This is a genomic window from Aeromonas sp. R1-1 (genome assembly GCF_040908495.1).
GTDB classification, from domain to species: domain Bacteria; phylum Pseudomonadota; class Gammaproteobacteria; order Enterobacterales; family Aeromonadaceae; genus Aeromonas; species Aeromonas veronii.
In genome coordinates this window covers 1-50,937 of the sequence record NZ_JBFODV010000238.1, presented here as the reverse complement: position 1 = coordinate 50,937, position 50,937 = coordinate 1, and the positions used below count along the sequence as shown (strand labels likewise).

The following is a 50,937-nucleotide window of genomic DNA, read 5'->3' as shown; positions in this document are numbered from 1 at the left end:
CGCTATGGGGCCGTTTGCAATGCCGGATTACAGCATGTAGTCCGCGGGCAGCTCGATGCGGGCGACGCCGGAGGCCACCGCCGCCAGCGCCACGGCGCGGGCAACCCGCGGCAGCAGACGGGCATCCATCGGCTTGGGAATGACGTAATCCTTGCCGAAGGCGAGCTCGTTGACCCCGGCGGCGGTCAGCACCTCGGCCGGCACCGGCTCCTTGGCCAGCGCGCGGATCGCCTCGACCGCGGCAATCTTCATGGCATCGTTGATGCGGCTTGCACGGGCGTCGAGGGCACCGCGGAAGATGAAGGGGAAGCAGAGCACGTTGTTGATCTGGTTCGGGTAGTCGGAGCGGCCGGTGCCCATGATAAGGTCGCTACGCACCCCGTGGGCCAGCGCAGGCTTGATCTCCGGATCCGGGTTGGAGCAGGCGAAGATCACCGGATTGGGCGCCATCAGGGCGACCGCTTCAGCGGGCAACACATCGGGGCCGGAAACACCGACAAACACATCAGCCCCTTCGATGACATCCATCAGGGTACGCAACGGGGTCTCGTTGGCGAAACGCTGCTTGTACTTGTTGAGATCGCTGCGGCCGGTGTGAATCACCCCCTGACGATCCAGCATGAAGATGTTGTGCGCTCTGGCGCCACACTTGATCAGCAGATCCATGCAGGCGGTGGCGGCAGCCCCCGCCCCCATGCAGACGATGCGGCTGTCACTGATCTGCTTGCCCTGCACTTCCAGCGCGTTGAGCAGACCGGCGGCGGTGACGATGGCGGTACCATGCTGATCATCGTGAAACACCGGAATATCGCAGCGCGCGATCAGCGCCTCTTCAATCTCGAAACACTCCGGCGCCTTGATATCTTCCAGATTGATGCCACCGAAGGTATCGGCGATAGCCGCCACCGTGTCGATAAACTGCTGGCTGGTCTCGTGCTTCACCTCGATGTCGATAGCATCAATGCCGGCGAAGCGCTTGAACAGCAGGGCCTTGCCCTCCATCACCGGCTTGGAGGCCAGCGGCCCCAGATTGCCCAGCCCCAGAATGGCGGTGCCGTTGGAGATGACGGCCACCAGATTGCCCTTGCCGGTATAGCGGTAGGCATCGGCCGGGTTGGCGGCGATCTCGCGCACCGGCTCGGCAACACCCGGGCTGTAGGCCAGCGCCAGATCACGGGCGGTTTCGGCAGGCTTGGTCAGGGCGATGGCAATTTTGCCCGGTACGGGCTGGGCGTGGTAATCGAGTGCTTCTTGACGCAGATCGGACATGGGGGACCCCGATGTGGTTGGTGCAAATGAGGTGCCGACAGGGGGCACACAGAAGGGCGGGGATCATAAAAGAAAGCGCTGAGCATGCCCAGCAGATCATGCTGCCATCAGCCAGATCAGACCAGTTATTTCAGCACCTTACCCCGCCCACACATACCACTTTAGTTATAGATCCTGCTATGTGGGGTAAAAATGGCGCAAAAAGGGCGGCAAGTTGGCCTTGCCGCCCTTTCTGTCAGTGCTGTAGACCTGACTCAGTTGCCCAGATAGACCGGCAACAGATTTGCCATCGACAGGAAGTGGAACAGCGCGGTCGCCAATCCGAACAGGATCAGCAGCCAGGCCATCAGCTTGCCACCAGGGGTGACGAAATGGGGTATCACTTCGCCCCGCTCGGCCCGCGCCCGGGTGCGCAGCACCAGCAATGCCGGGATGATGCAGGTCCAGATGGTGGCGGCAGCACCGGCATAGCCGATGGCCAGCAGGAAGCCGAACGGGAAGAGCAGGGAGAGCACCAACGGCGGCAGGAAGGTGACCGCCCAGGTCTTGCAGCGACCGGCGCGGCTGTTGTCGAACTTGAACAGATCAGCCAGATAGTCGAACACCCCGAGCCCCACCCCGATAAAGGAGGAGAGGATCGCCGCCATGGAGAAGCCGTTGATGGCGCTGGCCACCTTCTCCGATTCGATCACCCCTGAAAGCGCGGAGAGCAGCACACTCACATCACCTCCCTTGGCAATCACGGGAGCAAAATCCTGACGGGGCAGGTTGCCGAAGATCCCCAGCAGCCAGAGCACGTAGAGCGCCAGCGCGATCAGGGTTCCCCCCAGAATGGCCCATCTGGCCTGCTGCTCGTTCTGGTAGTAGGCACGCAGGGAGGCCACCGAGTGGTGATAGCCGAACGAGGTGAGCGCCACTGGCAGCATCGCCATGGCATAGGGGGCGTAGCGACTCTCGCTGCCCGCCAGGTCGAGCAGGGTCGGCAGCTTGATACTGCCGAGCAGCCCGGCCACACCGAGGGCGAAGCTGAGGATCATAAAGGCGATCAGCACCACCGAAATACGGTCAACGGCGCGGGTCGAGTGCCACACCACCGCAGAGAAGAGCGCCACGAACAGCACGGATGCAAGCTTGCTGTCGATCCCCAGTATCCCCTGCAGGATGGCACCGGAGGAGGTGATATAGGCGTAAAGCAGAATGCCGCCAACAAAGTAGACCGAGAGGTTGTTGAGGAGATTGAGCTTCTCCCCCAGCAGCTCGCGAGTCACTGTATTGAAGGAGACCCGCATATCGTGGTGCTGGAAGGATTCCAGCAGCATCCAGCCGGAGAGGGTCATCATCACCATGGTGACGGTCAGCGCCAGCACCGACCAGAGGGTCCAGGCCCCCGCCCCCGAACTCGGCAGACCGAGCATGCCGGCTCCCACGCAGACGCTGGCAATGATGCAGGCGCCCCCCAAAATTGACGGTTTTTTCTTCATAATCCCTTCTTTTTCTGACTGATTATCTATCCGCGGTAAACAAGACCGCGGCATGATGCCAGCCTTTGCCATGAGACGCCTACCACTATCTGCCATAACCGGGCATGGCCGCCGCATAAAAAGTGCCCCGAACGGGGCACTCTATCAGCGGGAATGATGTGAAGAGGGTTAATCCATCACCGGGATACCTGCCCTCGCTTCGGCCTGGCGGGCGATGGCCTCGGTCATGCCCTGAAAGATAAAGAGGTGGAACGGCAGCATGGCGAGCCAGTAGGCCAGCCCCCAGGCGCCCTGCGGGTGCCAGTGAGCGGTGACCCGGATGCGGGTCAACCCGGACTCCTCCGGCAGGATGTTGAACTCCAGCCGCCCGACGCCTGGGGCCTTCATGTTGAACAAGAGATCGAGCCTGCGCCCCTCATCCACCCCGAGGATCTGCCAGGAGTCGAGCATGTCCCCCTTCACGAAACGATCCGGATTGGTGCGGCCACGGGTGCGGGCCGGGCCGCCAATCAGGTGATCCATCCATTCGCGCACCACCCACAACTCGTTCATGTAGAAGTAGCGCTGCTCACCCCCCAGTTGCTGCAACACCTGCCACACCACCTCGGGAGAGGCGAGGCAGATGGCCTCGCCGCTGGCGGTACGGTCATAGAAACCATATTCGGGATGGCGCCAGCGCAGGCCGAGGGGGGTCTCCTGCCCCTGCTGTTCGGCACCCAGCTTCTGCTCCAGCGCCAGACTCTCCGCCAGCGCCTCGTCGAAGCTGAGCAGGGTCTGCGGCAGCAGGGCACGCAGCGGGCCGTCGTCGGCCGGGATATCGTGCTTGAGACCGCCCACCAGCGCCTTGGCCACCGGCTGCGGCACAGAAGTGACAAACTGCAGCCACCAGGCAGAAAGACGCGGGCTCAGAAACGGAATGGGAATGATGGGGCAGCGCTTGCCGATATGGGCGGCGAACTTCTGCAACTGCTGCTGATAGCTGAGCAGCTCGGGACCGACCGCATTGAAGATGCGGCCATCCACCTCGTCGGCTTCCACCAGCCCGCCCAGATAGTGCAGCAGGTTGGACAGCGCAATCGGCGGCGTGCGCGAGCGCACCCACTTTGGCGTCACCATCATCGGCAGGTTGAATACCAGATCCCGCATCACCTCGAACGCCGCCGAACCGGGCCCGATGATGATGCCGGCGCGCAGCTCCACCGTCGGCACACCGGATTCGCGAAACAGCTCGCCACAGTGGCGGCGGGAGTTGAGATGGCGGCTGTTGCACTGCTCGGGCTGGATTGCCCCGAGATAGATGATACGGCGCACCCCGGCAGCACGGGCGGCGGCAGCGAAGTTCTTTACCCCCTGCTGCTCCAATCGGTGAAAATCGGCCCCCGCCCCCATGGCATGCACCAGATAGAAGACGGTATCTATGCCCGCCAGCGCAGGCAGCAGTGTGATGGGCTTGAGGCTGTCGGCGAGGCGAAACTCGACTCCCTCAGGCAATCGGCAGGGACGGCGCGCCCCGGCAATCACCTTGTAGCCCAAGGTTTGCAGGTGGGGTACCAGATAGGAACCGATATATCCTGCCGCTCCCATCACCAGACAGTTACGCATGAGTGAAGCCCTCAACATCATTGATGCAAGGGGCGCCAGACAGGAATCCACCATATCCCGCCACACCCATCACCAGACAATTTCTCATGTAATTCTCCCTATCCTCACCGATGCCGCTTGTCAGCCAGCGTGCGCAGCGCTACCTGAAAATGTTCAACCACTGCGCCACCATCCAGTCTCTTGCCATCCTGCCACGCCGCCACCTTGCAACCTAGTACTAACCACCTCCCTGATTAGTCCGATTTGGTGTTAAGCCCTGCTTATTCCCTGGTCGATAACTGACCAGATGTATAGCGCCGAGGGCGAACGTATGCGCATCGATCACTACGACCTCCGGGGGGAGGTGCAATACCGGCAACAACAGGCCCAGAGCCGCAAGGTGCGCAACCTCGGGCCAGTGCCACCCGCCGTCAATCCACCGGAGGGCAACAACACGGCCGCGGCCGGCGAACGCAGCAGCACCCTGACCCTCACCAGCGCCCTGACGCTGCAAACCGCAAGGCAATCCGCCGCCAGTCAGCAAGCAGCAACACCGCCCTCCCCGCCCGCAGCGGACGTCGGCAAAGAGCAGGATGGCATTCCCGACGATGGGCTGGATAACCGCCAGCGACTGATCAAGCTGATGATTGAGGCGATGCTGGGCCACGAAATCGAGCTGCCCAAGCCGATCAAACCCTCCGAAGAGGGAGGCGATGGAGTGACCCAAGGAGACGCCGCTGCTCAGGCCGCCGAGCCGGATCAACTGGTGGAGGTGACTGACACCCTGCTGCAACAGGAGCAGCTCAACGTGGTGGCGTCAGCCAGCGTAGCGACTCGGGATGGTCAGACTATGCAGCTCGATCTCGGTTTTGTGCTCGACTGGCGCCAGCTGGAGGTGAGCCAGCGGCGCACCACCCTCAATGCCCTCAAGGATCCGCTGGTGCTCAGTCTGGATGGCAAGATCGCCGACCTGACCGAGGCTCGGGTCAATTTCGACATAGATCAGGATGACAAGGAGGATAGCCTGCCGGGCCTGCGGGAAGGGAGCGGCTTTGTGGCGCTGGATCGCAATGGCAACGGCACCATAGACGATGGGGGCGAGCTGTTTGGTGCTCGCTCCGGCAATGGCTTCGGCGAGCTGGCCACCCTGGATGAGGATGACAACGGTGTGCTGGACGAAGGGGATAGCCAGTTTTCAGCCCTGCAGTTCTGGCATCCGGAGCACGCCCCCATCGCTCTGGTCGAACTGGGGATCGGCGCCATCCTGCTACGCCCCCTCGACACCCCCTTCAACCATCTGGGGGAGAGCGGCAATCAGGGGGAGCTGCGCCAATCCGGCCTCTATCTCACCGAACAGGGTAAAGGAGGCTGGGTGCAGCAGATCGATCTGCGGGTCTGAGCCTTGAAATGAAATCACCCATCGGTCGCTGACGATAACTGCCAGCGACCGGCTCCGGTGCCACCATCAACTCAGCTCGGTGGGGTCGATATCCAGACTCCAGCGCACCTTTTTGGTCTCGGGCCAGCCTTCCAGCTCCTTCACCGCCCAATCCAGCAGTTGGGCCAGCGGTGCCCGATTCGACCCCTGCACCAGCAACTGCATGCGGAACTTGCCCGCCTTGCGCTCCATAAAGCCGCTAATGGGCCCGAGCACCTGAACGTGGGGATAACGGGCGCTGCGCAGGGTATCGGCGAGGCGGATGAGGAACAGCTGCACCTCGTCGCGACCGTTGGCCTCGGCCCGAAACAGTCCCTGATAGCTGAACGGCGGCAGCCCCAGCAGGCGGCGTTCTTTCAGCGCCGTGTCGGCGAAGTGGCCGTAACCGTTCTGGGTCAGATCCTGCAGCAGGGCGTGCTCGGGATGGTGGCTCTGCAGCACTACCAACCCGGGTTTGCTGGCGCGACCGGCGCGACCCGCCACCTGGGTGTAGAGCTGGGCCAGCTTCTCGGCGGCGCGAAAATCGGCGCTGAACAGGGCGCCATCCACATCCAGCAGACCCACTAGCGTCACATCCGGAAAGTGGTGGCCCTTGGCCAGCATCTGGGTGCCGATGAGGATCTTGTACTTGCCCGCCTTGATGTCGCCGAGATGGGTCTCCAACTCCCCCTTGCGACGGGTGTTGTCCCGATCGATACGCACCACCGGATATTGCGGGAACACTGTGGTGAGCAGCTGCTCCAACTGCTCGGTGCCAACCCCGGAGCCGATCAGCTCATTGCTGCCACACTCCGGGCAGTGGTGGGGCAAGGGGCGCACGCTGTCGCAATGATGGCAGTGCAGCCGCCGCCCGGCCTGATGCCAGGTGTACCAAGCATCGCAGCGCTCGCAGGCGGCGCTCCAGCCGCACTGGTGACAAATCAGGGCCGGGGCATAGCCACGGCGGTTGAGAAACAGCATCACCTGATTGCCCGCCGCCAGATGCTCCGCCATCAGCTGCTCCAGCTGGGGGGAGAGCCCGGCCTGCAGCCGCACGCTCTTGATATCCAGGATCACCTGACGGGCGGTCTGGGCGTTACCGGCGCGACGGGTCAGGGTGAGGTGGTGATACTTGCCGCTGCGGGCGTTGTGCAATGTCTCCAGCGACGGGGTAGCCGAGCCAAGCAAAATGGGAATACCGGCACGATGGGCCCGCATCACCGCCAGATCCCGCGCGTGGTAGCGAAAACCGTCCTGCTGCTTGAAGGAGCCGTCGTGCTCCTCGTCGATGATAATGATGCCGAGGTTGTGAAACGGGGTGAACACCGCAGAGCGGGTGCCGATCAGGATGGCGGCGGCGCCGTCTCGACAGGCGAGCCAGGCATCGAGCCGCTCCCTGTCGTTCATGGCGGAGTTCATCGCCACCACAGGCACGTTGAAGCGGCGACGGAAGCGGTTGATGGTCTGCGGGGTGAGGCCGATCTCCGGCACCATCACCAGCGCCTGCTTGCCCGCCTTGAGCAACGGCTCGAGGATGCTCAGGTAGACCTCGGTCTTGCCGGAACCTGTGATGCCATCGAGCAGGAAGGCACCGAACTTGTCGCTCTGGCTGGTAACGGCGGAGACGGCCAGTGCCTGTTCGCCGTTGAGGCGCAGCCCCTCCCCCGGCTCGAAACGGGTAGCCCACTCGCCGTCATGGCTTGGCTCCAGCGAGCGCTTCTCCAGCAGCCCCTTCTTCTCCAGCGCTGTGAGAGCGGCGCTCTGGATCTCCTCCTGCTTGAGGGCGGAGGGGGTCTGCGGCCCTTTGCGCAGCAGGGCGAGCGCTTGCTGCTGCTTGGCCGCCCGCTTGAGCTCGTTAAGGTCGATGGCCATGCCTGCCTCGGTGGCAAACCAGAACTCCAGTTCACGATAAGCGGCAGGCTCCCCCTTGCGCACCAGCACTGGCAGGGCGTGAGGCAGCACTTCCCCCAGCGGATGCTGGTAGTAGCTGGCGCTCCAGTTCATCAGCACCAGAATATCCGGCCCCAGCACCGGCGTCGCATCGAGTACGCGCTTGATGGGCTTGAGCTTGTTGCGGGGCACCTGGCTGTCGGCCGGATGATCAACCACCAGCCCGACCAGGGTCTGGGGACCGAAAGGGATCTCGACCCGGCAACCGGGGGCAGGTAACGGCAGGGGAGAGAGATAGTCGAAGTGACGGCGTAACGGTACCGGGACAGCGACACGAACCAGATCCAGCGTTTGGGGAGAATTCACCAGGGGTTGCCTATTTTTTCTGCGAAGCCACTTGCCTGATCTCAGGCATTTCCTATATTATTCGCAGCCTTTGAAACTGTGTTCAACAATCGTGTGGTGTCCGACAAGAGATCGGATGGCGACACGGCCTATTAATTGAGGTTGTCCATGAAAGCTGGTATCCATCCTGACTACGTAGCCATCACCGCCAAGTGCTCTTGCGGTAACGTCATCAACACTTTCTCTACCATCGGTAAAGATCTGAACCTGGACGTGTGCTCCGAGTGCCACCCGTTCTACACCGGCAAGCAGAAAGAAGTTTCTAGCGGCGGCCGCGTAGACAAGTTCAACAAGCGTTTCGGTGCGATGACCACCAAGAAGTAATTTTACTTCTGAAGAATTCTGAAAAAGGCGCCCAATGGGCGCCTTTTTTACGATCCCTGTTTTTCATCCTTCATGTTCCCGCAGCCAGACGCACTCTCCCCTACTGACCAAACCCCTTGGAACGACGCAAATAGACATACCCCTCACCCGGGCTACCCCAGCGCGGACTCCCTGCGTTGTCATAGGCGCGATCCAGCAATCTGACGCTATCGGGGCCAATCCAGATATGCTGCACCAGCGTCGTGGCACCACCAAAATCGGTGGAGCAATGGCCCACCCGGGTATGACCGGCATATTCGCCGGAGGGGTTACGGGTCAGCCAGATCTCGCAACCGTGGCGCAAGGAGAGCTGCTGTGGGGTCAGACTGTCGAGCAGGGCGGGATCATGCCAGGCTCCGGCAAAATCGGTGGCACGGGGCATGGTCAACTCTGCCATCAGGATCCGCCCGTCAGGGGCGGGGGAGAAGCGATAGATGCGCTGGCGGAAAGGACGGACGGAGCGCATGCTCAGGTACTGCTCGGCATAGACCCAGCGATAGCCCTGATAGCCGGGCCAGATCTCCATCAGGCGCAGCTCGGCACTGGTAAAGCGGCTGTCGTAACTGGCCTGCTCCCTGCTCGTAAATGCCCCGTTGAACCAGCTGAGTAGCGGCTCCATACCGGGCTTGAGTGGGGTAGCCTGAGGCGCCGAACCTGCCAACACCATACAGGAACAGAGCAGCCCGAATACAGCCACCAGCAACTTTGCCATCGAATCCTTCCGAATCATCATAGTGGCGGCGATTATATGAGCGAATTTCCCCAATAACAGCCATTACGATCAAATCATTGCCACTCTGGTGCAAAAACCTCACAAGGATGCCAGTCCGCTCACTAAACCCGATATTTTGCCACCGCCTTGTTGAGCAGCTGGGCCTGCTCGTTGAGGCCCTCGCTGGATCTCGCATTTTCCTCCGCCATGATGCTCGACTCCTGGGCGATGTCGCGGATGTTGTTGACGTTGCGGTTCACCTCGTTGGCAACCAGACTCTGCTGTTCGATGGCGGCGGCAATCTGGGTGCTCATGTCCATGATATGGGTAACATCCTGAGTGATCTGCCCCAGCAACTCCCCTGCAGTACTGGCCTGATCCGAGCTGCGGTTGCCTTGCTCGCGGCAGGTCGCCATTACCTCGACGATGCTGCCGGTCTGTTTCTGCAGCGAGCTGATGATGCCGGCGATCTCCTGGGTCGATTTCTGGGTACGGATGGCCAGATTGCGCACCTCATCGGCCACCACCGCAAAACCGCGTCCCTGATCCCCTGCCCGAGCTGCTTCGATGGCTGCGTTGAGGGCCAGCAGGTTGGTCTGCTCGGCAATGCCGCGGATCACGTCGAGCACGGAGCCGATGGTCTCGCTCTCTTTTTGCAGCTGGCTCACCTCGCGAGATGAGCTCTCCAGATTGCCCGCCAGCGAGCGGATCTGCTCGACAGTATTCTCGACCGCAGCCCGCCCCTCCATCGCCTTGTTGTTGGTCGCCTGTGCATTGTTGGCCGCCTGCTCGGTGTTGCGGGCGATCTCTTCGATGGTGGAGCCCATCTCGGTGGAAGCGGTCGCCACCATGTCGGTTTCCTGCAGCTGGCGCGCCGCCCCTTCACTGGTGCGCTTGACGTTGGCCGAGAGGTGATCCGCCGCTTCAGTCAGGGTGTGCACGCTCTGCTTCACATCGCCGATCAGATCGCGAAACCCGCCCAGCATTACGTCGAGATTGCCTGCCAGCTGGGCCATTTCATCTGCCCCGCGCAGATCTATCTTCAGGCGCAGGTCATTATCCTTACGAATGCGGTTGACGGTATCATTCACCTGAGTAATAGGACGGTCGATGCTGCGCCCCAGCAACACGCTCATAATGCCGATCAGCACCACAATCACCCCGCCACAGACCAGCATCAGGCTGTTGAGGCGAGCGCTCTGCCGCTCCAGCTCAGCGACAATGTGCTGATCGACGGCGGCAAACCCCTGTTCGGTCTGATGCACCAAATCCCGCATCTGGTTGCGCAGCCCCTCATCCTCTTTCAGTCCCAGTACCTGCATCCCCTGCACCAGCGCCACAAAGTCCTGCCGATACTGCTTGCTGGCCTGCTCCAGCTTGCCGCGCTCCCCCTCCGGCAAAGTGGCAAGACTATCCTGAAAACTCTTGTGCAAGGTCTCGAAACGCTCCAGATACTGGATGTCGGAGCGCAGCATGAAATCTTTCTCCGCCCGTCTCAGCTGCAACATGGTGATGAGCAACCCCTGCAGATCCAGCTGCTTGAGCCCATTCTCCACCTCATGCACCGCCGCCCGCAGCTTGCCATAGAGCCCCTCCTCCGGCCCCAGACCAATCTTCTGCTGCTGGGCCACCAGATCGTTGAAAGCTTTGCCATAGCCGCTGATCTGCTGATCCAGTCTGGTCAGCTCCCCCTCAACAGCCGCCAGATTGTCATCGGTCAGCAGCTCCCGATTGTGCTGGTGAAAGTCAGACAGCCCCTGATTGAAGCGCTCGACGAAGGTCATATCCTTGCGGATCAGAAAATCCTTCTCGGCCCGCCGCAGGTTGAGCATGGCGATCTCCAGCTGGTCGATATTACGCTGGGCTTCGGTCAGATGACGGTGCACATGGCTGGAGTAGATAAACAGGCCGCTCAGTACCAGCATGGCAACGGCAACCAGCACGGTATTCAGAATCAACTTATGACGGATAAGCACGATGGACCTCTCGCAAACTGGCAGTGAACTGCATTGAGCTTATGCAGAAAAGCGGCGACAGGTGATCTGTGCAAGGAATATTCATTGAAATGCCACACCCACTCCTTATACTGGTTGCACCTGTTTCCAGCCGTGGATTTGACACTATGGAATACAATACTTCTGAACTGTGCGACATCTATCAGGACATGGTGGATGTGCTTGAACCCATGCTCTGCTCCTTCGGCGGCCGCGCCTCTTTCGGCGGCGTCATCACCACCGTCAAATGCTTCGAATCGAATGGTCTTATCCGTGAACTCGTCAAAGAGAACGGACTGGGACGTGTCTTGCTGATTGATGGCGGTGGCTCCATGCGCCGTGCCCTGATCGACAGCGACATCGCCACCACGGCGGCCGAGAACGATTGGGAAGGGATTGTCTGCTACGGCTGCGTCCGCGAAGTCGATATTCTGGAAGATCTGGATATCGGCATTCAGGCACTGGCAGCCATTCCGGTCGGTGCCGACAGCAAGGATGTGGGGGAGACCGATCTGCCGGTCAACTTCGGTGGCGTGACCTTCCTGCCTGACGACCACCTCTACGCCGATACCACAGGGGTGATCCTCTCCCCCGAGGCACTCGATATCGAGTAAACCACAGACAGCGTGACGACGGGAGCCTTGGCTCCCGTTTTTTATGCCTGCAACTTGCTGAAAAATGACAAAAAAAGAGGGCCAGATAAACTGGCCCTTAACTGGAAGCAATGTGAGCAATGTCGTGCCTTCACAAGAAGTCCATCACGTTGGAACGAATGAAGTCTTTCCCGGAAAACAAGTTAACAATAATCATTCTCATTTAACTAGGCAAGCGCTATTTGCAGAAAGTGCAAAAAAATTGACCACCGCGAAGGGTGGTCAATCTGGTCAGGCTTGCCGGGTGGCCGTTTGCAGGCTGGATAATCCGGCCTCGCCCACCAGCTTGCGGCTGAGGTAGCGCAGCAAGACACCGTAGAGCGGCACGAACAAACCAAGGCTTATCAGCAACTTGAATACGTAATCGACGGTTGCGATCTCGACCCAGTGCTCTGCCATGAAAGGATCTGTGGTGCGCCAGAAGGCCACACTGAAGAAAGCGATGGTATCAACCAGATTACCGAACAGGGTGGAGGCCGCAGGTGCAATCCACCACTGCTTGAGCAGACGCAGCCGGTTGAACACCACCACATCCATGAACTGCCCTACCAGATAGGCCATAAAGCTGGCCAGCGCGATACGCGCTACGAACAGGTTGAACTCGGCCAGATGACCAACGCCCTGGAAACTCCCTTCGAAGAAGAGCACAGAGAGCGCATAGGAGACTGCCAGCGCAGGCAGCATCACGGTCTGGATAATCTTGCGTGCCAGACCGGCACCGAAGATCCGCACTGTCAGGTCGGTCGCCAGGAAGATAAACGGGAAGCTGAACGCACCCCAAGTGGTATGGAAGCCAAACACGGTGATCGGCAGCTGCACCAGATAGTTGCTGCTGGCAATGATCAGAATGTGGAACAACGACAGGCGAACGAGCGCCGTTTGGTACTGCGCAGGGGTCAGATTCATCTTGTGACCTTTTTGGTTAATGGGGTTAGGGAACCCATATCGCCACCATTGGCGATAATCGAGGGGCGAGATTATACGCCCCCAAACCGATAGTTCAATCTTTATGCGATTACACTTGTCCAGGTTGGCCAGCGGCAGAGCAGGCCTTGCAGGCGATAGTCACACCTTGTGCTGTCTGGCGAGCCAGAGCAGCGCCTCCCGATCCGCCGGGCGCACCGCCTCCAGCCAGCAGCCGCTGTAGTGTTCGTACTCCAGCCGAAACTGGCTACCTTCAAACTCCAGCAACCAGCTATGGCGGTCGGCCCCCGCATCCTGCTCGAGCGGCCGTAGCTCCCACTCTCGCAGCAAGGCCTGCGCCAACAGCGGGAACGTGTCCCAGTCGAGTGCCGGACAATCCAGCGTCACCACGCCAGCTTCGCTATCTGCCTGTTTGATTTGCCAACTCATTCCCTGTCTCTCAGCTACTGCAGGAGAGCTCACCACCGCAATACCATGCCGGAGTCGGGGTGGCGAGATCCTCATATTCGGGTTGTTCATCAAAGGGGCGCTGCAAGGCGGCGAACAGCCGCTCGAACGGCTGCATATCCCCTGCGTCGGCGGCGTCTATCACCTGCTGGGCCAGCGCATTGCGCAGCACATACTTGGGATTGATGGCATCCATCTGCGCCTTGCGCACGACATCCTCGCTGCTTTCGCGCATTAGCCGCGCCCGATAGCGTTCCAGCCACGCCTGCCAAACACCAGGTTCAGACAACAGGGCCAGCAGAGACGCAGGCCACGCCCCCTCTTGCGTCACCTCACCGAGACGACGCAGGAACAGGTGGTAATCCACTTTGTTAGCCGCCAGCAACCGGAACAACTCGCGGAACAGCGCCGGGTCATCCTCCTCCCACACCGCCAGCCCGAGTTTGGCCCGCATCAGCTCGGAGTAGTGCAGCATCAGCTGCTGCTCGTACTGGGCCAACGCAGCAGCCAGCGCATCACCGTCTACATGGCCAGCCAGCGCCTGCGCCAGCTTTTGCAGATTCCAGTAACCGACCGCGGGCTGCTGATCCAGCGCGTAGCGGCCCGCAGGGTCCGAGTGGTTGCAGACAAAATCGGGCACGTAGGAATCGATAAAGCCGTAGGGGCCGTAATCCAGCGTCAAGCCGAGCAGCGACATGTTGTCGGTATTCATTACCCCGTGACAGAACCCCGCAGCCTGCCATTTGGCAATCAACCGCGCGGTGCGGCGCACCACTTCGGCAAACAGTTCGGCACCACTCTCCAGCTCGGGGAAGTGGTGGCGCAGCAGATAGTCGATGAGTGGCGGGATCTTCTCTCCCTGCCCGCTCCAGGCGAAATACTCGATATGGCCGAAGCGCAGATGGCTGGGGGCGGTGCGCAGCACGGTCGCCCCGCTCTCAACCTGCTCGCGATAAACAGGCTCCTGACTGCCCACCAGCACCAGCGCTCGCGTGGTCGGGATGCCGAGAGCATGGAGCGCTTCGGAGGCGAGATACTCACGGATACTGGAGCGCAGCACGGCGCGACCGTCACCAAAACGGGAGAACGGCGTCTTCCCTGCCCCCTTCAGGTGGAGATCCCAACGCTGACCATCCGGCGCCTGCTGCTCACCCAACAGCAGCGCACGACCATCCCCAAGCCGGGGGCTATAACCCCCGAACTGATGGCCGGCATAGACCTGCGCTACCGGCTGCATACCGGGCAGCACTTTTCCCTCGCCACAACAGGCGATCCAGTCAGCCTCGCTGACGCCTCCCAGCCCCAACTCATCCAGCAAAGCCCGGTTGAGATGAAGCAACCGGGGCTGCTGCAGCGGCTGGGGGGCCACGGGTTCACAGGCCCAGGGCAACTCGGTCGCAAAAGTGTTGATCAACTTCATGGTTGTGCCATTCGTCCCTGCGTATGCTCGTGTCACTCTTTATACTGCCGTCAGCCATGCTTGCGCTAACTGGCGACCATCATTTTTCAATTCAAGGAGAAGAAGATGCAAAAATGGGTATATGCCCTACCATTGCTGGCACTGGCGTGGGGTCATCAGGCCAAGGCTGCCGATATTGAAGCCGGCAAAGCCAAGGCGGCGGTCTGTGCCGCCTGTCACGGCGTGGAAGGCAAGGCAATGATCCCCAACTATCCCCATCTGGCTGGCCAGAATGCCGCCTATCTGGTGAAACAGTTGAAAGCGTTCAAGGATGGCACTCGCAAAGAGCCCTTGATGGACCCCTTCATGGCGCCGCTGACCGATGCGGATATCGACAATCTGGCCGCCTTCTACGCCAGCCTGAAATAACCTCGCGTCTGACCCCAGGTTCTTCCGAGCCGCGCTTACCCTGGTCGATTAGGCTGCCTAATCGACCCTAACGACGGCAGTAGTCGATGATCAGATCCATAAAGGCTTCGCCAAAGCGCTCCAGCTTGCGGTGCCCGACACCGTTGATAGCCAGCATCTCGTCTTCGGTCATCGGCATAAGCTGAGCCATCTCCACCAGGGTCGCATCGTTGAATACCACGTAGGGCGGCACCTCTTCGTCCTCGGCAATCTGCTTGCGCAGGCCGCGCAACTCCTTGAACAACCGCTTGTCATAGTTGGCATTGTCGAGCAGGCCATTGCGCTTCTCCTTGCGACTGGAGATGGGCTGCAGGCGGGGCACCGCCAGCTCAAGCTTCACCTCGCCACGCAGCACGGGGCGGGCTGCTTCGGTCAGCTGCAGCACCAGATTGCGGGTGATGTTCTGGGTCAGCAGCCCCTTGTGGATCAGCTGGCGGATCACGCTCATCCAGTATTCGTGGCTCTGATCCTTGCCGATGCCGTAGGTCGAGAGCTTGTCGTGGCCGTGATCCTTGATGCGCTGGTTCAGCGACCCGCGCAGCACCTCCACCACATAACCCACCCCGAAATTCTGGCCCACCCGCCAGACGCAGGAGAGCGCCTTCTGGGCATCTTCGGTGCCGTCATAACTTTTGGGCGGATCGAGGCAGATATCGCAGTTGCCGCACGGCTTGTCGTTGTACTCGCCGAAGTAGTTGAGCAGCACCTGACGGCGGCAGGTCTGCGCTTCGGCAAAGGCGGCCATCACGTTGAGCTTGTACTGCTCCACCTGCAACTGCTGGGGATTCTCGATGTTGTCGAGCAGACGGCGCACCCGACCGATGTCGGCGGGATCGTAGAGCAGCAGCGCCTCGGCGGGGGTGCCATCGCGCCCGGCGCGGCCGGTCTCCTGATAGTAGGATTCGATGTTCTTCGGGATGTCGTAGTGCACCACGAAGCGCACATTGGGCTTGTCGATGCCCATGCCGAACGCCACCGTCGCCACTACTATCTCGATGTCATCCTTGATGAAGGCATCCTGCGTCTGCTGGCGCTGCTCGAGCGGCAGCCCCGCATGATAGGGCGCGGCCTTGCAGCCGTGGCGGGATAGCCGCTCGGCCACCTCCTCCACCCGGTTGCGACTGGAGCAGTAGACGATGCCGCAGTTGCCCTTCTGGCTCTGCACGTAACGCAGCAGCTGCTCGGCCGCCTTGAACTTCTCCACCAGGCTGTAGCGGATATTGGGGCGATCGAAGCTGGCGGTGTGGATAAAGGGATCGTTGAGCTCCAACCGGTGGAGCATGTCGCTGCGGGTCGCCTCGTCGGCAGTGGCGGTCAGCGCTACCACCGGCACCTGCGGGAACCACTGTTTTAGCCGCCCCAGCGCCGCATACTCAGGCCGGAAATCGTGGCCCCACTGGGAGACGCAGTGCGCCTCGTCGATGGCGAACAGCCCGAGCGGCAGCTCGGCCAGCCGATCCATAAACTCGTGCTGCAGCAAGCGCTCGGGGGAGACATAGACCAGCTTGATCTCGCCGCGGCGCATGGCGGCGAAGTTCTGGATCATCTCCTCCCGACTGAGGGCCGAGTTGATGTAGACCGCCGCCACACCGTTGGCGCGCAGGCTGTCGACCTGATCCTTCATCAGGGAGATCAGTGGAGAGACCACCACCCCGAGCCCGGGCCGCAGCAGTGCCGGGATCTGGTAGCAGAGCGACTTGCCACCACCGGTGGGCTTGAGCACCAGCGCATCGCGCCCCGCGACGATCTGCTCGATGATTTCGAGCTGACCCGGCCGAAACTGCTGATAGCCGAAGACCGCCTGCAGCAGGGCAAGCGGACTCTCTGGCTGAGGATCTGGCAGGGTTTCGGCAATCGCGGTCATGGGCTCTCCTTTGGGGTCGCCATTCTAAAGCAGCCGCCGCCCACAATAAACCTGCCATTGCGACTGTTAAGGAACTGTTGCAGACTGGCTGGAGTTTTTACTCGGCTTTGATGACAAGGATTGGGATCAGAGAATGAAACAGATGCTCAAGAAGATGGCGCTCAGTGGCATTGCCAACCTGTTTGCCGAGAAGATGCCGTTCAACAAGCTAATCGGCATGCAGGTGACCCACTACGACTTCGACAAGGTGGAACTGCGCATCAAGATGGATGAGAAGCTGATCGGCAACCCCTTCCACAACATCCTGCATGGCGGCGTCACCGCCACGCTGCTGGATGTGGCGGGCGGCATGATCGTCGCCGCATCCTGCATCGACGAGCTGGAGGAGTTCTCCCCCAGTTATCTCAAGGAGCGCTTCGCTCGCCTCGGCACCATAGATCTGCGGGTGGACTACCTGCGCCCGGGACGCGGCAACGAGTTTATCGCCACCGCCCACATCATCCGGGCTGGCAGCAAGGTGGCCGTCGCCCGGATGGAGCTGCACAACGAAGAGGGCACCCACATCGCCTTCGGCACTGGTACCTATCTGGTGGGTTGAACCAAGTTAGTGCATAAAAACCACGCGGCTAATCCACTTTTAATCATTAGATTCCTTACCCCCTCTGGCCGAACAAGGTCCATACTGATAGTCGGGATTGTGTGCAGAGGGAGGATTGCAGGCGATGAGTGCGAAACTGGCCATCAAACCATCCAGAGCCTTGTTGACACAGCTCGAGTCCATGCTCGACGAGGTGCAGACACCCGAGTGTCGCCACTGGTTGGAACAGGAGCTTGAGGGGTATTCTCTCTCCTCACCCCTGCCTTGGTATCGCATCGTTCCCTGTCGGCAACGCGGTCACTTTCTGGATCTGAAAACGGGAAAATATTTGACCTGTCACATCAACAGTCAAACGCTATGCCAACGCGATCTGGCCCAAATTCAGTTCATTTATGCCCGTGAACCCGCCGCCCACTATTTACTGCAACGCAATTCCGGTATTGAACCCTGGCCAGAACAGCTGCTGGAAGATTATCAGGAGCAGTTGATCCCCGGCCATTTATGCCTGCAAGCCTGGCATGAGCCCGTGATTTCATTACGTGCACAACTGATGGAGGGAATAGAACATTTCATTAGTGAGTACCCCAAGCACGCGGCCTTGCTGCCTCAACACAGTTTCAAGGCTTTGCGGCATCAGCACTGGCATATCTGAGTAAGCGCCTGGCGCGCAAGGAGGGCACCATAGACAAGACCCATAGCGAGATTGCCACAATCTAGAGTGCCGGAGTCAGGATCAGACTCCACCGATGGGCCACCGAGCGGTGGCCCTTTTAATGTCTGTGGGCTTGCTTCGACCCTGCATACATCAAGTCAGATCACTTGGCCAGGTAACAGGTCAGCAACTAATGAAAAACCGAGTAACTGGAAGGAAAATGCAAAAAGGCCGCTCTATTGAGCGGCCTTTTCAAATTTGGTCGGTGTGAGAGGATTCGAACCTCCGACCCCTTCGTCCCGAACGAAGTGCGCTACCAAGCTGCGCTACACACCGATGTCTGCGGGACGGGAATTTACCGAAAGCCCAGACCCGACACAAGCCTTTTTTGCGTTTGGCAGGAAAAAAAGTGCCATTTGCTCAACTATTCAGCACTCTTTTCACCCGTTTACCGGACTGCAGCCAGCTGGCGACATTCCGGCAACCGGACGTCAGGCCAGGCGCAGGGATGCCGGCCCCAGCAGACGGCGCTGCCAGTCAGCCACTGTGCCATGCTCCAGCCAGTCGGCTGCATGCTGGCGCCAGTTGGGGGAGAGAGCAGGATTCTCCAGCAGCATCAGCAGATCCGCTTCATTGCGCACCTGATTGAACAGGATATCCGCCGTGCGCTTCACCGTCAGTTCGGGATAGGGTCTGTCTACCAGCTCCATGGCCGTGTCAGGCGCGATCATGCCCTCCTCCAGCACCCGCAGCAGCCAGCCACAACGGCCATTCAGTTGCATCACCTGCGACATCTGGCCATAGCCAAAGCGCTGGTTGAGCTTGAAACAGGGGGATCTCGGCTGGCTGATCTGGATCAGCGCCTCGCCGAGTCGATAGACATCGCCAATGCAGGCTTGCGCCTCGGTCAGCCCGAGACCGGAGAGGTTCTCGCCAAAGGCGGCAGGTTGCCAGGGTGTACGTGGCGCAGACAAGCCCAGCGCGGTTTGCCAGGTCTGCCACCAGAGATAGTGATCGGCAGGATAGTAGTGGAGCGCCCGATCCGGGCCACCGTGGTGGCGCAGGTCACACTGCTCATCCCCTTCCAGACCGGCAAAGGTACAGCGAACTGGCGCAGAGATCGGTTGCTTGTGAATAGCGCTAGTGAGGCCGGGCACCAGCTCGGTGCCACGACCGCTAAAAAGGGAGATCCGCATACTCATCCTCCAGATTGACGAGAGTAGGCGGATCTTATCATGCCGTCAGACCACGGCCTGCATCTGGGTGGTCATGGCGATCTCGGCGCGACGGCGCTTCTCCGCCCTGGCCATCAGATACCAGCTGCCGAAGGTAAAGAGCGATACCGACAACAGGATCAGGCTGGCCACTGCGTTGATCTCGGGTTTCACCCCGAGCCGCACCGCCGAGAAGACCTCCATCGGCAAGGTGGTGGAGCCCGGGCCGGAGACGAAGCTCGCCAGCACCAGATCATCCAGCGACAGGGCGAACGACATCATGCCGCCTGCGGCCAGCGAGGGGGCGATCATCGGGATGGTGATCAGGAAGAACACCTTCCACGGCTTGGCGCCAAGATCCATCGCCGCCTCCTCGATAGAGAGATCCAGCTCCCGCAACCGCGACGACACCACGATCGCCACGTAGGCGGTACAGAAGGTGGTGTGGGCGATCCAGATGGTCAGCATGCCCCGCTCGGCGGGCCAGCCCACCAGCTGGGCCATGGCAACGAACAGCAGCAACAGCGACAGACCGGTAATCACCTCGGGCATCACCAGCGGTGCCGTCACCATACCGCCGAACAGGGTGCGACCACGGAAGTGGGGAATTCGGGTCAGCACGAAGGCCGCCACCGTCCCCAGCGCCACCGCGGCGATCGCGGTGTAGAAGGCGATCTCCAGCGAGCGGAACACAGACCCGATCAGCTGCTTGTTATCGAGCAGGCCGAAGTACCACTTGAGCGACCAGCCACCCCACACCGTCACCAGCTTGGAGGCGTTGAAGGAGTAGATCACCATGATGATCATGGGCAGGTAGATAAACAGCAGCCCCAGCCAGAGCATCAGCTTGGCAAAACCGAAACGTCTCATCATGCCTTGCCCTCCAGCTCTTTGGCCTGGTTACGGTTGAAGAGGATGATCGGAATGATCAGCACCGCCAGCATCACCACCGCCAGTGCAGAGGCTACCGGCCAGTCGCGGTTGTTGAAGAACTCCTGCCACAGCACCTTGCCGATCATCAGGGTCTCCGGGCCGCCCAGCATTTCCGGGATAACGAACTCCCCCACCACCGGAATGAACACCAGCATGCAGCCGGCGATGATGCCGTTCTTGGAGAGCGGTACCGTGATCTGCCAGAACCGGGTCAGGTTGCGGGCCCCCAGGTCGGAGGCGGCCTCCAGCAGGCTCTGATCGTGTTTGACCAGATTGGCGTAAAGCGGCAGCACCATGAAGGGCAGGTAGGAGTAAACGATGCCGATATAGACCGCCAGGTTGGTGTTGAGGATCTGCAGCGGTTCGTCGATCACCCCGATCCCCAGTAAGACGCTGTTGAGCAGGCCGTTGTTGCTGAGGATCCCCATCCACGCGTAGACCCGGATCAGAATGGCGGTCCAGGTCGGCATCATAATCAGCAGCAGCAGAACGGTTTGGGTCTCCTTGTTGGCCCGGGCTATGGAGTAGGCCATCGGATAGCCAATCAGCAGGCAGAGCAAAGTGCTGACGAAGGCCATCTTGAGGGAGCCCAGATAGGCGGCAATATAAAGCTCATCCTCCTGCAGCAGCAGGTAGTTGCCCATGTTGAGCAGGATGGTGAGCTGATTGTCGGACCAGCTCACCACATCGGTGTAGGGCGGGATCGCCACATCCGCTTCCGCAAAACTGATCTTCACCACGATGACGAAGGGCAGCAGGAAGAAGAGGAACAGCCAGAAGAAGGGGATGCCGATCACCAGTCGGCGCCCCCCGACCCGCTTCAGTCGTTGCAAGAACTTCATGATTGCAGCACCACGCCGCTGTCATCTTCCCAGTAGAGGAACACCTGGTCATCCCAGGTTGGCCGCTTGCCGTGGCGTTCGGCATTGGCGATGAAAGCCTGAACGATTTTGCCCGAGGGCAGCTGAATGTGATAAACCGAGTGACCGCCCAGATAAGCGATGTCATAGACCTCACCCTTGGTCCAGTTGAAGTCCGGGTGCTCGATCTCCTCCGGCTTTTGCAGACTCATCAGCAGTTTTTCCGGCCGCAGGGCGTAGGTCACCTTCTTGTTTTCGGCGCGGGAGCTGATGCCGTGGCCCACATAGATGGGCTGCTCCAGATCGGCGCAGGCGATGGTGGCGTGGTCCTGCTCATCCTCCACCAGCAGGCCGTCAAACAGGTTGACGTTGCCGATGAACTCGCACACCAGCCGACTGGCCGGAGTCTCGTAGATATCCATCGGGCTGCCGATCTGCTCGATGCAGCCGAGGTGCATGATGGCGATCCGCTCCGCCATGGTCATGGCCTCTTCCTGATCGTGGGTCACCATGACGCAGGTAACCCCGACCCGCTCGATGATCTCAACCAGCTCCAGCTGCATCTTGGAACGCAGCTTCTTGTCGAGCGCCCCCATGGGTTCATCCAGCAGCAACAGTTTGGGACGCTTGGCCAGGGAACGAGCCAACGCCACCCGCTGGCGCTGGCCACCGGAGAGCTGATGCGGTTTGCGGCGGGCATACTGGGTCATCTGCACCAGCTTGAGCATCTCCTCCACGCGGGCATCAATCTCGGCCTTGGGCAGGCCATCCTGCTTGAGGCCAAAGGCGATGTTCTGGGCCACCGTCATATGGGGGAACAGGGCGTAGGACTGGAACATCATGTTGATAGGGCGTTCATAGGGGGGCATGTCGGTGATGTCGACCCCGTCGAGGAACAGCCGCCCCTCGGTCGGGCGCTCGAAACCAGCCAGCATCCGCAGCAGGGTCGATTTGCCGGAACCGGACCCGCCGAGCAGGGCGAAAATCTCCCCCTTGTGAATATTGAGAGATACGTTATCGACCGCCAGCGTTTCGTCAAACTGCTTGCTTACCCGATCAATTTTCACCAGCACTTCTTTGCGCTGCTGACTGCCCTCGAGGGCTTTCTTGTAGGCACTGGAGGCTATCGCCATTACCAAACTCCCCAACGTGATACCGGCCTTGCGGCCGATCCATAAAAGCGATTTGGCGCCCCCGAACGGGCACCAAGGTTAGGTACCGGACTTGATCTTGGTCCAACTCCGGGTGATTAGACGCTGTACCGAGCGGGGATGTGCTTCCTGCACATAGAGTCGCTCCAGCACGGCCTGAGGGGGATAAACCTCCCCATTGTTGCGCACCGCCTCATCCATAAACTCGCCCGCCCTTGAGTTGGGATTCGCGTAGCCCACATAGTCGCTGACCTTGGCGATCACTTCGGGCTGCAGGACGTAGTTGATGAGGGCGTGCGCCTCTTTGACATTGGTGGCATCGGACGGGATCGCCATCATGTCGAACCAGAGATTGCCCCCCTCTTTCGGAATGCTGTAGGCAATTTTCACCCCCTTGCCAGCTTCATCGGCGCGGGCAGCGGCTTGCAGGATGTCGCCGGAAAAACCGGCCGCCACGCAGATGTCGCCATTGGCGAGATCGCCGATGTATTTGGAGGAGTGGAAGTAGGCCACATAGGGCCGCACCTTGAGCAGCAGCGCCTCGGCCTGCTTGATATCCCCCGTCGCATGACTGTTGGGATCGAGTCCGAGGTAATTGAGGGCAGCAGGGATCATCTCGTCGGCAGAGTCGAGGAAGGCGACACCGCAGCGAGAGAGTTTCGCCATGTTTTCCGGTTCGAAGATGGTGGCCCAAGAGTCAATCTTGTCGACCCCCAGCACCACCTTGATTTTGTCGACGTTGTAGCCGATGCCGTTGGTCCCCCACAGATAGGGCACCGCGTACTGATGACCCGGATCCACCTTGTCGAGCTGCTTGAGCAGCACGGGATCCAGGTTGGCCAGATTGGGCAGCAGGGATTTATCCAGTTTCTGGAAGGCTCCCGCCTTGATCTGCTTGGCCAGGAAATTATTGGAGGGCACCACCAGATCGTAACCGGTCCGCCCCGTCAGCAACTTGCCTTCCAGGGTCTCGTTGGAGTCAAACACGTCATAGACGGTCTTGATCCCGGTCGCCTGCTGGAAATCGCTGAGGGTGGTCTCGCCGATATAGTCAGACCAGTTGTAGAAGTGCAGCACAGGGGCAGCCTGGGCCACATTCGCCAATCCCATGGTCAGGGCAATGGTTGCCAATCTGGTTGTATGCACGGTGTCAGTTCTCCTGTGTTTAGTGGTTGACCGTCTGCGCATCCTCTCGCGCGGCCCATCCCGAAAGATGGCATCACTACCCTCCCGGCCGAACTGCGGACCGGGAGGGGCATTCGTTACTTACTTGCCGGACTTGATCTTGGTCCAGCTGCGGGTCATCAGACGCTGCACCTTGGCCGGCAGATCCGGGAAGGTGTAGATCTTCTGCAGGGTAGCCGCATCGGGGTAGATACCCGGATCGGTGCGGATCGCCTCATCCACCAGCGGGGTCGCTGCCTTGTTGCCGTTCGGGAACTGCACCACGTTGGTGATATTGGCGATCACCTCGGGCTTCATCAGGTAGTTGATGAAGGTGTGGGCCGCCTCGACGTTCTTGGCATCCGCCGGAATGGCGATCATGTCAAAGAAGCTGCCTGCCCCCTCTTTCGGAATGGTGTAGGTGAGCGCGACGCCATTCTTGGCCTCGACTGCCCGCGCCTTGGACTGCTGCAAGTCACCGGAGTAACCGACCGCTACGCAAAGGTTGCCGTTGGCCAGATCCGAGATGTACTTGGAGGAGTGGAAATAGGCGGTATAGGGACGGATGGAGAGGAACAGCTCCTCAGCCTTCTTCAGCTCGGCCGGTTTCTGGCTATCCGGTTTGAAGCCCAGATATTGCAGGGCAGCCGGCAGCATTTCGGTCGGTGAATCGAGGAAGGAGACGCCACACTCTTTCAACTTGGCCATGTTCTCCGGCTTGAACACCAGATCCCAGGAGTTGACCGGGGCATCGGCCCCCAGTACGGCTTTCACCTTCTCGGCGTTGTAGGCATAGCCGATGGTGCCCCACAGATAGGGGATGGAGTACTGGTTGCCCGGATCGCTCGGCTCGAGCGCCTTGAGCAGGTCGACATCCATGTTTTGCCAGTTGGAGAGCTTGGACTTGTCCAGTTTCTGGAACACGCCCGCCTTGATCTGCTTGGCCAGGAAGGGGTTGGATGGCACCACGATGTCGTAGCCCGAGCTACCCGCCAGCAACTTGGCTTCCAGTACCTCGTTACTGTCGAACACGTCATAGACCACCTTGATCCCCGTCTCCTTCTGGAAGTTATCCAGAGTATCCGGCGCTATGTAGTCGCTCCAGTTGTAGACGTGCAGCACCTTCTCTTCAGCCATTGCTCCGGCACTTGCCATGACCAGAGCCACAGAGGCAGCGATCACTCCTGTTTTGAAAGACATCATCCTTGTCTCCTAAGCAAATTGTATGCGCATGCCAACCTGCCCGACCCACCTCAACCTTTCAGCTTTGCGGCTGTCAGATCCAGACTGCGCCTGGCCAGATCGACCAATTCATCAACCTGTTCCTCGGTGATGACCAAGGGGGGCGATATGATCATGGTATCGCCTACCGCCCTCATCACCAAGCCATTGTTAAAGCAGAACTCCCGGCAAGTCATCCCCGCATTTGCCTGAGCCGGGAAACGCCGGTTGGTCTGCTTGTCCTCAACGATTTCCAGCGCGGCGACCAATCCTTTGCCTCGGGTTTCTCCCACCAGCGGATGATCGGCCAGCTCCGCCCAGCGGCGCTGCAAATAGGGGCCGATGTTATCATGCACTCGCTTAACTATGCTCTCTTTCTGCATAAGCTGGATATTGGCCACCGCCACGGCGCAAGAGACCGGATGGCCCGAGCAGGTGAAGCCGTGGTTGAACTCGCCCCCCTCCTCCACCAGCCCCTTGGCAACCCGGTCGCTCACCATCACTGCGCCGAGCGGCAGATAACCGGAGGTGATCCCCTTGGCCAGACACATCAGGTCCGGCTTGATGCCAAACCCTTCGCTGGCAAACCAGTGGCCGGTGCGACCAAAGCCGCAGATCACCTCGTCGGCGATCAGCAGGATGCCGTATTGATCGCAGATACGCTGGATCTCCGGCCAGTAGCTGTCAGGCGGAATGATGACACCGCCCGCCCCCTGGATCGGCTCGCCGATAAAGGCCGCCACCTTGTCCACCCCCAGCTCCAGAATCTTCTGCTCCAGCTGGCGGGCCCGCTCCAGCCCGAACTCGTGGGCACTCATCCCCTGCCCCTCACCGAAGTGGTAGGGCTGATCGATATGGACTATACCGGGAATGGGCAGACCACCCTGGGCATGCATCCCCTTCATGCCACCCAGACTCGCCCCCGCCACGGTGGAGCCGTGATAGGCGTTATGGCGACTGATGATCACCTGTTTGTCGGGCTGACCCTTGCTGGCCCAGTAGTGGCGCACCATCCGCAACACGGTATCGTTGCACTCGGAGCCGGAGCCGGTGAAGAAGACGTGGTTGAGATGGGCTGGCGTCACCTCGGCCAGCAGGGTAGCCAGCTCGATCACCGGCGGGTGAGCGGTCTGGAAGAAGAGGTTGTAGTAGGGCAACTGCTGCATCTGGCGGGTGGCGGCATCCACCAGCTCCTGACGGCCATAGCCCATATTGACGCACCACAAGCCCGCCATGCCATCAAGGATGCGCTTGCCCTCGGAGTCTTCCAGATAGACGCCGCTGGCCTTGGTGATGATACGACTGCCCTTCTTGTTCAGGGCCTGAAAGTCGCTAAAGGGGTGCAGGTGGTGGCTGGCATCCAGTTGCTGCCACTCACGGGTAGTCTGCTGCATTTGTTGCTCCTCGGTTCCTTCGATTTGGCATGATTTTTATCAATTAGTGGGGAATGTCCGACATGCTCACAGCCACTCTCGGGCGGTCTGCGGCAAGGCTTGCTCCCCGGTTTCTTCTACTAAAGCGAAAAATGGTCGTCCCCTTCAACCGGGACGGCGACCACCCCTTGCACCAGCAAGCGGTCGCGGGCAGGGCATCCCCATCCCGTCTCACCGGTTGTACAGGCTGGGGAGGCAGCCAGCCTCCCCGGGTCGGACGATGCGTGGCTGGCACGCATCCGGGTCAGACGTTCAGCAGCAGGAACTCACGCTCCCAGCGACTGATCACCCCGAAGTAGGTCTCGTACTCTTTGCGTTTGACCGCGACGAAGGCGCGGGTGAAGCGCTCGCCCAGCATCTCCTTGATGGGCTCGCACTGTTCGAGATGGCTGAGTGCCTCCTCCAGCGAGCGGGGCAGGCTGTAGGGCAGGTCATAGGCGCTCGACTTCATCTCCGGCAGCGGCTCCAGCTTCTCCATCATGCCGAGATAGCCACAGGCCAGAGTGGCAGCCAGCGCCAGATAGGGATTGGCATCGGCACCGGCGAAACGGTTCTCCACCCTGCGGGCACTCGGGTCGGAGAATGGGACCCGCAGACCACAGGTGCGGTTCTCGACACCCCACTGGACGTTGCGTGGCGCACTCTCGCCGAAGGTGAGGCGGCGATAGGAGTTGACGTTGGGTGCCAGCAGGGCGGTCACCGCCGGGGTGTATTTCTGCAGACCGGCGATGAAGTGCATGAACTGTTCGCTGTTGCCGCCATTCGGGGTACCGAACAGGTTGTGGCCGTTCACATCTTCCAGACTCTGGTGGATGTGCATGGCCGACCCCGGTTCGTCGCTCATCGGCTTGGCCATAAAGGTGGCATAGATACCGTGGCGGTGAGCGGCCTCACGCATGGTGCGCTTGAACAGGAACACCTGATCCGCCAGATCGATGGCATCACCATGCAGGAAGTTGATCTCCATCTGGGCGGCGCCCGACTCGTGGATCAGGGTGTCCACCTCCAGCTCCTGCGCCTCACAGTAGTCATACATGTCTTCAAAGATGGGGTCGAACTCGTTGACTGCATCGATACTGAACGACTGGCGGGCGGTCTCAGGGCGGCCGTTGCGACCGACCGGCGGCACCAGCGGATAGTCGGGGTCTTCGTTGCGGGTGACCAGATAGAATTCCAGCTCGGGCGCCACCACCGGCTTCCAGCCCTGCTTCTCGTAAAATGACAGAACCCGACGCAGCACGGAGCGCGGCGCGATGTCGATCAGCTTGCCGTTGACGTCGAAACAGTCGTGGATCACCTGGGCAGTGGGCTCCAGCGCCCAGGGGACAAAACGGATAGTGTTGGGGTCGGGATAGAGCTGCATGTCCCGCTCCAGCGGGTCGATCATGCTGTCGTCATCCGGATATTCGCCGGTTACCGTCTGGGTGAAAATCACCTCGGGCAGACGCATGCCCCCTTCGCGCAAAAACTTGTTGGCTGGGATGATCTTGCCCCGGGCGTTGCCGGTGAAATCCGGGAACAGGCACTCCACTTCCGTGATGCGATTGCTCTCCATCCAGCCTTTGATACTGTCCATGTTAAACCCCGACTTTACGGTTGCCATTGGCAAGGGTGTCTAATATATGGAACACCCTTGTTATAAAATTGTAATCAACATAACCATAAAAGCCCGCCATCAAGGGCAATGTCAAGCGGGCGTGTTTAAAAAACTATAAATAACGGCGCATATAATGACCAAGGCGGCACCAAATACTAAACACTCAAATCCGTACGAAGCCCACCCTTCTCATCGTTGCAAAGGCGATGCCAACAGAGGGTGAAGCGGACGCCAGATCCCGACCAATCCCCCGCAGGAACGGACCATTTTTTTGCAAGGGCGCACAATCCTTATCCTATTTGCTTTGCTTGGCTGCATTTTTTTGGTACAAGGCCCGCCCTGATTTGCACTCTCTTGCATGAAACAGGTGCAAATCGGGATACAAGGGCTTGGTCTGTAGGCAGACAGCCCCCATAAACAGGGATAATTGGGTTAGTAAACTGACTGGTAGTTAATCGTATGTGTGATTTCATGACTGAAGACCAACTGGCCTTTTACAAGGGGCAGATCGAGCGACAGATCGTCGAGCTCGAAGAGCGCCTGAACTCCCAGGCCAGCCAGGCCATCGCCACCGACACCAACGAGATGGCTGATGAAATTGACCGTGCCAGTATCGAGGAAGCCCGCCGTCTGGAGCTGAACCGCATCGAGCACGACAAGCTGCACCTGCGCAAGCTGCGGGGCGCATTGAAGCGCATCAGCGAAGGGGATTTTGGTTACTGCGAATCTTGCGGTGACGAGATCTCCCTCAAGCGGCTGCATGCCCGTCCGGAATCCCGTTTCTGCGTCGAATGCCAGAGCACCAAGGAATTTAACGATACCCACGTGTTCCGTCGCGTCGCCTGATTCTTCGAAGAACCGTCACCATTCTGGTGCAACAGACGCCAGCAAGACAGGGCCCCGCGCTCAAACCTTGCACAACGCCTCGCAGCAAGATGGTGACAAGTTCTGTTAGACTCCGGACACCTTCCGGAATCTACAGGAGAACAGAGAGTGAAATGGCTCATCAAGCTGTGTTTGTGCCTGCCACTGCTGGCACAAGCACAGGTTCTGACGGTCAAGGTCCCCAGCCGTCCCGTCAACAATCTTGACCAGGAGTACCAGTACAAGCTGCTGGAACTGGCCCTGACCCGCTCCGGGCAACCCTTTCGCATCCAGCCTGTCGAACTCGACCTCAACCAGTTCACCCTCCAGCAGCAGCTGAGCAAGGGCAAGACCATCAACGTCTTCTGGATGGGCACATCCAGCGTACTCGAATCCTCCCTGATTGCCGTCCCCATTCCGCTGTTTCGCGGGCTGGAAGGATTGCGGCTGTCCTTCATCCACGCGGATGCTCAGGAGAAGTTCAACCAGATCAATACCCTGGCCGACCTCAAACAGCTGAAGGCGGCGCAAGGGGTCGGTTGGGCCGATAACAAAATTCTGGAAAATGCGGGCATCCCGACCTTCTCCGGCCGATACAGCAGCCTGTTTCGCCTTATCAACGACGGCGACAAGATCGACTTCTTCCCTCGCGCCCTGGTGGAGATCTTCGCCGAGCGCAGCGAGCTGGTGGCGCAGTATCCCAACCTCGCTATCGAGCAGCATCTGCTGATCCGCTACCCCTTCGCCCAGTTCTTCTTCGTCAGCCCCGAATACCCCAAGCTGGCCAAGGCGATTCAGACCGGGCTGGAGCGGGCCTATGCCGATGGCAGCTTTATGAAGTTCTTCAATGACAACCCCAAGATCCGCGAAGCGCTCGCCAGCGCCAACCTCGATCAGCGGGTCACCATCGCCCTGCCCAATCCGGATATGACCCCGTTGCTAAAATCCATTCCGGCCCAATATTGGGAGTATCCACCGCAGGGATAAGCATCGCGAGCGCCTGACCACGAAGGTCAGGCAGCGAGAACACAGTGCGCCAGGGAGGTGCTATGAAGGGAATCCAGGAGTGGTTTGCGCAGTACGGCCAGAGCCATCGCCATCCGACAAACGTCGCCATCCACAAACTGGCGGTGCCGGGCATCTATCTCTGCTCGCTGGCGCTGCTCTGGTGTCTGCCACACGGGCCCTTGCCAGAGCCCCTCAACTGGGCGGCAGTGGCAGCCATTCCGGTGCTGCTGTTCTATTTGCAGCTGTCGTTTTCGCTGTTCGCGGGGATGGCCGGACTGACCGCGCTCGGGCTGGCCTTCTGCCACCAGTGGCAGGGGCCGCTGCTGTGGCCCTCGGTGGCAGCGTTCGTGCTGCTCTGGATAGCCCAGTTTGTCGGCCACAAGATCGAGGGCAAGCGCCCCTCCTTCCTCGCCGACCTGCAATTTCTGCTGATAGGCCCCGCCTGGGTGCTTGCCAGCCTCTATCGTCGCCTGGGCATTCCCTATTGAGGAATGCCGGGCCAACAGGAGAGACCATGACACATAACCACACGCGACATAACGCCCTGCGCCGCGCCCTGCCCCTGCTACTGGGGGCCCTGTTTGCCGGCCCGGCGCTGGCCGACAAGGCTGATACCGTCGGTGAAGTGAGCACCGCCTTCAAGCTGTTTGGCCCCAACCACAAGATCCTGGTGGAGGCGTTCGACGACCCGCGCATCGACGGCGTCGCCTGCTATCTGGCGCGCCCAAAGACCGGTGGTGTAAAAGGCGGGCTGGGACTGGCGGAAGATCCCTCCCACGCCTCCCTGTCGTGCCACCAGATCGGCCCCATCGCCCTGCCCGAAAAGCTGAAAGCGGGGGAAGAGGTGTTCGATGTCAGCACCTCGCTGGTGTTCAAGGAGCAGAAAGTGGTGCGTTTTTACGACAAGAAACGCAATGCACTGGTTTACCTGACCTACAGCACCAAACTGGTGGATGGTTCGTACAAGAGTGCAGTCAGCGCCGTTCCCATTATGCCGTGGGGACAATAACCAGCCGGTTTGTCCGGTGATAGCTGACCCATTTTGTTGTAATTTGACGACACACACGCTGCGGAGCAAATACCATGAAAGTCGCCGTATTCAGTACCAAGAGCTATGACAAAGAGCATTTCAACCAGGCCAACAGCCAGTACGGCTTCGACCTGGAGTTTTTCGATGTGCGGCTGGAGGCCAAAACGGCCCGACTGGCTCACGGCTTCCCTGTGGTGTGTCTGTTCGTCAATGACGATGCTGACCGCGAGGTATTGACCGAATTGGCCGCCAACGGTACCCAGGTGATTGCCCTGCGCTGCGCCGGTTACAACAACGTGGATCTGGCCGCCGCCAAAGAGCTGGGGCTGAAAGTGGTGCGGGTGCCCGCCTACTCCCCCGAGGCGACTGCAGAACACGCCGTCGGCATGATGATGTGCCTCAACCGCCGCATCCATAAGGCTTATCAGCGCACCCGCGACGCCAACTTCTCGCTGGAAGGGCTGGTCGGCTTCAACATGCATGGCAAGACCGTTGGCGTCATCGGCACCGGCAAGATCGGTCTGGCCGCCCTGCGCATCCTCAAGGGGTTCGGGGTTCGCCTGCTGGTCAACGATCCTTACCAGAATCCGGCAGCTATCGAGCTGGGAGCCGAGTACGTGGATCTCGATACTCTGTTCCGCCAATCCGACATCATCAGCCTGCACTGCCCGCTGTTCAAAGAGAACTACCACCTGTTGAACAAGGAGGCATTTGCCAAGATGAAGGACGGGGTGATGATCATCAACACCAGTCGTGGCGGCCTGCTCGACTCCAACGCCGCCATCGAGGCACTCAAGACCTCCCGTATCGGCGCACTGGGGCTGGATGTCTACGAAGAGGAAGAGGATCTCTTCTTCTCCGACAAGTCCAACGAGGTGATCACCGATGACGTGTTCCGCCGCCTGTCTGCCTGCCACAACGTGCTGTTCACCGGCCATCAGGCGTTCCTGACCCGCGAGGCACTGCACGCCATCGCCGATACCACCCTCGGCAATATCCGCGCCATCGAGAGCCAGGGCCGCTGCGACAACGAAGTGGAATAAGGGCTCGCCCTCTCTTCGTCACGCGCCGGGTTGTGAGACCCGGCGCCTTCGGGTAGGCTAGCCCCCCTTTTTTATTCAGGAGTCTGGCGCCCATGTTTATCGGATTTGATTACGGCACCTCCAACTGTGCCGTGGCCGTGATGGAACAAGGTAGCCCCAGGCTGCTGAATCTTGGTGCATCCCGCTATCTCCCCTCCACCCTGCATGCCCCCCACCGGGATGCTATCGCCGGTCTGCTGGCCGAAGGGCTGGCCCCCGCCCAGCAGGCGGAGTACCTCAAGCTGCGTGGCCCCGTGGTCACCCGCGCCCAGATGGTTCGCCGCCAGATGCGCGAAGAGGGACTGATCGACGAGCTGAGCTTTGGCGGCGCTGCACTGGAGCGCTATCTGGAAGAGCCGGACGACGGCTACTACATCAAGTCACCGAAATCCTTCCTCGGTGCCTATGGCCTCAAGGCTCCCCAGATCGCCCTGTTTGAAGATATCGTCTGCGCCATGATGCTCCATGTCCGCCAGCAGGCGGAGCAGCAGCTCGGTGCCCCGATCCGCCAGGCGGTGATCGGTCGACCGGTCAACTTCCAGGGTCTGGCGGGGGAAGAGAGCAACCAGCAAGCTATCGCCATCCTGACCGAGGCGGCCCGTCTGGCCGGTTTCGAGCAGGTGGAGTTCCTCTATGAACCGGTGGCCGCCGGGTTTGAATTCGAGGCGCGCCTCACCGAAGACGCCGTGGTACTGGTGGTGGATATCGGCGGCGGTACCACCGACTGCTCCATGCTGCGGATGGGTCCCAGCTACCGCGATCAGCTGGATCGCAGCGGCGATCTGCTCGGCCACAGCGGCCAGCGGATCGGTGGCAACGACTTCGACATCCGCCTGACGGTGGAGGGGATGATGCCGCTGCTCGGCATGCACGAGACCCTCAAGACCGGCAAGCCGCTGCCCCACCCGCTGTTCTGGGATGCGGCTGCCATCAACGACGTCAGCGCCCAGAGCCGCTTCTACAGCCTCGACACCGCCCGCCAGCTGCAGGATCTGCAGCTCGACAGCCAACCCGGCAGCAAGTTGGGGCGTCTGGCCAGCCTGCGGGCCCACAAGCTGAGCCACCAGCTGGTGTGGCGCGCCGAGCAGGGCAAGATCGCCCTATCGGAGCAGGAACTCAATCGCCAGTCGCTGGCCGAGCTGGAAAAAGGGCTGGAAGCGGAGCTGACCCGCGAACAGCTGGCCAACGCCTCGGCCCTGCTGCTGGAAAAAATTGGCGAGCTGATGGACGAAGCGATTGCCGCTGCCGGTGTGCAGCCGGATCGCATCTTCGTCACCGGCGGTAGCGCCCGCTCGCCGCTGATCGCCAGCTTTATCCGCCAGAAGCTCCCGTCCATCCCGCTCGAGGGTGGCGATGACTTCGGCTCGGTGGCCGCGGGTCTTGCCCGTTATGCCGAGCGGCTGTTCGCCAACTGAGCCCTGAGGCCGCGTTAATCGATGGCAACATCACCCGGGTGTTGCCATTAAGCGACAGTCGTGCGGGACAAGGGGCGACAGAAGCGGTCGGTCGTCCCCTCTCCCGCCCTGCTCCCGACAGCCCAAAAAGGGTATTCTTGACGCTCCCCCAACCGGAGCCCCCTCATGCCCAGATTGCCCTTTTTGCTGATCCCCCTGTTACTGCTCGCTGGCTGCAGCTCGACCGCTTTTGTTCAGCAAGATCTGCAACACCACCACTGGGTACTGAGCAAACTGGATGGCGAACCGATCGAGGCCCCCCGCGACAATCCCCCCGATTTCGAGATCGGCGAGCACTTCACCGTCAACGGCATCGCCGGTTGCAACCGCTACTTCGGTCAGGGCCATCTGGAAGATGACAAACTGTGGGTCACCAGTCTGGGCAGCACCGAAATGGCCTGCATGCCGCCGCTCGACACCATAGAACAGGCCGTACTGACCACCCTGACCGAGGGTGCGACCCTGAGCGGCACCAGCCAGAACCTGATCCTGCAGGGCAAACAGCACCGTTTGGAATACACCTTGCGCGACTGGGTGTTCTAGCGCTCACAAAGCCGCATCACAAACAGGAACATGTTGTCCGGCTGTGGCACAATATGAGGCAGAGTTCGCAACGGAGGCTGCCTCAGCCATGTCGATGGATCGCCTGTTTGACAAGATCAAACAACTCCCCACTATTCCCAAGCTGCTGCACGAGTTGATGCAGAGCTTCAACGACGAGAATGCCCGCATCGACGAGATTGCGGCCAAGATCGCCATGGATCAGGTGATCAGCGTCAAGGTGCTGCGGATGGCCAACTCGGCCGCCCTGCGCCGGGGCAACGAAGTGACCTCCATCGAACAGGCGGTGATCCGGCTCGGCTTCAACCGGCTGCGCTCCGTGGTGGTCGCCTCCGGCATCATCGGCACCTTCAAGGCCCCGCCCAGCTTCGACAAGAACAAGTTCTGGACCGAGACCTTCCAGGTCGCCACCATAGCCCGAACCCTGGCCCAGGAGGCCAAGGTGATGGATCCCGAGACCGCCTTCACCTGCGCGTTGATCCACAACATCGGCGAACTGCTTATCCAGAGCACCTTGCCGGAGGAGGCCGAGCTCATCAACATGGCGATCCAGAACGGCAGCAGCCGGGTCGAGGCCCAGCGGGAGATGCTGGGCTACGACTATGCCCAGCTCGGTGCCGAGCTGGCGCGGCGCTGGAACCTCTCTGAGGCCTTCGTCGATGCCATCTCCCAGCAGCTTGACCCGCTCTCCCACGATCCGGTCAGCAAGGAGGCGGTGCTGATCCGCCTCGCCGTGTTTATCTCCTTCGCCTGGAACGCGGGCGTGCCTGCCCAGGCCATCATCGCCCGCTTCCCCAAACCGCTCGCCGACCAGTTGGGACTGGATCCCAAGTCGCTGGCAGGCCAGCTCGAAACACTGCATGAACAGGGTAATGCCCTCGCCGATCTTCTGACTCAATAAGCATCATGACCCATCCGTTTCTGTTTCATCCCCAGGTGGCGCCCTGGTTCAAAGAGAGCGCCGACGCACTGCAATTGACCCTCTTTAGCGAGCTGGATGCGCCGATCCGCGAGGTGTGGCTGCGCCACGAGCCGGATAACGAGGAGTACCTGATCCCGATGACAGCGGTCTCCACCCGCGATCGGCTGCAGGTGTGGCAGGCGACCCTGCCGCTCATCAAGGGACAGGATATCCACCTCTACAGCTTCAAGTGCCTCACCGACGAGGAGCAGTGGTGGCTGCACGGTGCGGGCGTCAGCGCGTCCATGCCGCCACGGGAACAGCATTTTCGCTTCAACAGCCTGCACCAGCCACCGGCCTGGGTGCAGGATCAGGTGTTCTACCAGATCTTCCCCGACCGTTTCTGCAACGGCGATCCGTCGCTGAGCGTCAAGCATCACGAGTACGAATATCGCGGCAAAGCGGTGATCAGCAAGGCGTGGGGCGAGCCGGTCAGTCGCCACGAAGAGGGCCACGGCGCCTGCGAATTTTACGGTGGCGATCTGGCGGGGATCGATGCCAAGCTCCACTACCTGCAATCTCTCGGGGTGACGGCGCTCTACCTCAACCCCATCTTCGATTCGCCGAGCAACCACAAGTACGACACTCAGGACTACTTCAAGGTGGATGCCCACCTCGGCAGCAACGAGCAGTTCGCCGAGCTGACCCGCAACCTGCACCAGCGCGGCATGAAGATCATCCTCGATGCAGTGGTCAACCACACCTCTACCGAGCACCCCTGGTTCTGCCCGCCACTGGGAGCCCAGAGCAACCCGGACTCCCCGTGGCGCAGCTTCTACACCTTTGACAAAGAAGGGGATTATGTCAGCTGGAAGGGCATTCGCAGCCTGCCCAAGCTCGACTTCTCCTGCGAGAAGGTGCAAGACGCCGTCTATCGGGCCGACGACGCCATCCTCCGTTACTGGATGCGCGCACCCTACCAGATCGATGGCTGGCGCTTCGACGTCATCCACATGCTGGGGGAGCGCGGCACCGCCGAGGGCAACCGCAGCCATGTGCGCGCCATTCGCGGCGCGGTGAAGCAGGAGAACCCGGACGCCTATGTGCTCGGCGAACACTTCTTCGAAGCGAGCCAGTGGCTGCAAGGGGATCAGGAGGATGGCGCCATGAACTACTACGGCTTCGCCCACCCGATCCGCGCCTTCCTGGCTGGCAAGGATATCGCCTACCACCCCATCAAGATCAGCGCCGAAGAGCTGGATCGCTGGCTCAAGCTGGCGCGGGCCCATATCCCGTTCAAGAACCAGCTGGCCCAGTTCAACCTGCTGGACAGCCACGATACCGCCCGTTTCCTCCATCTGCTGGGCGAGGACAAACAGCGGATGCAGCTGGCCGCCACCCTGCTGCTCACCTATATCGGTGTGCCGTCTATCTACTACGGCGATGAAGTGGGACTCTCCGGCGGCAACGACCCGGACTGCCGCCGCTGCTTCCCGTGGGATACCACAGACTGGGATCACGTGCTGCACGACCACTATCGCCGGCTGATCCAGATCCGCCGCCAGCGCCCCTCCCTGCGCCGTGGCGATATCCAGACCCTCTACGCCGGGCCCCACAGCTATGTGTTCGCCCGTACCCTGCAAAGCGATCAGGTGGTGGTGGCCTGCAACCGCCATCCGAGCGAGCCGCGCACCATCAGCCTGCCTCTGTGGCAGACCGCCAGCCCCGCCAGCCGCTTCACCGACGCCTTCAACGGCGAGAAGTTCGAAGTGGTGCAGGGCGAGGTGCAGCTCACCATCCCCGCCAACTCGGCCCGGGTGCTGATCTCCAGCTGAGTGGGCAACTGACATGCTGAAAAACAAAACCGGAGCCCAAGGCTCCGGTTTTTTATTCCATTCAATCCACCATGACGTTTGGATCTTTGCCTGCCGCCATCAGTAATTGATGCTGACGTAGGGCACTTCCGGCACCTGCCAGCGCTGCTTGAGGTAGACGGTGAGCACGAAGAAGAAGTTGGCCAGCAGGTTGGCGAAGCGATAGAGAATGGGATCGAAGGCCACCCCGCTCTCTTCCAACCGGACCAGCAGCCGCACCACCTTCTTGCTGCCACAGCGGCACAGATGGAGGGTGGGAATGGGCTGCGGCCCCTGCGGCAGCACGAAACCGGTGACGCTGCCGCGACTCGCCTCGTTGTAGTGGTCGTAACGGGCCTTGAGCCACTCAAGGTCTGCATCGAAGATCCCCAGCTTGCCGCGTACCGAGCCGTTTAGGTTGTAGATAAGTCGCTGCAACGCCGCGAGATCCGCCAGCATGGGCTCGGTATCGGCATCCGGCGCAAGGTGTGACAGCACGGCCCCGACCTGACAGCAGAGCTCGTCGGTGGCGATTTCAAAATCACATTTGAGCGAGGTTTCGAAGATAAAGGGGTAGCAGAGCTCGCGCTTGTCTCTTGGCTTCTTGGGGTTCATGGGGCAACCGGATTGGAGAAAAGGCCAGTTTGCCAGCCCCGGGAAGGGCTGGCAAACGGCAGGTCATTACTTGCGTAACGCGCTGTGGTTCAGGCGTTCTTACTGGTGGGCTCGGTAGACGGCTGGAACTGGTTGATCATCCGTAGCGCCTCCAGCATCCGCTGGTTGAAGCTGGTGAAGCGATCGACCTGTGCAGGTTCCCCTTCCCCTCTCGCCGCCAACACGGCCGGGGTCAGCGCCTGTTGCTGGGATGGTGGCAGCAGGCTATCCGCCTGTTTCTGCACCTGATCCAGCTTCGGCAGATAGTCGGCAAACGGCTTGATCAGATCCTGCAGGGAGTGCGCCCCCTGATAGGTCTGGCTCAGCTTGACGCTCTGCTTGAGCTTGAGAGAGTAGGAGGCCAGCTGGCTGTCATCCAGTTTCAGCTCGCCCGCCTTGTCCAGCAGATCCTCGAAGTTGCCGGAGAAGAAGTTCCCCGCCAGCTCATCGATCCCTTTGACCAGCTTGCCGATGGACTCCATCTCGTCGCTGCTGAGCTCCCCTTCAAGCGAGAAGCTGAAGCTCTGGCTCGACTTGAGGCTGAACTGGCTGCCGCTCTCGCTGCTCTGGGACTTGGTCTGCCAGCTGTCGTTGAAGCGCAGCACCACCTTGTCGCCATCCTTGGTCTGGATCTCCAGATAACCCTGCTGGCGGCTGGCCATCTCGGCCTGCCCCATGTCGGTCGGAGAGACCTTGCCGAAGAACTCCTTCTCGAACTCCTCGAGCCCTTTCTGGATCAGCTTGTAGCTCTGATCGATACCGGTTTTGATATCGTCATTGTCAGTCGCCCACTTGCCGAGCTGCTTCTTCGCCTCGTCAAAGCCATTGTCGACCCCCTTGCGGGCCTGCTCCATCATCCCGGTCAGGTCGTCGTCAGACTTGCCATCGGCCCGCGCGGCACCGAGCCGTCCGGTCACGAACTGCAGCACGTTGTCCGCCACCGACTGGAAGTCAAACAGGGTCTCAGGGGTGATCTCTTCGGGCTCTTTCACCTTCGGCGCCTGATAACCCTGGCCGTTGATCTCCAGCGAGAACTGCAATGCCTGCTGGATCAGCACCTGCGCCCACTTGGGCGGCTTGTGCAAGGAGACAGCCTCCTCGCTCTTGACCTGTTTCTGCTCCGCCTGTTGGGGCGATTTGGGAGAAACACCCACTCCCTTGGGTTGGGCTGCGCCCACGCCTTCGATCTGCATAATGTGTCCTCCCACCATGCCTGTAGATCAGCTATCGGCCTGACTGAACACTTCTTGACCACAAAATGCTGGACAATCTGCCGCTGGCTTTTAAAATCGGGCCCCTTTGGGTGGCCTGTTGCCTTCCCCCGATTTCGACCCGGCCCGGCCGGTGTGCATGTGAGGTATTTATGACCCAGTCCCAACAGCCTTCCGCGAACGCTCCGGCGCCTAGAACCGCGGCCGACTATCAGGCCCAACTCGACGAAAAGCGCGCTCGCCTCACCGAGCTGTTTGCCGGCTTCACCCTCCCGGCGCTGGAAGTGCACAGCTCACCGGCGGAGTACTACCGGATGCGCGCCGAATTTCGCATCTGGCACGAAGGGGATGACCTCTTCCACTGCATGTATGCCCCGGCGACCAAAGAGATCATCAAGATAGACCACTTCCCTACCGCCAGCCGCCTCATCAACCAGTTGATGCCGCTGCTGCTGGAGGGGCTGCGCCCACACCCGGTGCTGCGCCGCAAGCTGTTCCAGATCGACTACCTCTCCACCCAGTCCGGCCAGATCATCGTCAGCCTGCTCTATCACCGCAAGCTGGAAGCAGAGTGGCAACAGGCCGCCGAAGCGCTGCAGGCCGATCTGCGCGCCAAGGGGTTCGAGCTGCAACTGATTGGCCGCGCCCACAAGCAGAAGATCTGTCTGGGGGATGACTTCGTCATCGAACAGCTCAACGTGGCGGGTCGCCAGCTCACCTACAAACAGGTGGAGAACAGCTTCACCCAGCCCAACGCCGCCATCAACGAACAAATGCTGGCCTGGGCGCTGGATGTGACCAAGGGGAGCGAAGGGGACCTGCTGGAGCTCTATTGCGGCAACGGCAACTTCTCCATCGCGCTGGCGCAGAACTTCCGCAAGGTGCTGGCCACCGAGATCGCCAAGCCGAGCGTCGACTCCGCCCAGTTCAACATCGCCGCCAACGGCGTCGACAACCTGATCATCCTTCGGATGTCGGCCGAAGAGTTCACCATGGCGATGCGTGGCGAGCGGGAGTTCAACCGCCTCAAGGGGGTCGATCTCAAGAGCTACCAGTGCAACACCATCTTCGTTGACCCACCCCGCGCAGGTCTGGACGATGCCACCGTCAAGCTGGTGCAGGAGTACGACAACATCCTCTACATCTCCTGCAACCCAGATACCCTGCAGGCCAACATGGCCGTGCTGGGCGAAACCCACGAAATCGCCCGTTTCGCCCTGTTCGACCAGTTCCCCTGGACCCATCACATGGAAGCCGGGGTCTATCTGCGCCGCAAGGCCGGTTGATTCAGGCAGACAAGAAAACAACAACAGGGCCGGATGGCCCTGTTTTGTTATTGACTGAACACCGGCCTCACTCCAGCCGGAAGTGACCCACGATCTCCCGCAGCCGGTCGTAGGTCTGCTGCATCGCCACGGAGCTGGCGACCGTCGCTTCGCTATTGTGGGTCAGCTGGCGGATCACTTCGGCGATGGCACTCATGTTGCGGTTGATCTCTTCGGCCACCGCGCTCTGCTGCTCCGCCGCCGTGGCGATATGGCTGATGAGATCGTTGATCTCCACTACTTCCCCTGCCATCAGATCCAGCGACTCGTTGACCCTGGTGGTGTTCTCGGCCGCCCCCTGACAGCTCTGCTTGGTGTTGCCCATGGCATCCACCACGGTGCGGGTGCCCCGCTGCAGACTGGCCAGCATGGTCTGGATCTCGGCTGTGCTCTGCTGGGTGCGGGCCGCGAGGGAACGCACTTCGTCTGCCACCACCGCAAAGCCACGCCCCTGTTCACCAGCGCGGGCCGCCTCGATGGCGGCGTTGAGCGCCAGCAGGTTGGTCTGTTCGGCAATGCTGCCGATCACCCCGAGCACTGAGCCAATCTGCTGCACATCCTGTTGCATCGCTTCAATGGAGCGGGCAGTGGCTTCCACTTCGTCCACCAGCGCCATCACGCTGGCCATTGCCTGATCTACCACCTGACGGGACTGGCTCGCCAGTTGCTGGCTCTGGCCGGTGAGCTGGGCGGTGCTGGCCGCACTCTCGGAGACGGAGACCGCGGTGCGGCTCATCTCGTTGATGGCGGTCACCACCTGCTCGGTCTCGCGTACATGGTCCGCCAGCAGGGACTGGGCGGCGCCGGTCTGGTTGGCCAGCCCCTCGATGCCGCTGTTGAGCTGGCCGCTCGCCTGCCGCACCTCCCCCATCATCTCCTGCAGCCGCTCGATAAAGCGGTTGATCCCAGCCGAGATCTGGCCCAGGTCATCCTTGCTGGTCACCGCCAGTCGGCGGGTGAGATCGCCGCTGCCGCGGGAGAGCTCCAGCACCAGATCCCGCAGCGAGAGGATGGGGCGATAGGCCACATTGAGCGCCAGCATCGCCAGCACCATCACCACGATCGCCACGCCGCACAGTGCCATGATGATCTGGCCGTTGAGGGCCCGGGTCATGGCACGGATGTAATCGAGGTCGATGTAGCCGGTCAGCGTCCAGCTGCTGCCACGAATATCCAGCTGGTTGGGGCGCGCTTCACTCTCCCCTTGCGGCTTGCTGTTATAGAGGCTGTTGCCCCGGCCGTCGGCCAGCGAGAAGTAGCGGCCATCGCCGCTCATCTTCTCCAGCAGGCTTTTGAACTCGCTCATGTCGAGGTAGTAGAGATAGGCCGAATCGGCACCGCGCGGCACCAGAATGGTGATGACCGGCTTGCCATCCACCTGTTGCAGCGGGCTGACGGTGATCTGGTTGTTGGCGGCGGGGATCAGCTTGCGCAGGGCATCGACCTTGGCCGTATCGTTGATGACACCGCTCACGTCGAAGGCCATGTCGCCGATCACCTTGACGATGTTGTGAAAGCCGGTCTCTTGCAGGGTCTTCTTGACGTTGGTCACCCCGAAGTTGAGGTTGGCGGCCAACAGGATCTTCTGATTGATGTCGCTGGCCAGCTTCTCTTTGACCAGAGTGATCTGCTCGTTGATGTTGTGGGTTGCCTGAGTGCGAATGTAGCCACTGATGAAGTGATTCACACTGAGTCCGGCGGTGCCGATGGTGACCAGAATGGCCAGTAGCAGCAAGAGGTAAATCTTGACCTTGAATGGCATGGGTTCCCTCCAGAAGAGAGGGCTGGCAACGCCAACCCTCTCTGCCAATCGTTATTTCTTCTTGGCGTACTTCATGGAGTCCAGGGCCACCGCCAGAATGATGATGCCGCCCTTGATGATGAACTGCCAGTAAGGGCTGACCCCGATATAGGTCAAGCCATAGTTGATCAGGGTGAAGATAAGTACGCCTGTGATCACACCCGCGACCGTTCCCACCCCGCCGGCAAACGACACCCCGCCTACCACACACGCCGCGATGGCATCCAGCTCGTACATGAAGCCGAGGTTGTTGGTGGCGCTACCGATCCGGCCCGCTTCCAGCATGCCGCCGAAGGCGTAGAAGACCCCTGCCAGCGCATAGATCATCACCAGATTGATCGCCACATTGACGCCGGAGACCTTGGCAGCCTCGGGGTTGCCGCCGATGGCGAAGATGTTTTTGCCAAAACGGGTCTTGTTCCACAGCACCCAGACAAAGACGCTGGCGATGGCCGCATAGAAGGTGAGATAGGAGAGCTTGAAGCCGCCGATCCGGATAAAGCCCTGGGCGAAGCTGGAGAAGCGGGGGTCAAACCCGGCCACCGGCGAGGCACCCACCGAATCGAAGTAGAGGGAGTTGATACCGTAAACGATGATCATGGTGCCCAGAGTGGTAATGAACGGGGTTACGTTCAGGTAGGCCACAATGAGACCGTTGACCAGACCAATCAGGGCACCCACCACACACACCAGCAGGATCACCGCCGGAATGGGCACCTCCCCCAGCGTCGGGAACACCTTGTTGACGTTGGTCAGCGCCTGCAACATGGTTGCCGCGATGAGTGCCGCCAGACCGACCTGACGACCGGCCGAGAGATCCGTCCCCTGGGTGATGATGATGCCCGCCACCCCCAGCGCGATGATGACCCGCACCGAGGACTGGGTCAGGATGTTGCTGAAGTTGGTGAGGCTCAGGAAGGAGGGCTCCTGGATCACGATGACCATGAGCAGCACCAGCAGCACCAGATAGATGGCGTTTTCCTTGAGCGCCTGCATCAGATTGAAATTTTTAGCCGACTCCATAAATGTCTTCCTGTCTCTAGAGGTACAGAGATGCCAGGCGCAGTATCTCGCTCTGGTCAGTTTCTTTGGTATTGACGATCCCGGCGACCCGGCCATTGCTCATCACCATGATGCGATCGGTGATCCCCAGCAATTCCGGCATCTCTGACGAGATGATGATGATCCCCTTGTCCTTCTTCGCCAGCTCCAGGATGAGCTGGTAGATCTCGAACTTGGCCCCGACGTCGATGCCGCGGGTGGGCTCGTCAAGCATCAGGATCTCCGGCTGGGTCAGCAGCCAGCGACCGATGATCACCTTCTGCTGGTTGCCCCCGGAGAGGGAACCGATCTGGGTCTGCTGGGTCGGCGTCTTGACCCGCATGGAGTCGATCACCCACTGGGTATCGCTCTTCATCTTGTTGTCGCTGAGCAGCCCCATGGAGCCCTTGTAGCTGTCCATGTTGGCGATCAGGGAGTTGAAGGCGATATCGAGCCGGGAGTAGATACCGGTGGAGCGGCGCTCTTCCGTCACCAGCGCAAAGCCGTTGCGGATCGCTTCGTGGGCGTTGTGGTTGGCTACTTCTTTGCCGTGCAGCTTGATGCTGCCCTGACTGCGATCGCGAATACCGAACAGGGTCTCGACGATGTCGGTGCGCTTGGCTCCCACCAGTCCGGCGATGCCGAGGATCTCCCCCTTGTGCAGGTTGAAGGTGATGTCCTGAATGGAGGGCTGGTTCTTCGCCGTCAGGTGTTCGATCTCGAGGATCACCTCTTTCGGCTGGTTGGTCTTTTCCGGGAAACGCTGGGTCAGTTCACGGCCGACCATCATGCCGATGATCTGATCCATGGTCATGCCCTTGAGCGGCTGGGTTGCCACCCACTGGCCATCCCGCAATATGGTGATCTCGTCACAGAGCTGGAAGATCTCCTCCATCTTGTGAGAGATGTAGACGATGCCGCACCCCTTCTCCTTTAACTTGTTGATGATCTTGAAGAGGTGATTCACCTCTTTCTCGGTCAGCGAGGAGGTGGGTTCGTCCATGATGACGATCTTGGCATCGTAGGAGAACGCCTTGGCGATCTCGATCATCTGCATCTGGGAGACCGACAGGGTCGCGACCTTCACTTTGGGGTCGATGTCGATATCCAGCTCATCGAAGATGCGCTTGGTGTCGTCATACATCTTGCCGTGGTCGATAAACCACCCCTTGGTGGGGTAGCGGCCGAGCCACATGTTGTCCATCACGGTACGCTGCAACACCAGGTTGAGCTCCTGATGCACCATGGAGACGCCATTTTCCAGCGCCTCTTTGGAGGAGGTGAAGTTGATCTCCTGCCCCTTGAAGAAGATCTTGCCCTGATCCTTCTCGTAAATGCCGAACAGGCACTTGAGCAGTGTGGATTTTCCCGCTCCGTTCTCGCCCATCAACGCATGCACAGAATGAGGACGGACCCGTAAATTGACATTATCGAGTGCCTTGACGCCGGGAAAACTCTTACTGACGTCAATCATCTCCAACAGCCATTCTGATTGTTGCTGTGTTGTCATATCAGCCATCACATCTGGTTGAAAAAAGGGCAAGGGGATCTCCCTTGCCCTGGAGGAGGGAATTACTCGAATTGGGACAGGTTGTCTTTATCCACACCGACGTAGGCAACACGTACTACCTTGTCGACGATATTCCACTTGGTGCCTTCACCGGCCGGTTTGCCTTCAGCCAGGTTCTTGGTCAGCTCGAAGGTGGCTTTGGCCTGGTTGGCCGCATCGTTCAGCACGGTACCCGCCATGGCACCGCTCTTGACCATGGCCAACGCTTCCGGCAGCGCATCGACGCCGAATACCGGAATGGCAGTCTTGCCCTGGGCTTTCAGTGACTCGACTGCACCCATTGCCATGCCGTCGTTGTTGGCGATGACCACTTCGATCTTGTTGGCGTTGGGGCCGGAGATCCAGGCATCCATCTTGTCTTTCGCCATGGCGGTATCCCACATACCGGTATCCATGTGCAGTTGTTCAGTCTTGACGCCACCATCGTTCAGGGTCTTGACCACGTAGGAGGTGCGCGCTTCGGCATCCGGGTGACCCGGCTCCCCTTTCAGCAACACGAACTGGATCACGCCATCCTTGTTCAGATCCCACTCCGGATGGGCTTTCCAATGTTTGGCAATCAGCTGACCCTGGATGATCCCTGACTCCTTGGAGTCAGTGCCCACGTAGTAGGCCTTGTCGTAGCTGGCCAGATCGGTAGCGCTCGGCTCCTTGTTGTAGAAGACCACCGGGATATCTTCGCCACGGGCTTTCTCAATCACCACCGGTGCCGCAGCCGGGTCAACCAGGTTGATGGCCAGCGCCTTCACCCCTTTGGCCAGCAGCACATCGATCTGGTCGTTCTGCTTGGACTGGTCGTTCTGGGAGTCGTTCATCAGCAGCTCCACCCCCGGAGTGGCTGCCGCCTCCTTCTCGATGGCCTTGCGCACGACCGCCATGAAGTTGTCGTCGTATTTGTAGACGGTTACCCCGATACGAGTGTCAGCCTGGGCATTGGCTCCAGCCATCATGCCCATCAGCAGGGCGGCAACTGTGGTCAGTTTTTTCATTATGTGTGCTCCGATGTGTCTATCTGTGTTGTAGGGTGGCGAGCAATTGAGCAAGCGCCAATCAATGTAATCAATTTGTTGTCATTTCTTCTGTGATCACGACGACAAAATGAAAACGTTTACACTCTGTTACATTGAAACTTTATATTTATTTTTCAAATACATATAAATAAAAATCAGATTTGAGACTCAATCTTTCCCACAGCATTGAGGCTAGTCGTTACTGGTCTGTTGTCAAAATGGCACACAGGCTCGACAGTCGTCTCAATAGCTGGCTTAACGGAGAGTGCAGCCCCAACGGTAACGACGCTCGAGCAGTTGATACTCGGGACGCACGCTCTGGCTCCAGGAGTCATCACCGCCCACCCCCATATGGGCGCCATCGAGACAGACCCACAGCCCCTCTTCGGCCACCAGATCGCTCTGGTGACGAGCAGCGGCCAGCTGTTGCTGACTGAAGCGGCTGGCACTGAAATGGAAGGTGCCGCTCACCGTCGTGCTGCCCAGCTGCAACTGGCGGGTATCACAGCGCAAGCCGTTGTCACTCGGGAAAATGTAAGGGGTATGCATCGCCTCCAGCGGCAGACTCCAGCGCCCCAGATCGGCGCCCAGCAGGCGATCCGGATAGTTCTCGTGCGGGCCGCGTCCCAACCATTCGGCTCGCGCCGGTACCTCGGCCAGATGAAGCAGCAGACCGATCCGCGGCAGCGACGGCAGCACCTGTGCCAGCTCGGTTTCTATCTCCAGGCTCATGGCGCCATCGTCGGTAAAGCGGTGATGCCAGTGACTCACCAGCAGCAGCTCATCGTGGTGGAAGTAACCATGGCTGACCCGGATATCCCCTCCGACGACCGCGATCCCCAGACAGCGGTGCTGCCACTGACCGAGGCCACAGCCCTGCCAGCGAGCAATCCAGGAGTTGGGGTCGGCGTGATCCGCTTCGCTGGTGCCAATGTCGTTGTCGAGCGGTGCGCGATAGAAGTGTTCCATGATCGGCGCCAACAACTGCTCCTGCCCCGATTTTTGCCAACTGGTGATGCGGCCGCTCAGCTTGTCGAGCCACCACTGACTGTTTGCGGCAGTGATCCGCCAGCCATCTGACTGTTCGCTCAGGGTGGCGGCCGCGACTGGCGCAGGCAGAGCAAGGGGGGTCGGCAGGGTGAACTGCTGACGGGCGACCTTGTGATCCGCCTGCGACCATAGGGTAGCCTGCGGCTGAACGATGGCCAGATCGAGCCAGGCCAGTGAGCCTGCCGCAAAGGCGGGCAGTGTCTCGCTCAGGGTCAACTCGACCCCCCCCTGTGGCGCCAGCTCAAGGGAGAACTCCCCCTGCTGCTGCACATGGCCGTTCTCACACAGCTGCCAGCAAAGCCGCTCGTTGTCGGTTTCCCGAAACAGGTATTCGCTCTCGATCCGCACCCGCAGCGGGGTGTGCTCAAGCAGGCTGAAGCGGAACGGCTGCTGGGCACGTTTTGCCTCGAACAGGGTGGGATGGGGGGTGCGATCCGGGAACAGCAGGCCGTTGCAGCAGAACTGGCGATCGTTTTGCACATCACCGAAGTCGCCGCCATAGCCCCAGTAGTGGCGACCATCGGCGGTGTATTTGTCGAGCCCCTGATCGACCCAATCCCAGACAAACCCGCCTTGCAGGCGTGGATGATCGCGAAACGCCTGCCAGTAGTGGGCGTAGCCCCCCAAACTGTTACCCATGGCGTGGGCATATTCGCAGAGGATCAGCGGCCGGTGCTCGTCGGGCAGACCGATCCACTTGGCCAGCGCCCACTTGGGCACCGCCGGGAAGGGCTGATCCTGATGGGTTCTGGCATACATGGGGCAGATAATGTCGGTCGCCGGGGTATCGGCCCCGCCCCCCTCGTACTGCACCGGACGGCTCGGGTCGCTGCGCTTGATCCAGCCATACATGGCATCGTGGGCTGGGCCGTAACCCGACTCGTTGCCGAGCGACCAGATGATGATCGAGGGGTGGTTGAAATCCCGTGCCACCATGCGGGTCGCCCGCTCCAGAAAGGCATTGCTCCAGGCGGGATCCCGCGCCAGCCGCCCCATCGGAGTCATGCCGTGGGTCTCCAGATTCGCCTCGTCCACCACATAGAGACCGAGCCGATCGCAGAGGCGATAGAAGTCGGGGTGGTTGGGATAGTGGGAGCAGCGCACCGCATTGAAGTTGTGCCGCTTCATCAGCAGCAGATCCCGCTCCATGGTGGCGCGATCGATGGCATAACCCTTGGCGGGATGGTGTTCATGACGGTTGGCACCACGAACAAGCAGCAGCTGACCGTTGACCCGCAGCAGGCCGCCACGGATCTCCACCACCCGAAAGCCTACATCGCACGCCTCGCTCTCGATAGCCTGGCCCAGCTCGTCCAGCAGGGTCAGGGTCAGGCGATAGAGATGGGGCGTCTCGGCGCTCCACTTGCGCGGCGCAGCCACGTCGAGCCAGAACTCGGCGCGATCGTCATACGCCCCCTTCTCATCAATGGCTTGGGTGCCTATCGGCTGGCGCAGGGTCGCGACCCGCTCGCTACCGTCATAGAGATTGGCCTCTACCGACAGACCGACCCCATTGGCGACTTGCAGGGCAATCTTGAGACGGCCATCCCGATAGCAGGCATCCAGCTCGGGGGTCACCCGCATATCCATCAGATGGCGGGACGGTTTGTGCAACAGGCTGACGGAGCGGAAGATCCCCGACAGCCACCACATATCCTGATCTTCCAGATAGGAGCCGTCGGACCAGCGCAGCACCAGCACCGCCAGCCGGTTGCGACCGCTCTGCAGATATGGGGTCAGATCGAATTCGGCGGGCAGCCGGCTGTCCTGGGAGTAACCGACCCAGCGGCCGTTGCAGAAGAGGTGGAAGGCGCTGCTCACCCCGTCAAAGATGATCCGGCTCTGACCGCTGGCCAGCCAGTCGGCGGACAGTTCGAACTCGCGGGAGTAGCAACCGGTGGGGTTCTCTGCCGGCACCCGGGGCGGATCGCAAGGAAAGGGGTACTTGATATTGGTGTAGATGGGGCCATCGGTGAGCGGCCGCGCAGCCGGATAGGCGGCATCCAGCTGCCAGTTACCCGGTACGGTAATGGGAGTCGCATCCGCCAGATCCTGTTCCAGCCAGCTCTCGGGCACCCGCTCGGGGGCGGCAAAGAAGGAGAAGCGCCACTCGCCATCGAGCAAGAGACGGGAGGAAGAGGCCAGATCATCCTTGGCATCCGTTTCGCTGCGCCAGCTGAACATGGGGGTATGGGCAGCCAAGCGGTTTACCGACGTAATGGCCTGAGTCTGCCAATCCTGACGCGCCACTATCTCCCTGAGCATTCACTCTCTCCCTGCTGATTGGAAAACGTATTCAGTCTAGAGAAGTATGACGCAGGGAACGGCGATCTCGCTCACATGAATGTAAACGATTACACTTATTTTGTTAAGTAAAGCGGAGTAAAAATGATTAAAAACAGGTAAAACAATAACTGTGCAATAAACGGCCCCGAACAGGGCCGTAAAAGGGGCTATCCGGCCCGAACCGGTGCCACCGAGTGGCGATTGATCAGGGTGGGGGTATAAATCCGGCTCTGGGTCGCTTCACTCTCCCCCGCCGCCAGCTGAATGGCCAGCTTGGCCGCCTGGGCTGCCATCAGCTCGATGGGATAGCGCATGGTGGAGAGCTTGGGTCTCAGGTATCTGGCATAGATGATGTCATCGAAGCCCACCACCGAGACCTCCTCCGGCACCCGCAGGCCGTTATCCGCCAGCACCGAGATGGCACCGGCCGCCATGGCATCGTTATAGGCCACCACCGCGGTCACCTTGAGCCCCTTGGCCAGCAGGTTGAGCATGGCGCGCTCGCCCCCCTCCTCGTTCGGGGTGCCGCTCTCGATAAGCTCGGGATCGGCTGCCAGACCCGCTTCCATCAGTCCATCCTGATAACCCTGCAGGCGCAAGGTGGCATCCTCGATGGCGTGATCCGAGCTGATAAAGGCGATGTGGCGGTGGCCAAGATCGATCAGATGACGGGTCGCCGTAGCCGCCCCCAGCCGGTTATTGAGGGCGATGCAGCGACCCTTGAGGGCAGCAATATCGCGGTTGATCAGCACCATGCCGGGCACCCGCATGGCGTAATCGCACAGTTCCTCGTCGCTCAGCGCCTTGCTGTGCACCACCAGCGCCTCGCAGCGCTTGCCGATCAGCAGCTCGATCGCTTCGCGCTCCTGCCGCGCCTTGTGAAAACCATTACCCATCAGCAGGTGGAGATTCTGCTCGACGGCTACGCCCGAGACCCCCTTCACCAGTGCACCAAAGAAGGGATCCGCCACGTCTCCGACCACCACTCCCATGGTGTCGCAAGTCTGGCTGACCAGTGCCCGCGCGTTGGCGTTGGGGGTGTAGCCCAGTTCGGCCATTGCCTTCTGCACCACTTCGCGAGACGCAGCGCTGGCCTTGGGGGAGTTGTTCATCACCCGTGAAACCGTTGCCACCGACACATTGGCCAAACGGGCGACATCCTTGATGGTGCTCATGCTGTTTTCACTTCTTTCACTGTGCAATAGAGCGCCATTATACCCAGCAAACCCATTGAAAACAGGGGTGAAACGCATATCTGCCGTCAGGATGACCATAAAAACAGTGTAATCGTTTACACTGTTTTGCAAGCAAGCTCACAGTTTGGTCGCCACACCCTCGGCTAGACTGCTTCCAGACACTTTTTCAGTGGAGAGCAAGATGAACGTTCTGGTCACCGGCGGTTGCGGATATATCGGCAGCCACACCTGTCTGGCCCTGCAAGCGGCAGGTATGAATCCCGTGGTGGTCGACAACCTCTGCAACAGCAAGCGCAGCGTATTGACTCGAGTCGCGGCTATCAGCGGCCAGCAACCTATGTTCTATCAAGGAGATATTCGCGATGCCGCCCTGCTGGACCGGATCTTCGCCGAGCAGCATATCGATGCAGTGATCCACTTTGCCGCCCTCAAGGCGGTCGGCGAGTCGACCCGCATTCCACTGGATTACTACGAGAACAACCTCGGTGGCACCCTCACCCTGCTGCAGGCGATGAAGCGGGCTGGCGTGCACAATCTGGTGTTCAGCTCATCAGCTACCGTCTACGGCGATCCCGCCAATCTGCCGATCCGCGAGGATTTCCCTCGCAGCGCCACCAACCCTTACGGGCGATCCAAGCTGATCATCGAGGAGATCCTCGAAGATCTGCAGCTGGCCGAGCCGCACTGGAGCATGACCCTGCTGCGCTACTTCAATCCGGTCGGCGCCCACGAATCGGGCGCCATGGGGGAAGACCCGCAAGGGATCCCCAACAATCTCATGCCATTTTTAACCCAGGTGGCCATTGGCCGTCGCGACTGCTTGTCTGTCTTTGGAAACGATTACCCCACCCCGGACGGCACCGGCGTGCGCGACTACATCCATGTAATGGATCTCGCCGAAGGGCACGTCAAGGCGCTGCAACACTGCGCCGGCAAGGGTGGCGTGCACACCTACAACCTGGGCACCGGCGAGGGCCAGAGCGTGTTGCAGCTGGTCGCCGCTTTCTCTGCTGCCTGTGGCAAGCCGCTGCCATTTCGCATCGAGCCGCGTCGCCCGGGCGATATCGCCGCCTGCTGGGCCGATCCGGCCAAGGCGCAGCGTGAACTGGGCTGGCAGGCGACCCGCAACATCGACGCCATGTGCGCCGACAGCTGGCGCTGGCAATCCGCCAATCCGAACGGTTACGAGGAGTAGGCCTGCCTGCTCCCTGTTAATAGACGACCCTATTTTTCAATACCTTATTCAGGAGAGATGATGTTCAACCCCATCGATCATCCCCATCGCCGCTTCAACCCGCTGACCGGCCAGTATGTGCTGGTCTCCCCCCATCGGGCCAAACGCCCCTGGCA

44 protein-coding genes and 1 tRNA gene are annotated in these 50,937 nt (G+C 60.3%); 18 read left to right on the top strand and 27 right to left on the bottom strand.

From position 1 onward, the window contains the following. Nucleotides 1–27 precede the first annotated feature (27 nt). The 3 genes from AB5Y92_RS15860 to AB5Y92_RS15850 form a co-directional block, all read right to left on the bottom strand. Nucleotides 28–1,269, bottom strand: a complete 1,242-nt coding sequence (locus tag AB5Y92_RS15860; protein WP_245097468.1) for a malic enzyme-like NAD(P)-binding protein — start codon at nucleotides 1,267–1,269, stop codon at nucleotides 28–30. Between the two features lie 254 nt (nucleotides 1,270–1,523). Continuing rightward, nucleotides 1,524–2,750, bottom strand: a complete 1,227-nt coding sequence (locus AB5Y92_RS15855; protein WP_236767749.1) for an aromatic amino acid transporter — start codon at nucleotides 2,748–2,750, stop codon at nucleotides 1,524–1,526. Nucleotides 2,751–2,918: 168 nt separating this feature from the next. After that, a complete protein-coding gene (locus AB5Y92_RS15850; RefSeq protein ID WP_113740156.1) occupies nucleotides 2,919–4,352 on the bottom strand; it encodes a DUF2867 domain-containing protein in 1,434 nt (477 codons plus the stop codon). A 286-nt stretch (nucleotides 4,353–4,638) separates the two neighbouring features. Between AB5Y92_RS15850 and AB5Y92_RS15845 the strand changes: the two genes are divergently transcribed. Next, on the top strand, nucleotides 4,639–5,730 hold the full coding sequence (locus AB5Y92_RS15845; RefSeq protein WP_368227111.1) for a hypothetical protein: 1,092 nt from the start codon (nucleotides 4,639–4,641) through the stop codon (nucleotides 5,728–5,730). A gap of 66 nt (nucleotides 5,731–5,796) precedes the next feature. Here AB5Y92_RS15845 and priA read toward each other — a convergent pair whose 3' ends face one another. Beyond that, on the bottom strand, nucleotides 5,797–8,004 hold the full coding sequence (priA, locus tag AB5Y92_RS15840; protein WP_368227110.1) for a primosomal protein N': 2,208 nt from the start codon (nucleotides 8,002–8,004) through the stop codon (nucleotides 5,797–5,799). 147 nt (nucleotides 8,005–8,151) lie between these two features. Here priA and rpmE point away from each other — a divergent pair, with 147 nt between their 5' ends. Continuing rightward, a complete protein-coding gene (gene rpmE / locus AB5Y92_RS15835; protein WP_005340673.1) occupies nucleotides 8,152–8,367 on the top strand; it encodes a 50S ribosomal protein L31 in 216 nt (71 codons plus the stop codon). A 100-nt stretch (nucleotides 8,368–8,467) separates the two neighbouring features. Here the strand turns inward: rpmE and AB5Y92_RS15830 are convergent, their stop codons facing one another. Next, complete coding sequence (locus tag AB5Y92_RS15830) at nucleotides 8,468–9,118, bottom strand: chromophore lyase CpcT/CpeT (RefSeq protein WP_368227109.1); 651 nt, start codon at nucleotides 9,116–9,118, stop codon at nucleotides 8,468–8,470. A gap of 122 nt (nucleotides 9,119–9,240) precedes the next feature. Beyond that, a complete protein-coding gene (locus tag AB5Y92_RS15825) occupies nucleotides 9,241–11,094 on the bottom strand; it encodes a methyl-accepting chemotaxis protein (RefSeq protein ID WP_368227108.1) in 1,854 nt (617 codons plus the stop codon). A 146-nt stretch (nucleotides 11,095–11,240) separates the two neighbouring features. On the opposite strand from AB5Y92_RS15825, the gene rraA reads away from it, so the two are divergent. Beyond that, nucleotides 11,241–11,726 (top strand): ribonuclease E activity regulator RraA, encoded by a 486-nt coding sequence (gene rraA / locus AB5Y92_RS15820; protein WP_005340678.1) that lies wholly within the window; start codon nucleotides 11,241–11,243, stop codon nucleotides 11,724–11,726. Between the two features lie 270 nt (nucleotides 11,727–11,996). Here rraA and AB5Y92_RS15815 read toward each other — a convergent pair whose 3' ends face one another. The 3 genes from AB5Y92_RS15815 to AB5Y92_RS15805 all read right to left on the bottom strand — a co-directional run bounded on the left by AB5Y92_RS15815 (nucleotide 11,997) and on the right by AB5Y92_RS15805 (nucleotide 14,556). Then, nucleotides 11,997–12,671 (bottom strand): 7-cyano-7-deazaguanine/7-aminomethyl-7-deazaguanine transporter, encoded by a 675-nt coding sequence (locus tag AB5Y92_RS15815; RefSeq protein WP_005340680.1) that lies wholly within the window; start codon nucleotides 12,669–12,671, stop codon nucleotides 11,997–11,999. A 159-nt stretch (nucleotides 12,672–12,830) separates the two neighbouring features. After that, the gene (locus AB5Y92_RS15810) at nucleotides 12,831–13,118 is read right to left on the bottom strand and encodes a DUF3630 family protein (RefSeq protein WP_139442320.1); all 288 of its coding nucleotides are present in this window, start codon (nucleotides 13,116–13,118) and stop codon (nucleotides 12,831–12,833) included. 10 nt (nucleotides 13,119–13,128) lie between these two features. After that, on the bottom strand, nucleotides 13,129–14,556 hold the full coding sequence (locus tag AB5Y92_RS15805) for a YdiU family protein (protein ID WP_368227107.1): 1,428 nt from the start codon (nucleotides 14,554–14,556) through the stop codon (nucleotides 13,129–13,131). Nucleotides 14,557–14,661: 105 nt separating this feature from the next. Here AB5Y92_RS15805 and AB5Y92_RS15800 point away from each other — a divergent pair, with 105 nt between their 5' ends. Beyond that, nucleotides 14,662–14,964 carry a cytochrome c gene (locus AB5Y92_RS15800; RefSeq protein WP_005340687.1) on the top strand — a complete coding sequence of 101 codons (303 nt, stop codon included), beginning with the start codon at nucleotides 14,662–14,664 and terminating at the stop codon, nucleotides 14,962–14,964. A gap of 67 nt (nucleotides 14,965–15,031) precedes the next feature. On the opposite strand, the gene recQ is transcribed toward AB5Y92_RS15800, so the two are convergent. Continuing rightward, nucleotides 15,032–16,867 carry an ATP-dependent DNA helicase RecQ gene (gene recQ / locus AB5Y92_RS15795; RefSeq protein ID WP_368227106.1) on the bottom strand — a complete coding sequence of 612 codons (1,836 nt, stop codon included), beginning with the start codon at nucleotides 16,865–16,867 and terminating at the stop codon, nucleotides 15,032–15,034. 133 nt (nucleotides 16,868–17,000) lie between these two features. On the opposite strand from recQ, the gene AB5Y92_RS15790 reads away from it, so the two are divergent. Both AB5Y92_RS15790 and AB5Y92_RS15785 read left to right on the top strand, forming a co-directional pair. Next, nucleotides 17,001–17,465 (top strand): thioesterase family protein, encoded by a 465-nt coding sequence (locus AB5Y92_RS15790; RefSeq protein ID WP_005355465.1) that lies wholly within the window; start codon nucleotides 17,001–17,003, stop codon nucleotides 17,463–17,465. Nucleotides 17,466–17,589: 124 nt separating this feature from the next. Beyond that, complete coding sequence (locus AB5Y92_RS15785) at nucleotides 17,590–18,117, top strand: hypothetical protein (protein WP_005356927.1); 528 nt, start codon at nucleotides 17,590–17,592, stop codon at nucleotides 18,115–18,117. A 259-nt stretch (nucleotides 18,118–18,376) separates the two neighbouring features. Here the strand turns inward: AB5Y92_RS15785 and AB5Y92_RS15780 are convergent. The 9 genes from AB5Y92_RS15780 to AB5Y92_RS15740 all read right to left on the bottom strand — a co-directional run bounded on the left by AB5Y92_RS15780 (nucleotide 18,377) and on the right by AB5Y92_RS15740 (nucleotide 27,669). Further along, nucleotides 18,377–18,453, bottom strand: a tRNA-Pro gene (locus tag AB5Y92_RS15780). Between the two features lie 155 nt (nucleotides 18,454–18,608). Continuing rightward, nucleotides 18,609–19,313: an MOSC domain-containing protein gene (locus AB5Y92_RS15775; protein ID WP_368227105.1), complete on the bottom strand. Its 705-nt coding sequence runs from the start codon at nucleotides 19,311–19,313 to the stop codon at nucleotides 18,609–18,611. A 45-nt stretch (nucleotides 19,314–19,358) separates the two neighbouring features. After that, complete coding sequence (locus tag AB5Y92_RS15770) at nucleotides 19,359–20,201, bottom strand: ABC transporter permease subunit (RefSeq protein ID WP_368227114.1); 843 nt, start codon at nucleotides 20,199–20,201, stop codon at nucleotides 19,359–19,361. After that, nucleotides 20,201–21,106: an ABC transporter permease subunit gene (locus AB5Y92_RS15765; protein ID WP_368227104.1), complete on the bottom strand. Its 906-nt coding sequence runs from the start codon at nucleotides 21,104–21,106 to the stop codon at nucleotides 20,201–20,203. The genes AB5Y92_RS15770 and AB5Y92_RS15765 overlap by 1 nt, the downstream gene beginning before the upstream one ends. After that, nucleotides 21,103–22,257, bottom strand: coding sequence for a polyamine ABC transporter ATP-binding protein (potA, locus tag AB5Y92_RS15760; RefSeq protein WP_005340704.1), 1,155 nt, complete (start codon nucleotides 22,255–22,257; stop codon nucleotides 21,103–21,105). Before potA ends, AB5Y92_RS15765 begins: the two co-directional genes overlap by 4 nt. A gap of 78 nt (nucleotides 22,258–22,335) precedes the next feature. Beyond that, complete coding sequence (locus tag AB5Y92_RS15755) at nucleotides 22,336–23,421, bottom strand: polyamine ABC transporter substrate-binding protein (protein WP_368227103.1); 1,086 nt, start codon at nucleotides 23,419–23,421, stop codon at nucleotides 22,336–22,338. A gap of 120 nt (nucleotides 23,422–23,541) precedes the next feature. Continuing rightward, nucleotides 23,542–24,639, bottom strand: coding sequence for an extracellular solute-binding protein (locus AB5Y92_RS15750; protein ID WP_368227113.1), 1,098 nt, complete (start codon nucleotides 24,637–24,639; stop codon nucleotides 23,542–23,544). A gap of 53 nt (nucleotides 24,640–24,692) precedes the next feature. Then, nucleotides 24,693–26,054 carry an aspartate aminotransferase family protein gene (locus tag AB5Y92_RS15745; RefSeq protein ID WP_368227102.1) on the bottom strand — a complete coding sequence of 454 codons (1,362 nt, stop codon included), beginning with the start codon at nucleotides 26,052–26,054 and terminating at the stop codon, nucleotides 24,693–24,695. Between the two features lie 283 nt (nucleotides 26,055–26,337). After that, on the bottom strand, nucleotides 26,338–27,669 hold the full coding sequence (locus tag AB5Y92_RS15740) for a glutamine synthetase family protein (protein ID WP_013723370.1): 1,332 nt from the start codon (nucleotides 27,667–27,669) through the stop codon (nucleotides 26,338–26,340). A 480-nt stretch (nucleotides 27,670–28,149) separates the two neighbouring features. Between AB5Y92_RS15740 and AB5Y92_RS15735 the strand changes: the two genes are divergently transcribed. The 9 genes from AB5Y92_RS15735 to malZ all read left to right on the top strand — a co-directional run bounded on the left by AB5Y92_RS15735 (nucleotide 28,150) and on the right by malZ (nucleotide 36,425). Next, nucleotides 28,150–28,536: a TraR/DksA C4-type zinc finger protein gene (locus AB5Y92_RS15735; RefSeq protein WP_005356952.1), complete on the top strand. Its 387-nt coding sequence runs from the start codon at nucleotides 28,150–28,152 to the stop codon at nucleotides 28,534–28,536. Between the two features lie 147 nt (nucleotides 28,537–28,683). Further along, on the top strand, nucleotides 28,684–29,541 hold the full coding sequence (locus AB5Y92_RS15730; protein ID WP_216949965.1) for a hypothetical protein: 858 nt from the start codon (nucleotides 28,684–28,686) through the stop codon (nucleotides 29,539–29,541). 62 nt (nucleotides 29,542–29,603) lie between these two features. After that, nucleotides 29,604–30,050: a DUF962 domain-containing protein gene (locus tag AB5Y92_RS15725; protein ID WP_216949964.1), complete on the top strand. Its 447-nt coding sequence runs from the start codon at nucleotides 29,604–29,606 to the stop codon at nucleotides 30,048–30,050. A gap of 26 nt (nucleotides 30,051–30,076) precedes the next feature. Next, entirely contained in the window at nucleotides 30,077–30,571 is a 495-nt protein-coding gene (locus AB5Y92_RS15720) for a CreA family protein (RefSeq protein WP_216949963.1), read from the top strand. Between the two features lie 74 nt (nucleotides 30,572–30,645). Then, entirely contained in the window at nucleotides 30,646–31,635 is a 990-nt protein-coding gene (locus AB5Y92_RS15715) for a 2-hydroxyacid dehydrogenase (protein ID WP_005340720.1), read from the top strand. Between the two features lie 92 nt (nucleotides 31,636–31,727). After that, the gene (gene yegD / locus AB5Y92_RS15710; RefSeq protein WP_064339148.1) at nucleotides 31,728–33,089 is read left to right on the top strand and encodes a molecular chaperone; all 1,362 of its coding nucleotides are present in this window, start codon (nucleotides 31,728–31,730) and stop codon (nucleotides 33,087–33,089) included. Between the two features lie 165 nt (nucleotides 33,090–33,254). Continuing rightward, nucleotides 33,255–33,671, top strand: coding sequence for an META domain-containing protein (locus tag AB5Y92_RS15705; protein ID WP_107683310.1), 417 nt, complete (start codon nucleotides 33,255–33,257; stop codon nucleotides 33,669–33,671). An 88-nt stretch (nucleotides 33,672–33,759) separates the two neighbouring features. Then, on the top strand, nucleotides 33,760–34,590 hold the full coding sequence (locus AB5Y92_RS15700; protein ID WP_075116200.1) for an HDOD domain-containing protein: 831 nt from the start codon (nucleotides 33,760–33,762) through the stop codon (nucleotides 34,588–34,590). A 5-nt stretch (nucleotides 34,591–34,595) separates the two neighbouring features. Beyond that, entirely contained in the window at nucleotides 34,596–36,425 is a 1,830-nt protein-coding gene (malZ, locus tag AB5Y92_RS15695) for a maltodextrin glucosidase (protein WP_005355500.1), read from the top strand. A gap of 99 nt (nucleotides 36,426–36,524) precedes the next feature. Here malZ and AB5Y92_RS15690 read toward each other — a convergent pair whose 3' ends face one another. Continuing rightward, complete coding sequence (locus tag AB5Y92_RS15690; protein WP_043821496.1) at nucleotides 36,525–37,058, bottom strand: ATP--cob(I)alamin adenosyltransferase; 534 nt, start codon at nucleotides 37,056–37,058, stop codon at nucleotides 36,525–36,527. 89 nt (nucleotides 37,059–37,147) lie between these two features. Continuing rightward, nucleotides 37,148–38,290, bottom strand: coding sequence for a DUF5610 domain-containing protein (locus AB5Y92_RS15685; RefSeq protein WP_245097497.1), 1,143 nt, complete (start codon nucleotides 38,288–38,290; stop codon nucleotides 37,148–37,150). Between the two features lie 170 nt (nucleotides 38,291–38,460). On the opposite strand from AB5Y92_RS15685, the gene trmA reads away from it, so the two are divergent. Continuing rightward, nucleotides 38,461–39,594, top strand: coding sequence for a tRNA (uridine(54)-C5)-methyltransferase TrmA (gene trmA, locus AB5Y92_RS15680; protein WP_216949961.1), 1,134 nt, complete (start codon nucleotides 38,461–38,463; stop codon nucleotides 39,592–39,594). Between the two features lie 67 nt (nucleotides 39,595–39,661). Here trmA and AB5Y92_RS15675 read toward each other — a convergent pair whose 3' ends face one another. From AB5Y92_RS15675 to AB5Y92_RS15650, 6 genes are all read right to left on the bottom strand, one after another. Next, nucleotides 39,662–41,395: a methyl-accepting chemotaxis protein gene (locus tag AB5Y92_RS15675; RefSeq protein ID WP_368227101.1), complete on the bottom strand. Its 1,734-nt coding sequence runs from the start codon at nucleotides 41,393–41,395 to the stop codon at nucleotides 39,662–39,664. A gap of 51 nt (nucleotides 41,396–41,446) precedes the next feature. After that, nucleotides 41,447–42,457, bottom strand: coding sequence for a galactose/methyl galactoside ABC transporter permease MglC (gene mglC / locus AB5Y92_RS15670; RefSeq protein ID WP_368227100.1), 1,011 nt, complete (start codon nucleotides 42,455–42,457; stop codon nucleotides 41,447–41,449). Nucleotides 42,458–42,473: 16 nt separating this feature from the next. Continuing rightward, on the bottom strand, nucleotides 42,474–43,994 hold the full coding sequence (gene mglA, locus AB5Y92_RS15665; protein ID WP_069527674.1) for a galactose/methyl galactoside ABC transporter ATP-binding protein MglA: 1,521 nt from the start codon (nucleotides 43,992–43,994) through the stop codon (nucleotides 42,474–42,476). 53 nt (nucleotides 43,995–44,047) lie between these two features. Next, a complete protein-coding gene (gene mglB, locus AB5Y92_RS15660) occupies nucleotides 44,048–45,034 on the bottom strand; it encodes a galactose/glucose ABC transporter substrate-binding protein MglB (RefSeq protein ID WP_005340747.1) in 987 nt (328 codons plus the stop codon). A 276-nt stretch (nucleotides 45,035–45,310) separates the two neighbouring features. Beyond that, nucleotides 45,311–48,370 (bottom strand): beta-galactosidase, encoded by a 3,060-nt coding sequence (locus tag AB5Y92_RS15655; protein ID WP_368227099.1) that lies wholly within the window; start codon nucleotides 48,368–48,370, stop codon nucleotides 45,311–45,313. 188 nt (nucleotides 48,371–48,558) lie between these two features. After that, nucleotides 48,559–49,566, bottom strand: a complete 1,008-nt coding sequence (locus tag AB5Y92_RS15650; protein WP_033136345.1) for a substrate-binding domain-containing protein — start codon at nucleotides 49,564–49,566, stop codon at nucleotides 48,559–48,561. A 202-nt stretch (nucleotides 49,567–49,768) separates the two neighbouring features. Here AB5Y92_RS15650 and galE point away from each other — a divergent pair, with 202 nt between their 5' ends. Beyond that, nucleotides 49,769–50,782 (top strand): UDP-glucose 4-epimerase GalE, encoded by a 1,014-nt coding sequence (galE, locus tag AB5Y92_RS15645; RefSeq protein WP_368227098.1) that lies wholly within the window; start codon nucleotides 49,769–49,771, stop codon nucleotides 50,780–50,782. A gap of 60 nt (nucleotides 50,783–50,842) precedes the next feature. Then, the coding region (locus AB5Y92_RS15640) for a hypothetical protein (RefSeq protein ID WP_368227112.1) at nucleotides 50,843–50,937 on the top strand (95 nt) is incomplete at its 3' end.

Bases quoted from the DNA above. Each gene is read 5' to 3' on its own strand.
- AB5Y92_RS15685 (WP_245097497.1), bottom strand. From the start codon at position 38,290: ATGCAGATCGAAGGCGTGGGCGCAGCCCAACCCAAGGGAGTGGGTGTT.
- potA (WP_005340704.1), bottom strand. From the start codon at position 22,257: ATGGCGATAGCCTCCAGTGCCTACAAGAAAGCCCTCGAGGGCAGTCAG.
- AB5Y92_RS15775 (WP_368227105.1), bottom strand. From the start codon at position 19,313: ATGCGGATCTCCCTTTTTAGCGGTCGTGGCACCGAGCTGGTGCCCGGC.
- galE (WP_368227098.1), top strand. From the start codon at position 49,769: ATGAACGTTCTGGTCACCGGCGGTTGCGGATATATCGGCAGCCACACC.
- AB5Y92_RS15700 (WP_075116200.1), top strand. From the start codon at position 33,760: ATGTCGATGGATCGCCTGTTTGACAAGATCAAACAACTCCCCACTATT.
- rpmE (WP_005340673.1), top strand. From the start codon at position 8,152: ATGAAAGCTGGTATCCATCCTGACTACGTAGCCATCACCGCCAAGTGC.
- AB5Y92_RS15800 (WP_005340687.1), top strand. From the start codon at position 14,662: ATGCAAAAATGGGTATATGCCCTACCATTGCTGGCACTGGCGTGGGGT.
- AB5Y92_RS15715 (WP_005340720.1), top strand. From the start codon at position 30,646: ATGAAAGTCGCCGTATTCAGTACCAAGAGCTATGACAAAGAGCATTTC.
- AB5Y92_RS15790 (WP_005355465.1), top strand. From the start codon at position 17,001: ATGAAACAGATGCTCAAGAAGATGGCGCTCAGTGGCATTGCCAACCTG.
- malZ (WP_005355500.1), top strand. From the start codon at position 34,596: ATGACCCATCCGTTTCTGTTTCATCCCCAGGTGGCGCCCTGGTTCAAA.
- rraA (WP_005340678.1), top strand. From the start codon at position 11,241: ATGGAATACAATACTTCTGAACTGTGCGACATCTATCAGGACATGGTG.
- AB5Y92_RS15815 (WP_005340680.1), bottom strand. From the start codon at position 12,671: ATGAATCTGACCCCTGCGCAGTACCAAACGGCGCTCGTTCGCCTGTCG.
- AB5Y92_RS15860 (WP_245097468.1), bottom strand. From the start codon at position 1,269: ATGTCCGATCTGCGTCAAGAAGCACTCGATTACCACGCCCAGCCCGTA.
- AB5Y92_RS15830 (WP_368227109.1), bottom strand. From the start codon at position 9,118: ATGGCAAAGTTGCTGGTGGCTGTATTCGGGCTGCTCTGTTCCTGTATG.
- AB5Y92_RS15750 (WP_368227113.1), bottom strand. From the start codon at position 24,639: ATGTCTTTCAAAACAGGAGTGATCGCTGCCTCTGTGGCTCTGGTCATG.
- AB5Y92_RS15810 (WP_139442320.1), bottom strand. From the start codon at position 13,118: ATGAGTTGGCAAATCAAACAGGCAGATAGCGAAGCTGGCGTGGTGACG.
- AB5Y92_RS15850 (WP_113740156.1), bottom strand. From the start codon at position 4,352: ATGCGTAACTGTCTGGTGATGGGAGCGGCAGGATATATCGGTTCCTAT.
- recQ (WP_368227106.1), bottom strand. From the start codon at position 16,867: ATGACCGCGATTGCCGAAACCCTGCCAGATCCTCAGCCAGAGAGTCCG.
- AB5Y92_RS15650 (WP_033136345.1), bottom strand. From the start codon at position 49,566: ATGAGCACCATCAAGGATGTCGCCCGTTTGGCCAATGTGTCGGTGGCA.
- mglA (WP_069527674.1), bottom strand. From the start codon at position 43,994: ATGGCTGATATGACAACACAGCAACAATCAGAATGGCTGTTGGAGATG.
- AB5Y92_RS15720 (WP_216949963.1), top strand. From the start codon at position 30,077: ATGACACATAACCACACGCGACATAACGCCCTGCGCCGCGCCCTGCCC.
- AB5Y92_RS15805 (WP_368227107.1), bottom strand. From the start codon at position 14,556: ATGAAGTTGATCAACACTTTTGCGACCGAGTTGCCCTGGGCCTGTGAA.
- AB5Y92_RS15655 (WP_368227099.1), bottom strand. From the start codon at position 48,370: ATGCTCAGGGAGATAGTGGCGCGTCAGGATTGGCAGACTCAGGCCATT.
- AB5Y92_RS15705 (WP_107683310.1), top strand. From the start codon at position 33,255: ATGCCCAGATTGCCCTTTTTGCTGATCCCCCTGTTACTGCTCGCTGGC.
- AB5Y92_RS15855 (WP_236767749.1), bottom strand. From the start codon at position 2,750: ATGAAGAAAAAACCGTCAATTTTGGGGGGCGCCTGCATCATTGCCAGC.
- mglC (WP_368227100.1), bottom strand. From the start codon at position 42,457: ATGGAGTCGGCTAAAAATTTCAATCTGATGCAGGCGCTCAAGGAAAAC.
- trmA (WP_216949961.1), top strand. From the start codon at position 38,461: ATGACCCAGTCCCAACAGCCTTCCGCGAACGCTCCGGCGCCTAGAACC.
- AB5Y92_RS15725 (WP_216949964.1), top strand. From the start codon at position 29,604: ATGAAGGGAATCCAGGAGTGGTTTGCGCAGTACGGCCAGAGCCATCGC.
- AB5Y92_RS15675 (WP_368227101.1), bottom strand. From the start codon at position 41,395: ATGCCATTCAAGGTCAAGATTTACCTCTTGCTGCTACTGGCCATTCTG.
- AB5Y92_RS15765 (WP_368227104.1), bottom strand. From the start codon at position 21,106: ATGAAGTTCTTGCAACGACTGAAGCGGGTCGGGGGGCGCCGACTGGTG.
- AB5Y92_RS15845 (WP_368227111.1), top strand. From the start codon at position 4,639: ATGTATAGCGCCGAGGGCGAACGTATGCGCATCGATCACTACGACCTC.
- AB5Y92_RS15745 (WP_368227102.1), bottom strand. From the start codon at position 26,054: ATGCAGCAGACTACCCGTGAGTGGCAGCAACTGGATGCCAGCCACCAC.
- AB5Y92_RS15740 (WP_013723370.1), bottom strand. From the start codon at position 27,669: ATGGACAGTATCAAAGGCTGGATGGAGAGCAATCGCATCACGGAAGTG.
- AB5Y92_RS15735 (WP_005356952.1), top strand. From the start codon at position 28,150: ATGTGTGATTTCATGACTGAAGACCAACTGGCCTTTTACAAGGGGCAG.
- AB5Y92_RS15770 (WP_368227114.1), bottom strand. From the start codon at position 20,201: ATGAGACGTTTCGGTTTTGCCAAGCTGATGCTCTGGCTGGGGCTGCTG.
- yegD (WP_064339148.1), top strand. From the start codon at position 31,728: ATGTTTATCGGATTTGATTACGGCACCTCCAACTGTGCCGTGGCCGTG.
- mglB (WP_005340747.1), bottom strand. From the start codon at position 45,034: ATGAAAAAACTGACCACAGTTGCCGCCCTGCTGATGGGCATGATGGCT.
- AB5Y92_RS15785 (WP_005356927.1), top strand. From the start codon at position 17,590: ATGAGTGCGAAACTGGCCATCAAACCATCCAGAGCCTTGTTGACACAG.
- AB5Y92_RS15690 (WP_043821496.1), bottom strand. From the start codon at position 37,058: ATGAACCCCAAGAAGCCAAGAGACAAGCGCGAGCTCTGCTACCCCTTT.